At 64.5% G+C, this 56,092-nt stretch carries 71 protein-coding genes and 1 tRNA gene (1 of these 72 cut by a window edge); 69 read left to right on the top strand and 3 right to left on the bottom strand.

What is annotated here, in order from left to right; genetic code table 11:
* Positions 1-1,080, bottom strand: part of the annotated coding region (locus CH302_RS27880; protein WP_255139158.1) for a TPM domain-containing protein (this coding region is incomplete at its 3' end). 998 nt of the annotated region lie to the left of the window's left edge; 1,080 of its 2,078 annotated nt are in view.
* 128 nt (positions 1,081-1,208) lie between these two features.
* Between CH302_RS27880 and CH302_RS27875 the strand changes: the two genes are divergently transcribed.
* From CH302_RS27875 to dnaG, 7 genes are read left to right on the top strand one after another with little or no spacing between them, the layout of a single operon-like run.
* Positions 1,209-2,123, top strand: coding sequence for an ABC transporter ATP-binding protein (locus CH302_RS27875; protein ID WP_037193028.1), 915 nt, complete (start codon positions 1,209-1,211; stop codon positions 2,121-2,123).
* Positions 2,120-2,923 carry an ABC transporter permease gene (locus CH302_RS27870; protein WP_037193026.1) on the top strand — a complete coding sequence of 268 codons (804 nt, stop codon included), beginning with the start codon at positions 2,120-2,122 and terminating at the stop codon, positions 2,921-2,923. Before CH302_RS27875 ends, CH302_RS27870 begins: the two co-directional genes overlap by 4 nt.
* Positions 2,924-2,969: 46 nt before the next feature.
* Positions 2,970-4,079 (top strand): sensor histidine kinase, encoded by a 1,110-nt coding sequence (locus CH302_RS27865; RefSeq protein ID WP_037193551.1) that lies wholly within the window; start codon positions 2,970-2,972, stop codon positions 4,077-4,079.
* A gap of 12 nt (positions 4,080-4,091) precedes the next feature.
* Positions 4,092-4,700, top strand: a complete 609-nt coding sequence (locus tag CH302_RS27860) for a response regulator transcription factor (protein WP_037193024.1) — start codon at positions 4,092-4,094, stop codon at positions 4,698-4,700.
* Positions 4,701-4,756: 56 nt separating this feature from the next.
* Positions 4,757-5,473 carry a YdcF family protein gene (locus CH302_RS27855; RefSeq protein ID WP_037193022.1) on the top strand — a complete coding sequence of 239 codons (717 nt, stop codon included), beginning with the start codon at positions 4,757-4,759 and terminating at the stop codon, positions 5,471-5,473.
* Positions 5,474-6,748, top strand: coding sequence for a deoxyguanosinetriphosphate triphosphohydrolase (locus CH302_RS27850; protein WP_037193020.1), 1,275 nt, complete (start codon positions 5,474-5,476; stop codon positions 6,746-6,748).
* Between the two features lie 53 nt (positions 6,749-6,801).
* Complete coding sequence (gene dnaG / locus CH302_RS27845; RefSeq protein WP_037193018.1) at positions 6,802-8,718, top strand: DNA primase; 1,917 nt, start codon at positions 6,802-6,804, stop codon at positions 8,716-8,718.
* On the opposite strand, the gene CH302_RS27840 is transcribed toward dnaG, so the two are convergent.
* On the bottom strand, positions 8,715-8,960 hold the full coding sequence (locus CH302_RS27840) for a hypothetical protein (protein WP_032394749.1): 246 nt from the start codon (positions 8,958-8,960) through the stop codon (positions 8,715-8,717). The genes dnaG and CH302_RS27840 overlap by 4 nt on opposite strands.
* Before the next feature lie 138 nt (positions 8,961-9,098).
* Between CH302_RS27840 and CH302_RS27835 the strand changes: the two genes are divergently transcribed.
* Positions 9,099-9,171 (top strand) — tRNA-Asn (locus CH302_RS27835).
* Here CH302_RS27835 and CH302_RS27830 read toward each other — a convergent pair.
* Positions 9,133-9,444, bottom strand: a complete 312-nt coding sequence (locus CH302_RS27830) for a helix-turn-helix transcriptional regulator (RefSeq protein ID WP_094650281.1) — start codon at positions 9,442-9,444, stop codon at positions 9,133-9,135. The two genes, CH302_RS27835 and CH302_RS27830, sit on opposite strands and share 39 nt — an antisense overlap.
* A gap of 139 nt (positions 9,445-9,583) precedes the next feature.
* On the opposite strand from CH302_RS27830, the gene CH302_RS30925 reads away from it, so the two are divergent.
* The 61 genes from CH302_RS30925 to CH302_RS27515 all read left to right on the top strand — a co-directional run.
* Positions 9,584-9,784: a helix-turn-helix domain-containing protein gene (locus CH302_RS30925; protein ID WP_094650273.1), complete on the top strand. Its 201-nt coding sequence runs from the start codon at positions 9,584-9,586 to the stop codon at positions 9,782-9,784.
* A 5-nt stretch (positions 9,785-9,789) separates the two neighbouring features.
* The gene (locus CH302_RS30770) at positions 9,790-9,921 is read left to right on the top strand and encodes a hypothetical protein (protein WP_255139152.1); all 132 of its coding nucleotides are present in this window, start codon (positions 9,790-9,792) and stop codon (positions 9,919-9,921) included.
* Positions 9,918-10,541, top strand: coding sequence for a hypothetical protein (locus CH302_RS27820; protein ID WP_094650271.1), 624 nt, complete (start codon positions 9,918-9,920; stop codon positions 10,539-10,541). The genes CH302_RS30770 and CH302_RS27820 overlap by 4 nt, the downstream gene beginning before the upstream one ends.
* A 114-nt stretch (positions 10,542-10,655) precedes the next feature.
* Entirely contained in the window at positions 10,656-10,991 is a 336-nt protein-coding gene (locus CH302_RS27815; RefSeq protein WP_094650269.1) for a hypothetical protein, read from the top strand.
* The gene (locus tag CH302_RS27810; RefSeq protein ID WP_094650267.1) at positions 10,984-11,220 is read left to right on the top strand and encodes a hypothetical protein; all 237 of its coding nucleotides are present in this window, start codon (positions 10,984-10,986) and stop codon (positions 11,218-11,220) included. The genes CH302_RS27815 and CH302_RS27810 overlap by 8 nt, the downstream gene beginning before the upstream one ends.
* A gap of 1 nt (position 11,221) precedes the next feature.
* Positions 11,222-11,461: a hypothetical protein gene (locus CH302_RS27805; RefSeq protein WP_094650265.1), complete on the top strand. Its 240-nt coding sequence runs from the start codon at positions 11,222-11,224 to the stop codon at positions 11,459-11,461.
* A gap of 225 nt (positions 11,462-11,686) precedes the next feature.
* Positions 11,687-11,965 carry a hypothetical protein gene (locus CH302_RS27800; RefSeq protein ID WP_094650263.1) on the top strand — a complete coding sequence of 93 codons (279 nt, stop codon included), beginning with the start codon at positions 11,687-11,689 and terminating at the stop codon, positions 11,963-11,965.
* The gene (locus CH302_RS27795; RefSeq protein ID WP_094650261.1) at positions 11,962-12,360 is read left to right on the top strand and encodes a hypothetical protein; all 399 of its coding nucleotides are present in this window, start codon (positions 11,962-11,964) and stop codon (positions 12,358-12,360) included. Before CH302_RS27800 ends, CH302_RS27795 begins: the two co-directional genes overlap by 4 nt.
* Before the next feature lie 103 nt (positions 12,361-12,463).
* Positions 12,464-12,688, top strand: coding sequence for a hypothetical protein (locus CH302_RS27790; protein ID WP_094650259.1), 225 nt, complete (start codon positions 12,464-12,466; stop codon positions 12,686-12,688).
* A gap of 33 nt (positions 12,689-12,721) precedes the next feature.
* The gene (locus CH302_RS27785) at positions 12,722-14,158 is read left to right on the top strand and encodes a ParB/RepB/Spo0J family partition protein (protein WP_176460801.1); all 1,437 of its coding nucleotides are present in this window, start codon (positions 12,722-12,724) and stop codon (positions 14,156-14,158) included.
* A 3-nt stretch (positions 14,159-14,161) separates the two neighbouring features.
* Positions 14,162-14,338 carry a hypothetical protein gene (locus CH302_RS30365; RefSeq protein WP_176460800.1) on the top strand — a complete coding sequence of 59 codons (177 nt, stop codon included), beginning with the start codon at positions 14,162-14,164 and terminating at the stop codon, positions 14,336-14,338.
* A gap of 3 nt (positions 14,339-14,341) precedes the next feature.
* Positions 14,342-15,064, top strand: a complete 723-nt coding sequence (locus CH302_RS27780; RefSeq protein WP_094650255.1) for a hypothetical protein — start codon at positions 14,342-14,344, stop codon at positions 15,062-15,064.
* Complete coding sequence (locus tag CH302_RS27775; protein WP_094650253.1) at positions 15,064-15,396, top strand: DUF7352 domain-containing protein; 333 nt, start codon at positions 15,064-15,066, stop codon at positions 15,394-15,396. The genes CH302_RS27780 and CH302_RS27775 overlap by 1 nt, the downstream gene beginning before the upstream one ends.
* Positions 15,393-16,214: a hypothetical protein gene (locus tag CH302_RS27770; protein ID WP_094650251.1), complete on the top strand. Its 822-nt coding sequence runs from the start codon at positions 15,393-15,395 to the stop codon at positions 16,212-16,214. The genes CH302_RS27775 and CH302_RS27770 overlap by 4 nt, the downstream gene beginning before the upstream one ends.
* The gene (locus tag CH302_RS27765) at positions 16,211-16,765 is read left to right on the top strand and encodes a hypothetical protein (RefSeq protein ID WP_094650249.1); all 555 of its coding nucleotides are present in this window, start codon (positions 16,211-16,213) and stop codon (positions 16,763-16,765) included. The genes CH302_RS27770 and CH302_RS27765 overlap by 4 nt, the downstream gene beginning before the upstream one ends.
* Positions 16,762-17,349, top strand: coding sequence for a hypothetical protein (locus tag CH302_RS27760; RefSeq protein WP_094650247.1), 588 nt, complete (start codon positions 16,762-16,764; stop codon positions 17,347-17,349). Before CH302_RS27765 ends, CH302_RS27760 begins: the two co-directional genes overlap by 4 nt.
* Positions 17,350-17,354: 5 nt before the next feature.
* Positions 17,355-17,816, top strand: coding sequence for an ASCH domain-containing protein (locus CH302_RS27755; protein WP_094650245.1), 462 nt, complete (start codon positions 17,355-17,357; stop codon positions 17,814-17,816).
* Positions 17,813-18,454 carry a site-specific DNA-methyltransferase gene (locus CH302_RS27750; RefSeq protein ID WP_094650243.1) on the top strand — a complete coding sequence of 214 codons (642 nt, stop codon included), beginning with the start codon at positions 17,813-17,815 and terminating at the stop codon, positions 18,452-18,454. Before CH302_RS27755 ends, CH302_RS27750 begins: the two co-directional genes overlap by 4 nt.
* A 292-nt stretch (positions 18,455-18,746) precedes the next feature.
* Entirely contained in the window at positions 18,747-19,424 is a 678-nt protein-coding gene (locus tag CH302_RS27745; protein WP_094650241.1) for a 3'-5' exonuclease, read from the top strand.
* On the top strand, positions 19,421-19,558 hold the full coding sequence (locus tag CH302_RS30360; RefSeq protein WP_176460799.1) for a hypothetical protein: 138 nt from the start codon (positions 19,421-19,423) through the stop codon (positions 19,556-19,558). The genes CH302_RS27745 and CH302_RS30360 overlap by 4 nt, the downstream gene beginning before the upstream one ends.
* 270 nt (positions 19,559-19,828) lie before the next feature.
* Positions 19,829-21,331, top strand: coding sequence for an HNH endonuclease signature motif containing protein (locus CH302_RS30470; protein ID WP_094650239.1), 1,503 nt, complete (start codon positions 19,829-19,831; stop codon positions 21,329-21,331).
* A 2-nt stretch (positions 21,332-21,333) separates the two neighbouring features.
* Positions 21,334-21,990: a hypothetical protein gene (locus CH302_RS27735; RefSeq protein WP_094650279.1), complete on the top strand. Its 657-nt coding sequence runs from the start codon at positions 21,334-21,336 to the stop codon at positions 21,988-21,990.
* Complete coding sequence (locus CH302_RS27730) at positions 21,987-23,096, top strand: hypothetical protein (RefSeq protein ID WP_094650237.1); 1,110 nt, start codon at positions 21,987-21,989, stop codon at positions 23,094-23,096. Before CH302_RS27735 ends, CH302_RS27730 begins: the two co-directional genes overlap by 4 nt.
* Positions 23,093-23,344, top strand: coding sequence for a hypothetical protein (locus CH302_RS27725; RefSeq protein ID WP_094650235.1), 252 nt, complete (start codon positions 23,093-23,095; stop codon positions 23,342-23,344). The genes CH302_RS27730 and CH302_RS27725 overlap by 4 nt, the downstream gene beginning before the upstream one ends.
* Positions 23,341-23,901, top strand: a complete 561-nt coding sequence (locus CH302_RS27720; protein WP_094650233.1) for a hypothetical protein — start codon at positions 23,341-23,343, stop codon at positions 23,899-23,901. Before CH302_RS27725 ends, CH302_RS27720 begins: the two co-directional genes overlap by 4 nt.
* A complete protein-coding gene (locus tag CH302_RS27715; RefSeq protein ID WP_255139144.1) occupies positions 23,898-24,167 on the top strand; it encodes a hypothetical protein in 270 nt (89 codons plus the stop codon). Before CH302_RS27720 ends, CH302_RS27715 begins: the two co-directional genes overlap by 4 nt.
* A gap of 902 nt (positions 24,168-25,069) precedes the next feature.
* A complete protein-coding gene (locus CH302_RS27695; protein ID WP_094650225.1) occupies positions 25,070-25,714 on the top strand; it encodes a hypothetical protein in 645 nt (214 codons plus the stop codon).
* Between the two features lie 757 nt (positions 25,715-26,471).
* Entirely contained in the window at positions 26,472-26,723 is a 252-nt protein-coding gene (locus CH302_RS27680; RefSeq protein WP_094650219.1) for a hypothetical protein, read from the top strand.
* A 137-nt stretch (positions 26,724-26,860) separates the two neighbouring features.
* Complete coding sequence (locus CH302_RS30355) at positions 26,861-27,364, top strand: hypothetical protein (protein ID WP_094650217.1); 504 nt, start codon at positions 26,861-26,863, stop codon at positions 27,362-27,364.
* The gene (locus tag CH302_RS30350) at positions 27,351-28,400 is read left to right on the top strand and encodes a terminase (RefSeq protein WP_176460798.1); all 1,050 of its coding nucleotides are present in this window, start codon (positions 27,351-27,353) and stop codon (positions 28,398-28,400) included. Before CH302_RS30355 ends, CH302_RS30350 begins: the two co-directional genes overlap by 14 nt.
* Complete coding sequence (locus CH302_RS30345) at positions 28,387-29,025, top strand: terminase (protein WP_176460797.1); 639 nt, start codon at positions 28,387-28,389, stop codon at positions 29,023-29,025. The genes CH302_RS30350 and CH302_RS30345 overlap by 14 nt, the downstream gene beginning before the upstream one ends.
* A gap of 10 nt (positions 29,026-29,035) precedes the next feature.
* Positions 29,036-30,526, top strand: a complete 1,491-nt coding sequence (locus CH302_RS27665; RefSeq protein WP_255139141.1) for a phage portal protein — start codon at positions 29,036-29,038, stop codon at positions 30,524-30,526.
* Complete coding sequence (locus CH302_RS30340) at positions 30,504-32,720, top strand: hypothetical protein (RefSeq protein ID WP_176460796.1); 2,217 nt, start codon at positions 30,504-30,506, stop codon at positions 32,718-32,720. The genes CH302_RS27665 and CH302_RS30340 overlap by 23 nt, the downstream gene beginning before the upstream one ends.
* Entirely contained in the window at positions 32,717-32,989 is a 273-nt protein-coding gene (locus CH302_RS27655; RefSeq protein ID WP_094650213.1) for a hypothetical protein, read from the top strand. The genes CH302_RS30340 and CH302_RS27655 overlap by 4 nt, the downstream gene beginning before the upstream one ends.
* A 140-nt stretch (positions 32,990-33,129) precedes the next feature.
* Complete coding sequence (locus CH302_RS27645; RefSeq protein WP_176460795.1) at positions 33,130-33,825, top strand: hypothetical protein; 696 nt, start codon at positions 33,130-33,132, stop codon at positions 33,823-33,825.
* 31 nt (positions 33,826-33,856) lie between these two features.
* Positions 33,857-34,219 carry a hypothetical protein gene (locus CH302_RS27640; protein ID WP_094650207.1) on the top strand — a complete coding sequence of 121 codons (363 nt, stop codon included), beginning with the start codon at positions 33,857-33,859 and terminating at the stop codon, positions 34,217-34,219.
* A 17-nt stretch (positions 34,220-34,236) separates the two neighbouring features.
* Positions 34,237-35,256: a major capsid protein gene (locus CH302_RS27635; RefSeq protein ID WP_094650205.1), complete on the top strand. Its 1,020-nt coding sequence runs from the start codon at positions 34,237-34,239 to the stop codon at positions 35,254-35,256.
* Positions 35,256-35,651 (top strand): hypothetical protein, encoded by a 396-nt coding sequence (locus CH302_RS30335; RefSeq protein WP_094650203.1) that lies wholly within the window; start codon positions 35,256-35,258, stop codon positions 35,649-35,651. The genes CH302_RS27635 and CH302_RS30335 overlap by 1 nt, the downstream gene beginning before the upstream one ends.
* Positions 35,652-35,654: 3 nt before the next feature.
* Positions 35,655-36,131: a hypothetical protein gene (locus CH302_RS27625; protein ID WP_094650201.1), complete on the top strand. Its 477-nt coding sequence runs from the start codon at positions 35,655-35,657 to the stop codon at positions 36,129-36,131.
* Entirely contained in the window at positions 36,128-36,547 is a 420-nt protein-coding gene (locus CH302_RS27620) for a hypothetical protein (protein WP_094650199.1), read from the top strand. Before CH302_RS27625 ends, CH302_RS27620 begins: the two co-directional genes overlap by 4 nt.
* A gap of 20 nt (positions 36,548-36,567) precedes the next feature.
* Positions 36,568-36,834 (top strand): hypothetical protein, encoded by a 267-nt coding sequence (locus tag CH302_RS27615; protein ID WP_094650197.1) that lies wholly within the window; start codon positions 36,568-36,570, stop codon positions 36,832-36,834.
* 46 nt (positions 36,835-36,880) lie between these two features.
* Positions 36,881-37,189 (top strand): hypothetical protein, encoded by a 309-nt coding sequence (locus CH302_RS27610; protein ID WP_094650195.1) that lies wholly within the window; start codon positions 36,881-36,883, stop codon positions 37,187-37,189.
* Positions 37,189-37,491 carry an HK97 gp10 family phage protein gene (locus tag CH302_RS27605; protein ID WP_094650193.1) on the top strand — a complete coding sequence of 101 codons (303 nt, stop codon included), beginning with the start codon at positions 37,189-37,191 and terminating at the stop codon, positions 37,489-37,491. Before CH302_RS27610 ends, CH302_RS27605 begins: the two co-directional genes overlap by 1 nt.
* Positions 37,488-37,979 (top strand): hypothetical protein, encoded by a 492-nt coding sequence (locus tag CH302_RS27600; protein WP_094650277.1) that lies wholly within the window; start codon positions 37,488-37,490, stop codon positions 37,977-37,979. The genes CH302_RS27605 and CH302_RS27600 overlap by 4 nt, the downstream gene beginning before the upstream one ends.
* Before the next feature lie 91 nt (positions 37,980-38,070).
* Positions 38,071-38,631, top strand: coding sequence for a hypothetical protein (locus CH302_RS27595; protein WP_045194755.1), 561 nt, complete (start codon positions 38,071-38,073; stop codon positions 38,629-38,631).
* A 40-nt stretch (positions 38,632-38,671) separates the two neighbouring features.
* Positions 38,672-39,118, top strand: coding sequence for a hypothetical protein (locus CH302_RS27590; RefSeq protein ID WP_094650191.1), 447 nt, complete (start codon positions 38,672-38,674; stop codon positions 39,116-39,118).
* Between the two features lie 89 nt (positions 39,119-39,207).
* Positions 39,208-39,567, top strand: a complete 360-nt coding sequence (locus CH302_RS27585; RefSeq protein WP_141216746.1) for a hypothetical protein — start codon at positions 39,208-39,210, stop codon at positions 39,565-39,567.
* A gap of 4 nt (positions 39,568-39,571) precedes the next feature.
* Complete coding sequence (locus CH302_RS31025) at positions 39,572-44,437, top strand: phage tail tape measure protein (protein ID WP_441347081.1); 4,866 nt, start codon at positions 39,572-39,574, stop codon at positions 44,435-44,437.
* Positions 44,434-45,303 carry a hypothetical protein gene (locus tag CH302_RS27575; RefSeq protein WP_094650187.1) on the top strand — a complete coding sequence of 290 codons (870 nt, stop codon included), beginning with the start codon at positions 44,434-44,436 and terminating at the stop codon, positions 45,301-45,303. Before CH302_RS31025 ends, CH302_RS27575 begins: the two co-directional genes overlap by 4 nt.
* Positions 45,300-46,895, top strand: a complete 1,596-nt coding sequence (locus tag CH302_RS27570) for a Gp37-like protein (protein WP_094650185.1) — start codon at positions 45,300-45,302, stop codon at positions 46,893-46,895. Before CH302_RS27575 ends, CH302_RS27570 begins: the two co-directional genes overlap by 4 nt.
* 11 nt (positions 46,896-46,906) lie before the next feature.
* On the top strand, positions 46,907-47,635 hold the full coding sequence (locus tag CH302_RS27565; RefSeq protein WP_094650183.1) for a C39 family peptidase: 729 nt from the start codon (positions 46,907-46,909) through the stop codon (positions 47,633-47,635).
* The gene (locus tag CH302_RS27560; protein ID WP_094650181.1) at positions 47,635-48,456 is read left to right on the top strand and encodes a glycoside hydrolase family 19 protein; all 822 of its coding nucleotides are present in this window, start codon (positions 47,635-47,637) and stop codon (positions 48,454-48,456) included. The genes CH302_RS27565 and CH302_RS27560 overlap by 1 nt, the downstream gene beginning before the upstream one ends.
* Entirely contained in the window at positions 48,456-48,923 is a 468-nt protein-coding gene (locus CH302_RS27555; RefSeq protein WP_094650179.1) for a hypothetical protein, read from the top strand. Before CH302_RS27560 ends, CH302_RS27555 begins: the two co-directional genes overlap by 1 nt.
* Entirely contained in the window at positions 48,920-49,339 is a 420-nt protein-coding gene (locus CH302_RS27550; RefSeq protein ID WP_094650177.1) for a hypothetical protein, read from the top strand. The genes CH302_RS27555 and CH302_RS27550 overlap by 4 nt, the downstream gene beginning before the upstream one ends.
* Positions 49,336-49,815, top strand: coding sequence for a hypothetical protein (locus CH302_RS27545; RefSeq protein ID WP_094650175.1), 480 nt, complete (start codon positions 49,336-49,338; stop codon positions 49,813-49,815). Before CH302_RS27550 ends, CH302_RS27545 begins: the two co-directional genes overlap by 4 nt.
* Complete coding sequence (locus tag CH302_RS27540; protein ID WP_141216745.1) at positions 49,812-50,123, top strand: hypothetical protein; 312 nt, start codon at positions 49,812-49,814, stop codon at positions 50,121-50,123. Before CH302_RS27545 ends, CH302_RS27540 begins: the two co-directional genes overlap by 4 nt.
* An 81-nt stretch (positions 50,124-50,204) precedes the next feature.
* Complete coding sequence (locus tag CH302_RS27535; protein WP_094650171.1) at positions 50,205-51,290, top strand: hypothetical protein; 1,086 nt, start codon at positions 50,205-50,207, stop codon at positions 51,288-51,290.
* Positions 51,291-51,294: 4 nt separating this feature from the next.
* Positions 51,295-52,683, top strand: a complete 1,389-nt coding sequence (locus CH302_RS27530; RefSeq protein WP_094650169.1) for a hypothetical protein — start codon at positions 51,295-51,297, stop codon at positions 52,681-52,683.
* The gene (locus CH302_RS27525) at positions 52,614-54,014 is read left to right on the top strand and encodes a DUF7257 domain-containing protein (protein WP_176460794.1); all 1,401 of its coding nucleotides are present in this window, start codon (positions 52,614-52,616) and stop codon (positions 54,012-54,014) included. The genes CH302_RS27530 and CH302_RS27525 overlap by 70 nt, the downstream gene beginning before the upstream one ends.
* Positions 54,015-54,054: 40 nt before the next feature.
* A complete protein-coding gene (locus CH302_RS27520; protein WP_094650165.1) occupies positions 54,055-55,908 on the top strand; it encodes an SGNH/GDSL hydrolase family protein in 1,854 nt (617 codons plus the stop codon).
* Position 55,909: 1 nt separating this feature from the next.
* Positions 55,910-56,092, top strand: a 183-nt coding sequence (locus CH302_RS27515) for a hypothetical protein (RefSeq protein WP_141216744.1), incomplete at its 3' end; no start/stop codon positions are given.

The following is a 56,092-nucleotide window of genomic DNA, read 5'->3' as shown; positions in this document are numbered from 1 at the left end:
TCTCACCGTCAAGCCGACGACGGCCTGGGTCAGTTCGTCGAGGTGGGCGTCGGCGTTCATCACGAGATCGCGGAACCCGTCGAATTCCTCCACCCGCGAATCGAGTTCGCGATCGGCCTGGCCACAGGAGGAGATGATCTCGACGAGCATCGCCCGTCGCTGATCGGGAGTTTCCGGAATGGCATCGTCGAGACGTTGGCGGATCTCGAAGGCGGACGCGAGAGCCTTCTTGGCGTTGTCGTGGGCGGCGATGAACGGTGCTGCCGCAGAATCTCCGAACTCTCCACGGGCGAGATTCAATTCCTCTTCGCTGGCGCGCACCGCGTTGTCGGTCTCGACCAGAATTTCCTTGGCACGGGTGTCGAGAACGTCGATGGGGAAGGCGGCCAGTGCGGCCGGGTCGCTCGGGTCGATCTTCGCCACGGCCTCGACCTCGGCGGCGACGCGGGCCTTCTTGCGCCGGGAGGAGTAGACGACGGCTCCGCCGCCGGCCACGGCCAGTACACCGACGCCGATCAGCAGTGGTGCCGACGAGCCACCACTGCCGCTCGAGGCATACGCGTCGCCGAGTGCACCGGCTGCCGCAATGGCCGCACCGGACCAATCTTCTTCGCGCAGTGCAGGTTCGACGTCGTCGACACGGATCGAATCTTGCTCGGAGGTGGTGATCTGAGACAGCCCGGTGTTCACACCGAGGTAGTACGAACGGTCCACGGTCGCCACGGCGAGCAGAACGTCGCGCTGACCGAGGTCACTTCTCGACGCAGTCTGCTCGGCCCAGTTCGCCGCCGACAGGTTGTCGAAGTCCGCGACATAGGTGACCCACAACCGGACCTGACTGTTGCCGTAGAGGTCGTCGATCGAGGTCTGGACCTCGGCGAGGGCATCCGGGTCGAGTGCCTGGACGTTGTCGGTGATCTGGGTGGCCAGCCGCGAGGGAGCCTCGGCGGATGCAACCCCTGGCGCGAGCAGGACCGCGGCGAACAGGGTCAGAGCACCCACGGCGGCGAGACGACGAAATCGATGGATTGCTGCTCGAACGACTGGGGCGCTGGTGTGCCGCCGGTGCTGGACTGCCATGCGCTGAAATCTACCGGCTGGACGGCGAGGAGATCGAGCAGGTCGATCCGGACGCATGACAGTTGTCACCCCGCAATCGTGACGCTCGAACGAGGTCGAAGCCGCCCGATCGCAGCAGAGTGATTCCCATGACCACAACGAAGGCAGTCGAACTGCGAAACGTCACCAAGACCTATGGCTCGGTCCGGGCGGTCGACGGGCTCAGCCTGTCCATCGAACCGGGCGAGGTCGTCGCATTTCTCGGACCCAACGGAGCGGGAAAGACGACCACCATCGACATGATGCTCGGCCTGGCAACACCCACCACCGGGTCGGTGTCGGTGTTCGGCGGAGCTCCCGCCGACGCGATCGCTCAGGGCCGCATCTCGGCCGTCATGCAGACCGGCGGTCTGCTGCGCGATCTGACCGTCCGCGAAACCGTCGAGCTGACGTCGGCACTGTTCGCCCGCACCCGGTCGGTGAAGGAGGTTCTCACTCGGGCAGGCATCGCCGACATCGGAGATCGTCGAGTGGCCAAATGCTCCGGCGGGCAGCAGCAGCGACTGCGGTTCGCGCTCGCACTGCTGCCCGATCCGGATCTGCTGGTGCTGGACGAGCCGACCACCGGAATGGACGTGGAAGGGCGTCGCGACTTCTGGAACGCCATTCGTCAGGACGCCAGCACCGGCCGAACGGTGCTGTTCGCAACCCACTACCTCGACGAGGCCGACGCCTACGCGGACCGCATCGTGCTGGTGCGGCACGGCAAGATCGTCGCCGACGGCAGCGCCGCCGAGGTGAAGAACCTCGCGGCAGGGCGCACCGTCACCGCCACACTGCCCGGCGTCGACCAGTCGATGCTGCTCTCTCTGCCAGGAGTGGACCGCGTCGAGACGCGCGGCGATCGGGTGATCGTGCACGGTCGCGACTCCGATGCAGTGGCCCGATACCTGCTCAACGACGCGCACGCGACCGATCTGGAGATCGTCTCGCGCAACCTCGAGGATGCATTCCTCGCCCTGACCACCGACTCACGAAACGACCTCGCCGGGAGCATCCGATGACCACGAGCACTCACCCCGCCACCACCCGCACATCCGCCAGAGCCGTTGCCTGGGGCGGATTCTCGCCTACGTTCCTCGGACTCGAAATTCGCAGGCTCTTCCGAAACAAGCGAACTCTGATCTTCACGTTGGTGATGCCGCCGGTGTTCTTCGTCATCTTCGGTACGCAGTCCGACTACCGGACCGACTACCCGTTCGCGCATGGGAACGTCACCGCGTACATCGCCATCAGCATGGCGGTCTACGGCGCGATGCTCGCCACCACCAGCGGGGGAGCGATGGTGTCGGTCGAACGAGCTCAGGGGTGGAGCCGACAGTTGCGGTTGACTCCGCTCGAGCCCGTCGCCTACATCGTCACCAAGGTCCTCGTGGCCATGACCATGGGTGCAGCAGCCATTGTCGTGGTGTTCGTCGTCGCGAAGTTCTTCGGGGCCGACATGCCGATCTGGGTGTGGCTCGCGTGTGGTGTGATCGCGTGGCTCGGGTCCGCAGTGTTCGCCGCGTTCGGCCTCTTCATGGGCTATCTGCTGCCGTCGGAGAACGTCATGCAGATCCTCGGACCGGTGCTGGCGTTCCTGGCGCTGGCCGGCGGATTGTTCGTTCCGCTCGGCGACAGCGGCTGGTTCCCGATGCTGGCCCAGTTCACCCCGCTCTACGGCCTGGCCACCATCACCCGGGCACCGTTCACCTCCGCTGACACCGGAACTCTGCTGATCGCCGTGATCAACCTGGTGGTGTGGGCGACGGTGTTCGTCGCCGGAGCTGCGTTGCTGTTCCGAAGAGACACCAAGCGTGCCTGAGACCGAAACCACTGATCATGTCGTCCACAGAGATACCGTGGGCGGCATGACCACGTTCACCGCCGACCTTCCCGAGGGCCGGATCTGGCGGTTCGGCTGGATGTTCGGAGCCATCTGGCTGGTGTACCTGATCTATCCGTTGAACGACATCCTTGCTCTGGACTACGTGCCGGCGAAGGTTGCCGGGGTCATGACGATCGTTGCCTTCGGTGCCGTGTTCACGTCCACTTTCTGGCGTTTTCGTAACGGACACCGCCGAGGAAAGCCACTGCCGGTCTCGCAGGCGTGGATCGCGCTCGGGGTCATGATCGCGCTGACCGTGTTCATGAGCGTGTCGATAGGAACCACCGCATTCGGCGCGACCGTCTACATCGCAGTACTGGCCATGATGACCCTGCCGGTCAGGCAAGCGTGGGCGTTGGTGTTGGTGATGGTCGCGCTCGTCGAGGCGGTGCCACGCTTCTTGTCGTCCTGGGAGCCCGACACCTTCTTCGCATTTCAGCTGCTGATCAGCGCGGCCGCGGCCTGGGGCATCACCCAGGTGTTCCAGCGCAATCACGAATTGGCCGTGGCCAGGCAACAATTGGCAGACCTGGCCATCGTGGCCGAACGCGAGCGCATGAGCCGGGACGTGCACGACATCCTCGGCCATTCCCTGACCGTCATCACCGTCAAGAGCGAACTAGCCGGCAGGTTGATCGAGATCGACCCCGCCCGAGCGGCCGTCGAGATCGCAGAGCTGGAAACCCTTGCTCGGCAAGCACTTGCCGATGTGCGCAGTACCGTCGGAGGTATGCGGCAGGTCGACATCGGATCCGAATTGGCAAGTGCGCAAACGGCATTGACTGCCGCGGGAATCGACGCCGATCTTCCCTGTGACGCCGACGTGGTGCCGCTGCGACACCGAGAACTGTTCGGTTGGGTGATCCGGGAAGCGGTGACCAACGTGGTTCGACACTCGAGCGCACGACACTGCCGGGTGACGCTGACGGCGTCGAGCATCGCCATCGTCGACGACGGAGTGGGACCGGCAGACAAGGAGTCCGGCGGCAACGGTCTGCGCGGTCTCGGTGAACGCGTGGCTGCCGCGGGTGGTGTACTGACGATCGCCCGGGTGCCGACCGGCGGTTTCAGGGTGGAGGTACACGGTGAATAGGACGCAGGCGCAATGACCATCACACTGTTGCTGGCCGACGATCAGGCTCTGGTGCGGGGTGCACTTGCAGCTCTGCTGGGGCTCGAACACGATCTCGAGGTCGTCGCCGAGGTGGGACGCGGGGACGAGGTTGCCGCTGCCGTTCTCGAACATCGACCCGACGTCGTCCTGCTCGACGTGGAGATGCCGGGAAAGAACGGGATCGAGGTCACCGCCGAACTGGCGCTCGTCGCGCCGCAGTCGAGGGTGCTGATCGTCACCACGTTCGGTCGACCCGGCTACCTGCGACGCGCCATCGATGCGGGTGCGTCGGGCTTCGTGGTCAAGGACACCCCCGCCAAGCAGCTGGCCGACGCCGTTCGGCGCGTGCACATGGGGCTTCGCGTGGTCGATCCGACGCTGGCGACCGAAACCCTCACCGACGGCGTCTCTCCACTGACGGCCCGAGAGCAGGAGGTTCTCCGTGCGGCTGCCCGGGGCGGGACGGCAGGGTCCATCGCTGCTCAGGTCCACCTCTCGGAGGGAACGGTGCGCAATCACCTGTCGTCGGCGATAGGGAAGACCGGCACCAGCACCCGCGCCGAAGCGGTGCGAGTGGCGGAGGACCGAGGGTGGCTGTAGGTCCTGCGAGGCGCGCCGCTGCCACCGAAGATGCGTAGGCCTGGCAAACTCGAGGGGTGAATTCAACTCTCGACCGAGATTCGTACGGCGACCCGTACGACGATCGGTATGCCCCGGACCCCGGTCCCGAGCGCCTCGGCTTCTTCGGAACGCTCGGACGCTGGACCGGCCGGCTGGTCGCGGGAGTGATCCTGATGTCGTTGGTGCTGGTCGCCGGAACAGCGGTGCGGGTATGGCAGGTGGCGCGCATCGACGACTATTCCAAGGCGGACGCCATCGTGGTGCTCGGCGCGGCGCAGTACAGCGGTACACCCTCGACTGTGTTCGAGGCACGACTGGACCAGGCCGCGTCACTGTACGAACAGGGAATTGCCCCCGAGATCGTCACCGTCGGCGGAAAGCAGGAGGGCGATCTGTTCACCGAGGCCGCCTCGGGCCGCAACTATCTGATCGATCAGGGAGTTCCTGCCGACGCCATCACTGCCGTCGAGACCGGTTCGGACACCCTCGAGAGCATCGAGGCAGTGAGCAACACTCTGCGCGAACAGGGCAAGTCGTCGGTGGTGTTGGTCAGCGATCCATGGCATTCACTACGCACCCGAACCATGGCGCGCGACGCCGGACTCGACGCCTGGACCTCCCCGACACGCACCGGTCCCGCGGTCTACACCAGAGAATCCCAGGCGCACGGAATCGCCAGGGAGACAGGCGCTCTGCTGTGGTACCAGCTGACCCACTTCACCGCGGACTTCTCCTACACGGCAGGCCAGTAGATGACCGGCACATACTCGGCACACGACGTCGAACGATTCGTCCCCGAACCTCCGAAGACCGCAGGACTGCGAGCCGGGGCTGACAACGCCTCGCATCGAAGCGCCTTCGCGCGCGATCGAGCGCGCGTGTTGCACTGCGCCGCCCTGCGCCGGCTCGCCGACAAGACACAGGTCACCGGTCCTCGAGACGGAGACACCCCGCGCACGCGATTGACGCACTCGCTCGAAGTTGCCCAGATCGGCCGCAGCATCGCCGAGGGTCTGGGCAGCGATCCCGATCTGGTGGACCTCGCCGGGCTGGCGCACGACATCGGCCACCCGCCGTACGGACACAACGGTGAACGCGCCCTCGACGAAGTGGCCCAGAACTGCGGTGGCTTCGAGGGCAACGCACAGAACCTCCGCATTCTCACCGGACTCGAGCCGAAGATCCTCGACGCCGACGGCCGCAGCGCAGGACTCAACCTGACCCGAGCCTCGCTCGACGCCGCCACCAAATATCCGTGGATCAGGCCCGCGCCCGGCGCGAAATTCGGTGCCTACGACGACGACTCCGCCATTCTGGGTTGGGTGCGTGACGGTGCGCCGGACAAGCACAAGTGCCTCGAAGCGCAGAGCATGGACTGGTCCGACGACGTGGCGTACTCGGTGCACGACGTCGAGGACGGCGTCATCGACGCTCGAATCGACCTACGGGCTCTGTCCGATCCGATCGAGCGACGCGCTCTCGCCGAACTCGGCGTCTCGGAATTTCGCGGGCTCGATGTCGACGAACTGATCGAGGCCGCAGATCGACTGTCGAGAATGCCCGTCGTGGTCGCGGTCGGACGTTACGACGGCACCCTCGAAGCCTCCGTCGCGCTCAAACACATGACCAGTGAACTGGTCGGACGCTTCGCGACCGCCGCTATCGAGGGCACCCACGAGAAGTACGGCACTGCGCCGCTGAGCCGATACGACGCCGATCTGGTGGTGCCGTCGATCGTCGGCTCGGAGGTGGCGTTGCTCAAGACGATGGCGTTGCGGTACGTGATGTCCGATGCCGGACACAAGATCCGCCAGGAGCGCCAACGCGACCGTATCCACCGCGTCGCCGAGTGGTTGATGCGCTCGGCTCCGGGCGAACTGGACCCCATTCTGGTGCCCGCCTGGCAGCGGGCCGACAGCGACGCGGAACGGACTCGTGTGGTTGTCGACCAGATAGCGTCGTACACCGAAAGTCGACTCGAACTGATCGACAAGCGGTCACTCGGAGCTCAGGCCAGCTGGGGCTGACCGCGCCGCCGACCGAATGTGGGTAGGTCCGGATCGGGACTAGACTGCCCTTCGTGGCCGGCCGAATTCCTGAACGCGACATCGCCGCCATTCGCGAACGCACACGGATCGAAGACATAGTCGGCGACTACGTCTCTCTCAAGCGCGCGGGCGGCGACTCCATGAAGGGGTTGTGCCCCTTCCACGACGAGAAGTCTCCGTCGTTCCACGTTCGCCCCAATCACGGTCACTATCACTGCTTCGGCTGCGGCGAGGGCGGTGACGCCTACTCCTTCCTGCAGAAGATCGAGCACATCTCGTTCGTCGAGGCCGTCGAGCAATTGGCCGATCGGTTGAACTACTCGATCTCCTACGAGGGCGGAGGGCCGTCGGTTCAACGCGACCGCGGCACCCGCGCGCGCCTGATCGCCGCGAACGCGGCAGCGCAGGAGTTCTACGCGGGCAGGCTCAGCGGGCCCGACGCCCAGGCTGCGCGGGACTACCTCACCGAACGCAACTTCGACGGGCACGCTGCTCTGGCCTACGGCTGTGGTTACGCACCCGACGGCTGGGACACCCTCACCAAGCATCTGCTGGGCAAGGGTTTCGAGGCCAAGGAGATCGTCGACGCAGGCCTGGCGACACCCGGTAAGCGCGGTACGCCGATCGACCGTTTTCGGCGTCGGTTGGTGTGGCCCATTCGCAGTCAGAGCGGTGACGTCATCGGTTTCGGCGCACGCAAACTGTTCGACGACGACACGATGCCGGGTAAGTACATCAACACCCCGGAAACCATGCTGTACAAGAAGTCTCAGGTGTTGTTCGGTCTCGACCTGGCACGCAAGGAAATCGCGAAGTCCCATCAGGCCGTCATCGTCGAGGGCTACACCGACGTGATGGCGATGCATCTGGCCGGAGTCAAGACGGCAGTGGCGTCGTGTGGCACTGCGTTCGGCGAGGACCACCTGGCGATGCTGCGCCGACTGATGATGGACGACAGCTATTTTCGCGGTGAAGTGATCTACACCTTCGATGGAGACGAAGCCGGGCAGGCCGCCGCGATGAAGGCGTTCGAGGGCGATCAGAAGATTGCCGGCCAGACGTTCGTCGCAGTGGCTCCGGACGGAATGGACCCGTGCGACCTACGTTTGAAGTCCGGTGACAATGCCGTTCGCGATCTCGTCGCCAGGCGTACCCCGATGTTTGCCTTCGTGGTCAAATCACTTCTGCGAGAACATGATCTGGACACACCCGAGGGGCGCGTCGAGGCGTTGAAGCGAACCGTCCCGGTGGTCGCCCGCATCAAGGATGCGTCGCTGCGGGACGAGTACGCGCGGCAGTTGGCCGGCTGGACCGGGTGGGACGACACCGCAATGGTGCTCGCCCGGGTTCGCGACGAGGCGAAGAAGGGTGCCCGGGGCGACACGAGCGGCAAACGCGTCCCGTTCGAGAAGCGTCAGGCTGCTCCCGTGGAGGCCCCCACGGGACCTCCACGTCCCAACCCCACCGATCCGTCTCTGTGGCCGCAGCGCGAAGCCCTCAAGGCGGTACTGCAGATGCCTGCGATGGCAGGCACGGTGTTCGATTCGCTCCCGCCCGAAAGCTTCCATCACCCGGCGTACTCGGCCGTGCGCGACGCAGTGGCCGCTGCCGGCGGCACCGCTGCAGGCCTGGGCGGAGGGGAGTGGGTCGATGCCGTCGCCAAACAGGCCAAGGATGCCGTGGTCGTGTCGTTGGTCACCGAGTTGGCCGTCGACCCGATGCGCGTGGCCGACGACGCCCTCACTCGCTACATCTCGGGCGTACTCGCGCGACTCCAGGAAGTGTGGGTCGGCCAACAGGTGGCCGAACTCAAATCGAAACTGCAGCGCATGTCACCGGTGGAGAAGCCCGACGACTACAACGCGTTGTTCGGCGACCTCATCGCCCTCGAGCAGTACCGCCGCAGTCTGCTCGAGCTCGCCGTCGGAAGTGTGGCCGAGGTCGGTTAGCGCCGCAGCTGATCGCGGGGAACGAAGACCTGGGTCTCGTCGTCGATCGGCTTCATCGGCTCCAGTCGGGGCTGAGTGTTGAGGGAATCGGACAGCTTCTGGCGGCCGACCTCGATCGCCTTCTTGGTGGCCGGGCTCGACGCGACGGCGCTCGCAGTCTTGCGAATCTGCTCGTACCGGCCTCGTCCTGCCTTGGCGCCGAGCACATACGCAGCTCCAGCCGCCAGTACCAAACGAATCATCAGTAGGTCCTTCCCTCGAGCGTGCGGCTGTTCTTCCATCTTGCCCGACGAACCTCGAGCAGGGCGATTTGGTACTCGGCAGGGGGTGTGCGCTATTGTTTCCAACGGCTCGCACGAGAGTGTGACGCCGCGAGGTAATCCCCCATAGCTCAATTGGCAGAGCATTCGACTGTTAATCGAAGGGTTCCTGGTTCGAGTCCAGGTGGGGGAGCTCAGAGCCCCCGTCCGGTCCATCCGGGCGGGGGCTTTCGACTGTCCCCGTCTGCAGCCAGCTCACCGGAACACCGGTCGCGAGTGCCCACGCGTTGAAGACCACCTTCCGGGGCGAGGTCTTGCCGCTCTCGGCGTTGGACACGCTCTGTCGAGAAATTCCGATGCGCTCCGCGAGTTCGGTCTGCTCGAGGCCTGCCTCTTCGCGCGCAATGCGCAGCCGGTGTCGCGGCTGAATCTCAGGAACCCGTCCCTGGTCATACACGGTTGTCATAGTTCGTAGCTTAGAACCACGTTCGTAACTTGGCAACAGGTACGAACCGTGTGTGTGACGGATAACAACACCTACGTCGATCGAACCGCCTAGGGCGTAATAGTTGACGTGTGCCAAGTTGCACGGTAGAACTTGACCTATGTCAAGTATCGAACACCTGCTAACCGTCGCTCAGGTGGCGGCTCGGCTCGGCATCACACGCCGCGCAGTCCAGCAGGCCATCGCGAGAAATGCGCTGGCCGCCCAGAAGCTCCCGACCAAAACCGGGGCTTACCTGATTGAGCCGGCCGAGGTCGATCGATACGACCAGGCGCGACGTCACGAAACGGCAGTCTCGTGATTGCCATGCAGCGCAACCGATCTCCGCGCAGCCTCGCACTGTGGCTGCTCGCGATCTGCGCAGCGGGCGCGGCCTCATGGGTGCTGATTCTGTGGGCGTTCATGCAGGTGGGTTCTGCGTTGAAGGTCTGGCTGTGAGCGCGCCGGACCGGGCCGGCCAGCGCTTCCTGCTGTCGCCGGAGAAGCGACCGTACGATCTCGGTCGCCTTCCCAGTCATGTGCCGCACGTCGTAGAGCAGCAGCAGGCGCGTCGGGAGCGGGAGCGAGAGTGCGCCAAGGAGGCTCAGGCCGCGGCTCGTGTGACCACGTTGTGGATGCGGGATGCGATCCGTGCGGTCGAGGACCTGGACTACGTCGATCGAGTTGGCATGCTTGCCGAGGGTGCTGATCGGATCGATGCCGTTGCCGCAGAACTGAACAGACGGTTGGAGCGGTTGAGGCGCGCCTTACGTGAGGTGCTCACCGTCGCAGCAGATCCGTCTCCCTACATCTCGCACGGTGATATCGAGTCGAACGTCGAAACGCTGATGACGCGCAGTCCCGCCGAAACGGTCACGGTCTATGTCAACAAAGTGGCCGAGCAATTCCAACACCTCACGGGAAACGATGCGCTCCGTACGGAGCCAGATGTTCCGAAGCCTGGCCAGCACCTCAAGAGCCGCCCGTCGGGGAAACCTGCCGGGCCGTCTGACCGTCACGGTGGTGCGCTGAATCCCACTGCGGCCCCTGACGGTTCAGGCCCCGGTGGTGGCGGCTGACCGGCCCCCCGGGTCGCCGCCACCACCGGTATCCACCTACCTCGACCGACAAGTAACGGGCCCCGCATTGCCCGCGAGGCCCGTCTACTCACCAGAAGAATCGAGTGAATCCTGATGAGCACCAGCAACAATACCCCCGACGATCTGTCCGGCCCTGCATTCGCCGCGCAGCTCGCCTACGACCGGTACATCCCGGCCGCCGCGACCCCGACTGACCGGCCACACGGTGTCGAGCTCCTCGTCCCGCACGTCAACGATGCAGGCAAGACCGTCTACACGGTGTACCCCTGCCGAGTCGTCTACCGCGGTGAGGTCGACGGACTGCATCTGTGGCAGGCCGTCAACGACCGGTGGATGAAACCCGGCGACAAGCTCCGTGTCGCGTACCTCCCGCCGCGCTCGGAGATCACCGGGCCACCGGTCGCAGCCCCGGCGGTGGCGCATGGCTGACACCGCGTGCGTCGGCGTCATCAACGGCCGCCGCGCAGTCCGAATGGCTCGCGAGGCGAAGCGCGCGCAGCTGATCGACAACGCCGATCTGATCCGCCGGGCAGCGAAGTCCGCCGTCGACCAGCTCGCCGACACCGACGTCGACCGTGATCAACACAAGCTGATCACCCACATCGCATACCAACTCAGCCTGCTCGAGGGTGTCCTCGAAAACGTAGCGGAGGCATGACATGTCCGACATGAAAGTGATCGTGTCCGAGGTCAACGCGAAGCGTGGCCTGGTCAACGAGCGGTACTTCATACAGGTCGATGCTGTCGACAAGAAGTCGCCACTCGGCAAGGCGGTCGTCGAGCAATCACCGCAGGGCAGCAGTGACACACCGATCAGCGAGGTCACCGCCGACGCACTCCCGAAGCACGTCCGCGACGCCCTGTACTTGTGGCTCGCGTCGGTCGAGGTGACCGCGTGATGACCGACGAGAGGGTGGCCTACGTCCTGATCGCGGCCGCCGCTGTCTGTGGCTACTTCGCGATGCGTCTGATCTGCACTCTCGTGATCGCAGCTGGGTGGTACGTCTCATGAACGATGACCTGCCACCGTCGGTTCGCTGCCGTCTCCGCTTCTACATGATGTTCATCGTCGCGCTGGTGTTGATCATCGTCGTGTCGTCTCTGCTTCCGCTGGTCGGTGCGCGATGACCACACCCACTCCTTCGGAGGCCCGCCGATATCAGCAGGTGCCGAAGCAGGTCGACGCAATCGTGTGGACCGGCGACAACTTCGTCGACATGCTGAAGCTCGTCTCGGACGAGAACGTCGCCAAGCGTGGTGACCGGTTCTACATCGAGCCCTTGGACGAGCCGTCGATGTTCGCGGTGCCGGGTGACTATGTGGTCCGCGATGCGGCCGGCAAGTACCAGTGCATTCCGGCGATCGAGTTCCAGTCCGGCTACGCCGTGGTGGTGTCGCTGTGAAGCGCCTCGACCATCCGGAACGATTCGAGCAGGCACTCGCCGGACATCTCCCCGGTGAAGCGCTGTCGCCGTACGACCGCCGCGTACTCGTGTCCACACTCGTCGGCCGCTGCATGACCGACCGCGAGATCGCCGAGCACACGAAGTGGACGGACTACACGGTCGTCCGGATCCGCGAGCACCTCGGCCTCGAATCCGTCCACCCTGCCCCTGATGTCCCCGAATCGGTGGGTGCCGACAAAATCCCGTGCTTGCTGTGCAGCCAGATCACCGCTGTCACAGCCGAATCGGCGCGTCACGGAATGTGCCCGGAGTGCGCGCCGGTGATGGCCCAGACACGAGCGACCGTGCGCAGGCATCGAGTGCTCGCCGGTATTCGCGCACGGACCGGCTGAACGAGAGGAAGGAGGAACGCGGGCTGTGGCGAGCGAATGCAAGGACTGTCACGCACCGGTGCATTGGTGCAAATCGATGTCGCGGGAGGACCGATGGATACCAGTGGACATCTCACCGGACCCGGAACTCGGCACCGTCCGCAAGCACTTCTCCGGACCGATCAACGGCCGCGTGGTGTACGGCGAAGTCCTCAAAGGCTCCGACCTCGACACGGCCCGCGCCGACGGGGAGCGCCTGTGGATTCGGCACTCCGAGATCTGCACCGCCCGTAAGCCGTACAACCCACGCCCCGCCCACGTCCAGCTCGATCTGCCGAACAGAACCTGACCGCACGTCCGCAACATGCCAGGAGCGCACACGATGACCACCACACAGACCGACACCACCGAGGTCCGCGAGACCATCCTCGAACACCTCCGTCCGACCGCGATCGTCCCGCACCCGAAGAACCCACGGACCGATCTCGGTGACGTGACCGAGCTCGCGGAATCCATCAAGGGGCAGGGTGTCCTCGAACCGTTGATAGTGACTCCCGCGAAGGCGAAGGGGAAGTACACGCTCATCGCTGGGCATCGCCGTCACGCGGCCGCGAAGCGAGCGGTACTGAAGACGGTGCCGTGCATCGTCCGGTTCGACCTCGCTGGCGACGACCGGGCACAGCTCGAAGTGATGCTGACCGAGAACCTGCACCGCTCCGATCTCAACGTCGTCGAGGAGGGCAACGCGTACCAGTCGCTGCTCGAGTTCGACGACGTCGACCTCAAGGGCCTCGCGTCCCGCACCGGTCACAAGCAGAAGACCATCAGGGACCGTATCAAGCTGGCGAATGCGCCGCAGTCGGTGCGCGACAGGCTCGTTGCGCGTCAGGTGACGATCGAGGATGCGCTCGCGCTGACCGAGTTCGCAGACGACCAGCCGGTGTACGACCGCCTCGCTCTCTTTCTCGGTACCCCGAACTTCGCGTTCAACGTCGAGCAGGCACGCAAGGACAGGGACTGGCTCAAGCGCGAAGCGAAGATCGTGAAGGAGCTGACTGACAAAGGGATTCGTGTGGCCACCGACGACGCACTCGACGAGGAGGCCGACGCCGCTACCGATGCGGCGGAAACCGACCCCGCCGTCGTCACCTTCGATTGGATCGAAGCCCAGAACGAGGATGAGATTCCAGACGGTGCAGAGCGCGTCGCTCTGACCGACCGGAACGTCGAATCCGGGTACGTGTGGAAGTACAAGCAGTTCTTCCCCGGCTCCGGCGGTGACGACACCGACTCATCGGGCAAGCCGATCAAACCCGCCGTCGAGACGGGGGCGCAGGCACAGGCGCGGGAGGAGCGAGAGCGCAAGGCCAAGCTCGAAGAGGACCTGCGGACCGCGGCGACCGTGCGCCGCCGTTTCCTCGCCAAGGCTGCCGCCGAAAGCAACTCCGACTTCGCTGTCCGGTGCCTACGCCTGTACGTCATGGACCGATCGACCCGATCCGGAATGACCAAATCCGCATCGATGGAACTGCTCGGCGTGCCACCGATGACGAAGGACGACGACGAGAACGACCACGCCGAGATCGAGCGCCACGTCAACAAGATGACCCTGCCGCAACTGGCGGTGTCTGCGTACCTACTGGACAAGGTTATGCAGGAAGAGCACCTGGCCAACGCATTTCAGTGGCAGCGCGAACCGTACCCGGCGCTCGACGCTTGGCACCACGACCTCACCGAAGTGTTCGGCTACGAATACTCCGACGTCGAGCAGGGCCTGCTCGACGCACTCGATGCGGCCACGGCCAATGCGCAGGAGTAACCGGTGGACTCCGCCGCTCTCGCTGCCGCACAGCAGTGGTTCCTGTCCCTCCCACCGGAGCGGCAGGTCGGTATCCACCGCTACATCGCGGGCAAGGAAGCGGCCCCGCACACCGAAGTCGAAGGCCAGCTCGCCATCCCCATCCCCGGACAACGACACCACCGAGCAGGAAGGACGTAGACCATGACCGAAGTCGTCATCACCGTCGGCACCGCAGACCTCCGTGCGGCGCTGTCCTCGGTCGTCGTCCACGCCGGCAACGACGAGCACCTCCCCACCTACACCCGTGTGCGGTTGCTCGTAGACCCCGTCAACCTGTGGGTCACGGCCACCGACCGGTTCTCGATGGGCCAGGCCATCGTCTCGATCTGGGAGCAGGTCGAACCAGGCCTCGCCACCATCGACGTGCTGCCGGAGGACGTGAAGAAGATCCTCTCGATCTTCAAGGCAGGCAAGGAGAAGGCCGACTCGGACGCCCCCGAATTCCAGGTCCGGATCGAGGCCGACGACGAGTTCGTCACCCTGATCGACTGCGCCGGGTTCGTCGACGGCCGCTCCTACAAAATCCCACGGCTTCCGCACGATGAGCAGTTCCTCGACATCCCGAAGCTGATCTCACGATCCCACCACGCGCCGCCGGTGTTGCTCGAGAACATGGCCGTCAACGGCACCGACCTCGCCCGCTTCGCCGTCGCAGCCAACGCGTACGTCAAGCCGCTGCTGATCGAGTCGCACACCGGATCCCGCGCCCTGTTGATCCGGGCAGGGGAGTCGTTCCTCGGAATGCTGTTGCCGCTGAACATCAGCGAGGACACCGAGGCCAGGAACAAGGAATGGGCCGTCGCGTGGTCGTCACGGCTACCGAACCCCGACCACATCAACAACCACGACGAGGCGGCGAGCTGATGTCCAACACCTTCAACGTATTCCGATACTCGATTCCCGTCGTTGGGCCTGAATTCTTCGTCCCGGTCTCACCGAACTCCGTGCTGCTGTCGGTCGCGGACTCGCGCACCGACCCTGGTCGGAAAGTCGACGTGTGGGTGCGGGTGCCGAAGTCCGATCGCTACGCCACCGAGACGGGACGGTACGCGGTGCTCTGCATCAGGGGCACCGGCCATGACGTGGAAGCCGAGGATGCACCCGAATTCCTCGGCACGGTCGTCACCGCTGTCGGTCTGGTGTGGCACGTCTTCTACCGCTTCGAGACCTCGACAGACGGGATGGCAATCCGATGAACAACCCACAGTCTCCGGCAACGCCGCCGGCATTCATCAGCACCTTCGTCGCCACGGACACCCCGGAGGCCGCCAGCGACATGAGAGTGATCATCACCTGCCGAGGAATCGGCGAACCGTACGGCACCAACAGCCTGTCCGGTGTCACGAAGAACTTGGACCCGAAGAAGTACCTGATCATCGAACTGGTGTGGTCGGCCGCGTTCGGGCCGGTACCGCGCTGGGACGGAGACAGTTTCACTGTCAACGTCCTTCACGCCGAACACGCGCTGCTGGGGCTGATCGCGAAGTACCCGGGCGCGATCCTCCTCGGGTACTCCGGCGGCGCGCAGGTTGCCGGGAATGTCGCGGCCCAGATCGGCGAAGGTTGGCACCCGGCGTTGACGATTCGCGCGGTCGTTCTGATCTCCGATCCCTCCCGCCACACGAGTCAGATCATCGGCGTCAACCGCGGCGGGCAAGGCATCCTCGGGGGCCGCTACATCAAGTCCGACCGGTTCCAGGTGCTGCAGTTCTCGGCACCCGGCGACCCGATCTCCGAACTCCCGGAAGGCAATGCCCTCGCCGACCTCGCGCAGCTGATCACCAGTCTGTCGCTCGTCGACGTCCCGGCCTGGATGGAGGACCTCCGCCGTAAGGCCCTGGCCGGGGCGCTGAAGTTCTGGCAACGGTCTGGCGTCGACTGGTGGAACGCCTACAAGTGGTCCCTCGGCTACACCGCGCACGGCCGCCACACCTGCTACCTCCACGAGAAGATGCAGGGCGAGTCCGTTACGTACGCCGAGCGCGCCGCTTCGATGATCGCAGGTGTGCGATGACGATCACGACACCAGCAGGCGCACCGGATATCGATCCCGAGGAGCTGATTGCCAAGGCGGTCAACGCCCTTGTCGATCGCCAGCGCATTTTCGACAACGGCATCGCGAATAAGTTGACGGGCGAGCAAGTCGCCGATGAAGTGCTGATGGAGCTGCGGAGCAACGGCTGCTCGATCTCGACGCCTCAACGATTCACACCGACACCCGCCGACTTCGCATTCACGGCGTACGGAGTCAGCCTCTCCGAGCTCGGCGAAGACAGCGACAGCATGATCGCCCTCGGACACGTCGAACCACGCCGAATGTTGGCCGCTCTCAACAGGTACTGGCGCAAGTTCTGCGGACTGGACTACGCCGACATCAAGTGGGCGTTCGAAGACACCGGCGGTTCGACCCAGGTCAAGCACAGATGGGTTCAATTCACCAGAAATCCCCACGCAGACGGTGGGGACTTCGAGTTCGAGTGGATGGCGTGGCCGGCACCGGCCCCGAACCCCGGCGACCCCTCCCGCTTCGACGTCGCTACTCCCGTGACGAGGTGGGAAGCATGACTTGGCCCGTAACACACGTGTACCGCAGCACCGCAACCGATCTGGTCGAAGCACTCACCTCGGCCGAGACGCGGCGCGAAAACTTCAAGGCCGAGTGCGACGACTGGGCAGACACCTACCCGATGGATTCCGTCGATCGCAAGTATCAGATCCGGTACGACGGCGTCACCCTGGACCGCTGGTTCGCGGGATTCGAGTTCGTGGAGGGTGATGACACCCGATACCGACGGAAGGCCGCCGAGGCACCGCACCCTGGCTGGAAGTTCAACCGCCGCATCGGATGTTGGGTAGCCGACACTCGCACCGAAGCAGGTAAGGCGCTCGGTCGGTCGATGCCGTACGTGAAAGGGCCCGCGTCGATTACAGAACGCATGACAGGGCTATCCACGATGATCATCGTCGGGACCACCGAGCGTGGTGGATTCCGTTGCACCTCAGCGGACATCACTGTGGCCGACGGCGTAGTGACAGCCGCTTGCCCAGGCGATCCGTTTGCCCGCTTCGGTGCGGTTCCAAGTGAGAAGTTCACTAGCTACTGGACACCGGTGAAGCTGTCGGAGTACTACGCGGAACAGGGGCTCTGATTCCGATGAAGGCACTCACTGTTCAGCAGCCGTGGGCATGGGCAATCATGCACGGCGGCAAAACCATCGAGAACCGCACACAGAACTGGAAGTACCGCGGCCCCCTCGCTATCCACGCGGGCGCGAGGTGGTCCGACCGGGGCGCAGTCAGTGAAGTTGTCGACGACGCTTGGGCTAAGCATGGCGGCGGCCGCGTTCGCTGGGACCGCTTGGGATTCCCCATGGGCGCGATCGTCGGCGTCGTCGATCTTGTCGACGTCCACCCCGAGTCCGGATGCTGCACGCCGTGGGGCGAGTCCGCGTACGTCGAGCACGGGGGCCGTGAGCGCCGACGCATCGTGCACCTGGTCCTGGAGAACCCGCGTCCGCTGCCCGCGCCGTACCCGTGCAGTGGGGCGCTCGGCTTGTGGACGCCGCCGCAGGACATCGTCGACCACCTCGTCACTGAAAGCGCAGGCATCGGATGAATCCCTACTACCAGGACGACCTGGTCACCCTGTACCACGGCGACTGCCTGCAGCTTGAGGAATGGCTCATCGCCGACGTCCTCGTCACCGACCCTCCATATGGGTCCGACTCGACGACCTACGGATACGGCAGACGGCAGAACAACGGCGACGGTACACAACGCGAGGGAAAACAGATCGCGAACGATTGGTCGACTGACGCCCGCGACTCCGTTCTCGCGCGCTGGGGTGCCCGACCAGCCCTCGTGTTCGCTAGCCCTCGGCTGCCGGAGCCTCCGGGAGAATGGTCCGACCGGCTTGTTTGGGACAAAAAACGCCCGGGCATGAATGGCGGGCCATGGCGGTACAGGCACGAATCTATCTACGTAACTGCCGGATTCGTGCGCACCTCCAATGAGTCTATGTCAATTCTTACGGCGTGGCCCGACCAGAAGGACCATATTCACGCGAAGCCGCTCACGCTGATGACCTCACTCGTTGGGTGCGCACCCGAGGGCGTCATCGCCGACCCGTTCGCAGGGTCCGGGACGACACTCGTCGCGGCCGCCAACCTTGGCCGCCGAGCAATTGGTATCGAGATCGAAGAACGGTACTGCGAGCTCCTCGCCGGTCGGCTCGCGCAGGGGGCGCTGCTGTGAGCGCGGGGCAGCGGCCGCGCACACCGGTTCACTTCCCGAGCATGAAGGTCCGCGGGTACCGCAGGCGAGCCCGCGCAGCCGAGTTCAAGTATCGACACTCCCCCCGTCGGTACTTGACGTCGAGCGTCCTCCCAGACCCCCGCTCCGGAGTGAAGTACTGCAAACGCTGCGACGGCTCGCGGCGAGCAGCCAGAGTGCGGCCGCCGGTTTTCGTTACGTCGGGTCTCAACTGCCCGCAGACTCTTCCAACGACGGGGACCCGACATGTGGCTGATCTCTTGAGAGGTGAACTGTGACAAACGCACTGGTGTTCTTGGACACGGAAACGACTGGCCTGCATCATGACCGGCGGCCGTGGGAGATCGCGTTGATCCGTCGCGAACCGAACGACGACACGACTGCGCTGCACGTGTTCGTGTCCGACGTGGATCTGTCATCGGCCGAGCTGATGGGGTTGAACGTCGGGCATTTCTACGACAACCATCCGTCGTTCCGGACCGACGCCCCGCGGCAACTCCCCACGGGAGATGAGCAGCTCCAGATAGGACCGGTCGCGTGGTTGGCGACCGAAGCGAAGGCTGCGGTGCTGGTCGAGCGGATCACTCGCGGCGCGACGATCGTTGGCAACAACCCGACGTTCGATGTCGAGGTGCTGGCCGCGATGCTGCGTCGTCACAATCTCTGTCCGGCATGGCATTACCACCCGATCGACGTCGTGTCGCAGGCCCTCGGATTCCTGAGTGTCCTCAATCTCAAGGTGTTGGGGGACTTGCTCGCGCCCGAGCTCGCCGAGGACCTGACGCCGCCGTTGAAGTCGGAAAAACTGTCGAAGCTGTGCGGGGTCGAGCCACCCGAAGGGGAGGAGCGGCACACGGCTATCGGTGACGCGCGGTGGGTGCAGCGTTGGTACGACCGCCTGAGCAATCCGTTCGACGGCGACGACGAGACTGCGGCGGAGCAGGCGCAGTGAACCGCGCCGAGATCGGTTCGGTCGTAGTGGCGTTGGGTCTCGCGGCCTCCGCGGTGTTCTACGTCGCGTTCCGTGTCACCTCGGCGGCCGTGACTGTCGGCGAGGTGTACCTGGAGCGTCGGGGCCGGACATGATCCGTCCAATCCACGAGCGTGGGATGAAGGGCTGGAAGATCACCTGCGATTCGTGCGCGAAGGTCGCGAACTTTTACGTCGACACCGCACGTGAGGCATTCGAGCTCGCGCGCCGGCACTCGTGGACCAAGAGCAATTCCCGGGATCTCTGTCCCGATCACCCGTCCTGAACCGAGGAGAAGACCATGCGCGTATCCGTGAGGGCCCCGCCCCTTAACCATTAATCGTGTTGCCTGCCTGTTGTTTCCGTTTTCTGACAAAGGATGTCCGTTGCCGTTCTTCCAGCTGGTCGACGAGTTGTCCAACAACCGCAAGATCAAGGCGTTGTTGGATCCCACACTCGACGGCGACACATCTGGTTGTACTGCGTTCACGGTGTGGGCTTTGGCGGGAACGACATGCCAGGCAGCTGGCGAGGACGGGGTGGTCAAACGAGCCGACGTCGCCCGTATTCTGCTGGACCCTCAGCTGAGTTTGAAGGCGGCGGCACTGTTGGTTCGTGTGGGGTTGTGGCACGCACCGGGGCATGACTGCTCGCGGTGCCCGCCTGTCGCGGACGGGACATTTCTGTTCCACGACTGGTTCGACCTGAAGTACGACCCGGGCGCAGCGGTCCGGCTCAAGCGGCGCAAGGCCGCCGAGCTGAAGAACGACAAGATCGTTGCGGCGGTGTGGGCGCGGGATTGTATCGATCCCAATGTCCCGGCGAAGCAGATGTCGGCGCACTGCCGGTACTGCGGAGTCGTGGTCAAGCGAATGGCGAACAATGGCAGTGTTCGACCCCACCTCGATCACGTCGACCCTGCAGTGGCGAACGGCGCACGTAACATCGTGATCGCGTGTTCGCCCTGCAACCAGAGCAAAGGCAACCGAACCCCGCAGGCCGTCGGTATGACGCTACGTCCGGCTCCGCGCCCAGGTCCTGAGCAGCACAGTTCCACCGTGGTCTCGCCGCCACGTTCCGATGACGGGTTGGTTTCGTCTCCACGGTCCGACGCCGGGTTGTCTTCGACGGGTAGCTCCCGCGAAGACGTACTCGCCGGCCGCGATGCAGACGAAGCGGTACTCGCCGGAACCGGTGACGCAGGGACGCGGCTCGCCGCCCAGGATCACCCCGCTCGGCCGCAGGTGGCCGACTCGTCAACAGTTGTCACGCCAGGCTCACCGGGGCAACCCGTCGCTGGGACAGTGCACGACAACGCCGACGAGTCGGCCACCACCCGGCCAGCGGACCAGGACACGACCAAACCGGATCAACCGGCGATCAAACCGACACGACCAGCGGCGAATCCGGAACAAACCCTGATCAAACCGGATCAACCCGGAAATCAACTTTCCGACACTGTGCTCGGGCGCGTGCCGGCGCAGGTGCGCCAGGCAGGGTCAGGGCAGGGTGATGGTTTGGGTAGGGGTCTGGGGGAGGGTCACTCGTCTGGGTCACCCGACCACCATCCCTCCGGAGACACCGCTCGTAAACGTGGCCGCCGCAGATCTCGTGGTCGTTCCCGTAGCTCTACGAAACAGGCCAGTCCAGATCCATCTCATGACCGACCTGTGAATCCATTCCCTCCGAGATCAGTCACCACCACCCAACTCCTGAACCTGGTCGACCAATCGATGGATGCGGGCGCTGCCCCCGATGTCGAAGTACCGGCCAGATTCGGCTCGCCGTGGTTCGGGTGGCGGGGCCCGGCGTCGACGGTGACGGAAACCTTCTGCGATATCCACGGCCAGCACGAACCGTGTTCCGCCTGCAAGACGAGCGAGGAGTGACTGTGAGCGATTACCCATCCGGCATGACACTGCGGCCGATCGAGCGTTGGCCGGCACCACGAACCAAACAACCTGGGCCATCGCCGTTCTCCGCTCCCTGGAGATCGACCCTGCAACTCCTCGACCGCGAGCTCCGGGCGATCGGTACTGGCAACCGACCAGCGACGGCCGTGCTGCAGATCGCGATGCGCGAGCAGGACTTCCGTCTCGACGGGCTCCCGAGAGCGAATGCGGTGCCGACGCATCCGGGTGTGATCCTGTCGATCGAGTCGAGCAAGGGCCCGCTCTCGTTCCCGTGCGACCGGTTCACTCACTGGCAGGACAACCTACGTGCGATCGCCCTGTCGTTGGAGGGGCTCCGGATGTTCGACAGATTCGGCACCACCCCGAACGCCGAGCAGTACACCGGATTTCGAGCGATCGGGTCCGCTGCTTCGCCGCCCTCGCGATCGACGTCGGAGGGTGCTCGCCGAGCATTGGAGCTGATCGCGTTCCCGGAAACCGATGGTGTCGACCCATCGGGCATCGGATCGATCGACCGACTGAAGCGGCTAGCCAAGGCAAACTCTCACCCCGACCGCAACGGCGGCGACAGCACTCAGTTCGGCGTCGTCCAGGATCTGATCAAGGTCCTCGGCTGGGACGAGGGCCGCGCATGAGCCTCGACGTCGCTGTCACCACGTGTGTGTGCTCGCTCCCGCACAAGCGAATCCCCGAGAAGGGGCAGCCGTTCACCGCGGCCGACGGCGCGACCGGTGTCGGTGACGGGATAACGCCGGTGTGGGAGTACGCGGTCGACGGCGGGCGTGCGGTCACCGCCTCGCACGACGGCTCGACTCTGTGTCGCGGTCACCTCATCCGGCTGCAGGATCTCGTCGCGTCGACGCCCCGCACGGTGGAGTGGATGCGCGAGCAGATTGAGCCGTCGAACACCGCTCCGGATCGCAGTGCCGGTTACACGAAGCCGTCGAAGAAGGAACCACCCCTGCCGATCTCGGCGGCCGCTGTCGACGCCGCGGACGAGGAGCTCGTGTTCCTGTGCGAGTGGGCGGATCAGGTCTCGGCGGCACGCGGGGAGATGGGCCCGGACTTGGCCGGCGCGCGCACCACGTGGCGGTCGACGTACAGGCCGGTGGCACCGCTTCAGCAGGGTCGCCGCGTCATCGGGTTCCGGGCGATCGACCCGGTCGCCGTGAACCGCGTCGTCAACTCGGTCACGAAGTACCTGCTCGATCGACTCGACTGGATCGCCGAGCAGGAGTGGGCGGGGCAGATGATGACCGAGCTCGGGCAGAACCGCCGATCGCACACCAACCGGTGGCCCCTCGGCGATACGGCCCGCCGCGCAAAGGGATTCCGCTGTATGGACTGCAACCGCGAATCCATCGTCGTCCACCCCCCGGCGCACGCACCGATGTACGAGGAGATCCCCGTTCTGCGGGAGCCACCCGAGCACTACCCGCCTGGTGGTATCGGGCCGCGGATGGAACCGGCTCCGTTCCCTCGGCTCGACGAGTACGGGCACCCGCTCCTCGACGACGCCGGCCAACCGGTCCTGCACATCACCCGCCGCGAGCTGTACGCGCACCCGATGCTCGTCGCCTGCTCCGACCTCCGCTGCGGCGGCCGCGTCGACGAAGTGTATTGGAACTGGGCCAGTCTCGTCGCCGAGTCCGGCGCAGACATCCGAGACAAAGACATCCGACGCCGAGCGATGGGCACCACGTCCGGAGCGAGCATCTACGAAGGGAACGGCTGGACATGAGGGTTTGGGTAACGAAGACCGAGTCGGAATCCGACGAAGAGGGATTGAGGGTTGCGGTGACGATCCGTCGCCTCCGGGACCAGTTGATCGTGAGGTCGGCACCGACTCCTGACGATCAACCCGAGGACATAGTGCTCGGGATCCTCGAATGGCTGCTGTCCACGCCGAGAGGGCGAAAACTGGTGCAGCAGTCTATGCGGGACTGGCACGCCCGTCAGCCGAAGTGCGACCTGCGGGCAGACCTGTGAGTACCTCGACTGAAGAAGAGCTCGCGGCGATCGAAGCCCGAGCGTCGGCAGTCGCGGACGCATTCGACAGCGATGTTCCGCTCGAACTCGATACGTACGTCTGGAAGTACGCGCCCGGGCAACAGAAGCGTTTCACCAGTATCCGGGGTGAACAGGGCGAGATTGCAGCCGTCGAAGGTTGGGCACCGGATGAGCAAGCTGCCATCACCGCGCTGATCGATGCCGTAACGGTTGCCCGTGAGGACGTTCCAGCCCTGTTCGTTGCGCTGCAGGAACGGGACACCACCATCGCCAGAGTGCGAGAAGTGCTGCAACGACTCCACGACAGGATCGTGTTCTCGTCGAAGGACTTCGGTGAAGATCGCTTTGACGTCGGGCTGTACGGCGTCATCGTCGGATGGGACGCGGACGAAGACGATCGAACCATCGAAGGACACGTCGACGCTTGGCCCGAGATCCAGCGACGCAACCCGAGGTTCACTGACGCTGTGATCGCAGCCATTCGCGCGGACCACGCTGTCATCCGCGCTGTCCTCGACCCACAGAGGACACCATGAGCGACGCCCGGATCGAACCGCAAGACGTGATCCAGATGGTGGAGTCGTACGTCAGCAAGCAACTCCACGACGCCGAGAAGTACACCAACAGTGAGCCGCTCGATCAGTCCGGTGTGTGGTCGCTACACGCGCTGGCGGCGACGATCTACGCTCGCGGTTTCGAGGACGGCGAACGGGCTGAGAGTGAGCGCAACAACGGGCAGCGCCGTCGTGAACGTGAAGCCGAGATTGCCGCCGCCGATGCTGCTTCGAGGGTGGTGTTGTGAGCACAGTGAACCCCACACACATCGACGTCATCGCACATGCTCTCGCGGACACTGCCGACGACGGATGCTTCGACAACCCGCCCTGCTGCGACGAACCGCCATGCAGCGATAGATGCAGCACAGACCTCGACGAATGGCATTCAGGCGAGGAAGACCGCGAGCACTGGACGAAGCTCGCACGCGCCTCGGTGTCGAAGCTGACGGCCGCCGGCTACAGCATTGTGGAACACCGACCCACGTGCGCAGAGGCGGGGGACAACTGCAAACACCTTCCGGACTGCCCAATGACCATGTGCGCGTGCGGTGACGAATGGCCCTGCCCGATTCTCGCTGCCGCAGCTGGTACCGAGTGATGACGGGAATGGGTGCAGATCGCAGGGTCCGAGTGGGAGACACCGACTACGAGGTGGCGATCTATGAAGGGCGACTGACGATCTTCGGCTGTGACTGTTGCGCATCCGTGCCGACCGTAGAGAACGCCGAAGCGATCAGGGATCTCATTGAGGAATGGATCCACTACACGCCGAAGGCGCACTGACCGATGAACGGTACCGATCCTCTGGACGTGGACTCCGATCAGTACGTGACGCTGACCGAAGCTGTGCGCCGGACCTCGCGATCACGCCCAACGATTTTGCGCTGGGTGAAGGCCGGGACTGTCCGAACGATCGAGCGTCAAGGTGTCCGCGGATTCCATCTGTCCGACCTCGTTGACGCCGAGGCGACGGCACATTACAACGCGGCTCGGACACGAAAACAGTAGAAGCGCTGTGACCAGCGTGTGGACATCTGGTGGTGTACTCTTCGCGTAAGCGATCGGTGACTCCACGTCCCGGTCGCTTTGTCGTTCCCCGACTCGGCGGCCCAACTCCCTTGATTGCCTTGCTCGGAAGGAACGAACGATGACGGTAGTAGCAGCGCTCGCTTACGCCGACCGCGTGGTGATGGCCGCCGATCGCCTCACCAACTATGGCGGCACCGGCGTGTACATGTCCGACAACAAGATCCGCAGGATCGCCACCAGAATTACGGGCGAGCACGTCCTGTTTGCAGCCAGCGGTCACGGCGCAATGCTGGCGGTGATCGGTAGGAACCTGATGATCGAATCCATGCCGATCGATTCAGAGGACGAGGACGACGTTCAGGACTGGGCCGACGCGATCGCAACCGCGATCACGGAACTCATGGCCGAACAGACACCACCCGTCCTGCATGGGAACGACGGTGACGAGACCACGATCAACGGCGCGCTGCTACTCGGGTGGCGCGGCCATCTGTTCTACGTGTTCACACACCACGCCGTACGTGTACACGACGGGATAGCAGCACTCGGGTCAGGCGCTGACGTCGCGCTCGGTGCACTACATGCCAGCACCGCGCTCGAAGCCGATGCGCTCGAAGCGGTCGATCTCGCAGTTCGCCTCGCCTGTCGACTGATGGATGGATGCGGCATCGACGAACGCGGACCGTACGTCGACGTACTGGTCAATGGTCAGGGTGACCCACCGCATGATCCGTCACTGGTGCCGCGCTCATCCGTCGCCTGATGGCACGTGCATCCAAGCGTGTGTGCTCGGTGCCCGGGTGCCCTTCGATACAGGCTGGACCACTGTGCACGGCGCATGCGAGGGAGCGGGAACGCTACCAACGAGCAACGGTGCCGACCAAGGTCACTCGTGATTGGGCCGAGCAACGACGCCGCGCGCAGGCGGTTGCGGACTGGGTTGCGCGACATGGCTATTGGTGCCCCGGTGTTCGACGGCCAGGGCACAGCTCGCGCGACCTGACTGCGGCGCACGATCCACCGATCGCGCTCGGTGGCGACCCACATGGGCCGCTGAAAGTGCACTGCCGGAGCTGTAACAGCAGGCAGGCTGCACGCTTCTGACCAGCGAAAACGCGAATGGTTCGCGTCGGTAACCAATGCCCTGACCTGCGGCGATGCACCCCCAGGGGGGTGCCCCTAAGCCCCCCCTCCTTGAGGTTCGCCGTGGGGGAGGGCTCTCCGAGGTGCGAAGGGTTCAACATGTTCCGGAAAAAGTTCCGATTCGCACCTCGGTGGGAATTCACCGCGATTCGTTGCAGCGGTGTACGCGATGCGTGGGTTCACATCGGACTTCAACGCTTCCCTGATCACGACTACTGGATATTCGACTTCAGTATCTGGCCACTGTTCCTGATCGTCGTCGATCGCAATCCACCAACATGAGAGGCACCTGCGACATGCCAGCGCAAGACCTGAACCGAAGTCGAATGCACCATCTCCCGAGAAGGTTCCGTACTCGCTGCCTCGATGTCGATGCGATGGAGTTCGATGGGTCCTCGGCAAGCGGGCAGGACATCGTCAGCTGGGTTTTCCTCCGAGGCGGTGTCGCGTCCTGGACCGAGCCGCGGCCAGCCTTTACGTCAGACGACGGTCTTCAGGGCTGTCCCGCCCAACCGGGCATCCTCGTCGTCTGCGGCGTTGTCGTCGAGCCGGGGTACTGGGTGCTCGACGACAAGTGGACCGTCATGGACGACGCCCAGTTGCGTGAGAGGTTTCAGGAATGGGACTGAGAGATCGCCTACACAACCTGGTCGCGTCCTGTGTCCGGAAGTTCGCCCACCGCATGGGTTGGTTCTGATCGTTTTTCCCGCGGCGCACTGCTGCGGTGTCTGTTCGGCGCACTGCCGAACGTAGGAGTTGGTGGCCGATGTCGAATCATGGAGGTGCACGCAGCAGGTCCGGACCGAAGCCGTCGATGTACTCGGCTCGGTCGGATGCCCGTGATCTGAAGGCAACGCGGTTGCCGGTCGAGGGCTACAGCGACGACTTCCCTCCGCTCTCGGAATTCCTGCCCGATGCGTCCGAACGTGAAGGCATTGTGTGGGCCGAGGCCTGGACGACTCCGCAGGCAGCGCAGTGGATTCGCGAGCCGTACCGGTTCCGCACGATCGCGATGTGGGTTCGCTGGACCGTGAAGATGGAAGATCCGGAAGCGCCAGCCGCTGTCGCGTCCGCCGCGCTGCGTCTCGCCGATCAGATCGGTCTGACGCCGTCGGGTCTGAAGGAGAACGGTTGGGTGATCGTGCCCAAGGACCAGATCGTTCCGGAGTCGCCGGCCGCGAAGCAGCGCACGGCGGGCCGGGTCATCGAACGCACGACGGGAACCGGTCGCCGGTTGCGTGGTGTAGCTCGGTCCGATGGCAGCGACTGAGTCGTACGCCGTCGACTTTCCCACCCTCGCTGACGTTCTCGACCCCTGGTATCAGGCGCACTGTTCGATCCCCGACGGCTTCAACGTCGGGGATCCGTTCGTTATGGCCGACTGGCAGTTCTGGTGCACCGCGAACCACTATCGGGTGAAGAAGTCCGCTCGGTGGCAGCCGCGGAAGCCGATGCTGAACCAGGCGTTCACGTATCGACGCTCGCAGATCGTCGGGCCGCAGAAGTCGGGCAAGGGTCCGTGGTCGGCGGCGGTCATCGCGGGCGAGGCCGTGGGGCCGACGTTGTTCGCGGGTTGGGCCGAGGCCGGCGACGGGTACGCGTGCTCGGATTTCGGGTGTGGCTGCGGATTCGAGCATGCCTACAACCCGGGCGAGCCGATGGGTATGCCGTGGCCGACACCGATCATTCAGCTGACCGCGACGTCGGAGGATCAGGTCGATAACGTCTACGGACCGTTGACGACGATGATCGAGAACGGCCCGCTGTCGGAGCTGATGGGCATCCGCGAGAACTTCATCCGGTTGCCGGGCAATGCCCGAGACTCGATGGTGGAGAAGGTCACCTCGAATGCACTGTCTCGCATTGGAAAGCGCGTCTCGTTCGTGCTCAACGATGAGACCGGGCTCTACACGAAAGAGAACAAGCTCGTCGACGTTGCGGATGCGCAGCGCCGAGGCGCGGCAGGTATGCAAGGCCGCACGATGGAGACCACGAACTGCTGGAATCCAGCGCAACACTCGTACGCGCAACGGACCTACGAATCGCGCGTGAAAGACGTATTCAAGTTTTACCGGATGCCGCCGACTGGGTTGCGTTGGGAGAACAGGAAAGAACGTCGCGAGCTGCTGCGGTTCGTGTACGCGGGTTGCCCGTGGATCTCGATCGACTCCATCGACGCCGAGGCCGAGGAGATATCGGAGACCGATCCACCGAAAGCGGAGCGCTGGTTCGGTAATCGCCTCGTACAGGGTGTGGGGGCGTGGATGGATCAGGATGTCTGGGACGGTGCGTATGCGAGGGCCTGAGCGACTGTGGTTGCCCAATCCCAAGGCGGGCACGCAGATCTGCGTCGGCTTCGACGGGTCGGAGTCCAACGACTGGACAGCCATTCGGGCGCAGACGAAGGAGGGCTACTCGTTCACCCCGCGCTACGGCGACGAACGAGCATTGCGGCCGACGATCTGGAATCCGGCGGAGTATGGCGGCCAGATCCCGCGTGATCAGCTCGAGGTGGCCGTCGAGCACATCTTCGACCGCTGGGACGTCGTCCGAATGTACTGCGACCCGGAGGGCTATTACTCCGAGATCGGGTCGTGGTCGGTGACCTACGGCGCGGACAAGGTGTTCGAGTGGCAGACCAACCGTCCACGGCAGATGCACGAGGCGCTGCTTCGATGCGAGACCGATCTGCGGAGCAAGCGAATGACGCACGATGGGTGCCCGATCACCACCCGTCATGTCCTGAACGCGCGCAATGTGCCAATGCCGTCGCAGCGGCACGGTATCCGCAAACCGGTGGGCGAGCATCACCGCAAGATCGATGCTGCGGTGGCCACGGTCCTCGCCAACGAGGCCACGCAAGACGCGTTGGTCGCTGGCTGGCCGGATCCGGTCGATCAGCGCGTGTTCTTCTTCCGAAACCGACAATGAAGGAGGGGTTGTGACAGCACCGATTCTGCGGACGACCCTCTCGTCGGAGCACCGGGACCTGATCGGCAAGATGAACGCCAGCCTGTCTCGTCTGCAGGCGGCCGACCGTTTGCACGATCTGTATTTCGAGGGCGATCAGCGTGTGAAGCAGCTCGGCATCGCGGTGCCCCCGGAACTGCGGATGTTCGAGACCATCGCCAACTGGCCGCGGATGTATGTCGAGGAGATCGCGCGGCGGCAACGAATCAAGTCTCTGATTCGACGCGATTCCAAGTCTGCGGTCGTCATCGACGAGGAGGGCAACGAAGAGCCACCGAAGGCGTCTCGCCAAGACATCGCCTTGCAGGAGAGCTTCGACGTCAACAACCTCGCCTCCGAGATTCGACTGCTGAACAAAGAGACAATGATCTACGGCCGCTGCTACATGACGGTCGGCACCAACGAGGACGATCCCGACCACCCGCTGATCTCGGTCGAGTCCCCGCTGCAGATGTCGTGCCTGATCGACCAGCGGCGACGGCGGATGAAAGCTGCGTTCCGCCAGTTCCGCACGGACGACGGCGATCGTGTCGGCACACTGTTCCTGCCCGATCAGACCATCCAGGTGATTGCCGGGCCGCGTGGCTGGCAGTACGACGAGGTGGGCGGAGACGCCGAGAACGAGGACGACAACGACGCGGTCGATGATCACCAGCTCGGTGTCATTCCGGTCGTGCTGTTCCTCAACCGGCGACGTCTCGGTAAGTGGACCGGCACGACCGAGATGAAAGACATCATGGGCCTGACCGACGCGTGTGCCCGCTCTCTGGCGAACATGCAGGTTGCCCAGGAGACGCACGGCACGCCCGGGAAGTGGTTGCTCGGTGCCACGAAAGGTGACTTCGTCGACGAGAACGGCCAGCCGATCCCGCTGTGGGAGTCGTACTTCACTGCGATGGCAGCAACGGCCAAGGGCCCGCGCGAGGCGATGTTCGGCCAGTTCTCGGCCTCGGATCTGCGCAACTTCCACGACACGGTGAAGCTGTACGCCGGTCTCGGGTCGTCGGTGACGGGTCTGCCGATGCGGTACTTCGGCCAGAACACTGCAAATCCCGCTGCCGAAGGCGCTATCCGGGCCGACGAGTCACGGATCAACGGCAACGCCGATGAGAAGAACGAGAGCCAGGGCACGGGGATTGGTTGGGCGATGGTGCTCGAGGAGCGGTTCCGTACCGGCGAGTGGCCGGATAAGGGCACGGCGATCAAGGTCGAGTGGAAAGATCCCGCGACCGCGACGAAGGCCGAAGAGGCGGACCATATCCAGAAGCTCAACGGCGGCACTCCGGTGTACTCCCGCGAGGGTTCGTGGGACGAGCTCGGCTGGGATGAGGCACGGAAGAGCCGTGAACGTCGCAACTTTGCGGCTGAGAGTGATCCGGTGCTGGACCGACTGAATCGCAAGTTGAACGAGGTACCCAAACGCACCCCGGGAGACATCGATGATTCCGGAACCGGCAGCTGACAGTTACATTCGCCAGCAGGTCATTCAGATCGATGTCATCGACGCCGCGACAGAGATATGGGGCCGCCGGCCACCACGCGACTTCGATGCGTGGTTCGCCGACAACGTCGACCGCCTCGTTGCCGTCGTCGCTGCCGGACAGCAGGCCTCGGCCGTTGGTACCGACGAGTACGTCGCAGACACACTCGACGCGCTCGGGACCACCGTCGAGCCGATCGCGCAGGTTGATCCGGAAGGACTGATCGGAGTTGCGTCCGACGGCCGCGCTTTGGACACGCTCATGTACTCGCCGATCATTACCGCGAAGGGCGAGATCGCGAAGGCGGTCGACCGCGGCCTCCCGATCGGCCCCGACGTGCTGTCGGCCGCGTGGGAGACCGGCCTGCGTATGACGCAGCTCCGGGTGCAGACGCAGGTGGCCGACGCCAACCGGGTCGCGACTGGTCTCGGTGTGACGGTACGTCCCGACGTCGGGTACGTGCGCATGCTCAACCCGCCGTCGTGCTCGCGCTGCGCGGTGTTGGCGGGCCGGTTCTACCGGTTCAGCAGCGGCTTCCTTCGGCACCCGTTCTGCGATTGCCGGCACATCGCGTCGACGGAGGACATCGCCGACGACCTCCGCACCGACCCGATGGACTACTTCGCCTCGCTCGATCCGCGGATGCAGGACAAGATCTTCACTCTCGCAGGGGCGCAGGCCATTCGCGAAGGGGCGGACATCGCGCAGGTCGTCAACGCCCGCCGCGGTGCGCACGGACTCGCCACCGCGGGTCGACTCGTTCGGCGCGATGTGTACGGCCAGAGTTTGTTCACCACGACCGAGGGCGTGACCAAGCGCGGTGTCGCGGGCAAGCTGATCCGACGCCGTGGCCGGACTCCGGAGACGACACCTAGGCTGATGCCCGAGGACATCTACGAACTGTCCGGTGGCGATCGCGACGAGGCGTTGCGGATGCTGCGGTTGAACGGCTACGTCCTCGACCGGTCGGGTCCTCGTTCGGGCATCGGATCACGGACCGGCCTGGTGCCGGATATCGACGCGATCGTCAAGCCTCCGCGACCGGCGAAGCCGCCCATGGTCGACCTCGACGCTGTGGCCGACTGGCTCGCAGCCGAGGACAAGTACAAGGCCGACGTCAAGAAATGGCTCGCGGCCGAGAAGAAGTACACCGCCGACGTGAAGAGGTGGCTGGCAGCGGAGAAGAAGTTCAACGCTTCGCGGATCCTGTCGCCCGCTACACGCGACCTCGTCGCCACGGCCAAGGCATCGTTGCCGGTGGATCGGGCCGGTTGGCTCGACACCACGATCAAGTACCCGACGGACCGGAACGGCGCAAAGCTGGTGCCCGAGAAGCTGCAGCGGCACCTCGACTCGACGTTGTCTGTCGGTCGCGCCGTCCGTGCAGATGCAAACACACGCATCGCGAAGGACGCGCAGATCAAGAGGCTATTGGCCGAGGAGAAGCAGCTGGTCGCCAGCGGCGGTGCGTTCGCTGCGCGTCGAAACGAAATCACCAAGCTCGTAGCCGAACGGGAACAACAGATCATCCTCGACACACTGCGGGAGATTCGGCAGATCGGTGGCGTGAAGCAGCCGGCAGTCATTGCCGATTTCGGGATTTCGAGTGCAACAGCCGGGAATGCGGACGGACTGGCATCCCTGCGGCGCGCAGAATCGATCTTCCCCGCGGATTGGTTGCGAACTGCATCCTCTGGCCGGCTGGATATCGGCAAGGCGGATCGGGCCTTCTATTCGGCCAACTACGATTACATCGCTGCCAGCGCAACGGATATGAAGCCGAATTACCGCGGTGGTTTCGATTCGTACTCCGACGAGGTGATGGCTCACGAACTCGGTCACCGCATGGAATCGAAGATCGACGGACTCACTCAGTTGGAGTTCGCGCTGCTTCGATCCCGGTCCACGAACAGTGGTGTCCTCGAACCGCTCAGCCGCGTATACCCCAAGGACGCGGAATTCGCCGACGAGGTTGGCTATGAAGACCAATGGAAGAATCGGTACGCGGGTAAGTCGTACGCAGACGATTCCACAATGGCTGATCCGGCGCGTCGTCCCGCGGAAGTGTTCCAGGTAGGTTTGCAGGACACATTCGGACGCAGCGACATCAACGGTGAGTTCGACAAGACCGGTCAGCTGCAGGAATTCGTGATCGGGGTGATGGCGCTTCTATGACCTGGAAAGTGACGTCCCGGACGGACCCGGAACGGTGGCTCGAATCCACCGGCGGTATCGATTTCACCGCCGACCCCGAGACCAGCTACGAGCTCGGCGATCTCGGCCGATTCGTGTACCCCCTGACCCCGGTCGGGCCGGGGGTATTCGGAGTGCGGACACCATCCGAACTGTTCGGTGCCGCGTGGTTCCTCATCCCGTCACCTCGAGTGGCCGGCGACCATCCGCCCTACCCGGACATCCCCAACGATCCCGACGTCATCTACTGACTGACTTTGCAAGGCCCCGAGCGCAACTGCGGTCGGGGCCTTCTCAATGCCCGTGTCACGCACGGGATTTCTCTCGCCTGACCCGCACTGGGCAGGTCTCACGCTGCCCGCACCGGGCGCACCACTAGGAGAAACCGCTCATGCGCAGAACCATCCTGTCCGACGAAATGTTCGCCTCGCTCCTCACACGTGACCGCCAGCCGGTCGTGTGGTCGGTGCAGCCGTTGCAGCAGCAGATGGACAAAGACGATCCCGACGACGACAAAGACGTCGACGACGAGGACGATCCCGACGACGACAAAGACGTCGACGACGAGGACGATCCCGACGACGACAAAGACGTCGACGACGAGGACGATCCCGACGACAAGAAGTTGGGACCCAAGGGCGAACGCGCGCTCGAGCGAATCAAGGAAAAGCTTCGCAACGAGAAGAAGCTACGCCGTGAAGCCGAGCAGAAGGTGCTCGACGCGGCGACGGACGGCAAGACCAAGACGGCCGAGCGGGACATTCTCGCGAAGGCCAACTCCCGAATTCTGCGTTCGGAGGTGCGAGCAGCCGCGGCTGGCAAGCTCGCCGACCCTGCGGACGCGATCAAGTTTCTCGACCTCGATCAGTTCGATGTCGGTGAAGACGGCGATGTGGACCAGGACGAGATCGAAGATGCGATCGAGGACCTGGTGAAGCGGAAGCCGTATTTGGCCGCGCAAGGCGGCGACAAGAAGAGGCGGACACCCAAGGGTGACCGCAGGCAGGGCGGTGGTGGTCGCGATGCGACGGGCACTGTCTCGGCCGGCCGCTCGCTGTACGAGGCCAAGAAGAAGAAAACCACCTAATCGAACTGACCTCTGAAGGAGGGACATTCACATGGATCTCAACGTCAAGCGCGAAGATTTCGGCCAGGACGATCGGTCGTGGCTCGCAACCGCGCACGGAACCGAGACCGCGCGTCCGATCAACATCGACGTCGCATCGTTCGCAGGCAAGTACCCCGACGGCTGGATCAAGTCCGGGTACCCACTGAAGAAGATCGGAACTCGCTACGGCCTCCGGGTCGACGGCGACACCGATCCGATCGAGGGCCATCTGTACACCGCAGTGAAAGTACCGGCAGGCCTCGCGGTCGTGGCCGGCGCTTTGTACTGGCATGGCGCGGTTCTCACCGCGAAGCTGCCGCAGTCCGTCAACGCCGCCGGGCAGGCAACTGCTCGCGACATCCGATACTTCTAGGAAGGGGCTGAGCAGCAATGGCTTTGATCCTCAACAGCGACTACATCTCTCCGGCCGAACTGACCGGCTACGTCCGCGAGGCGTTGAAGGACCGCCCGATCAACGATCTGGCGCTCATCGACGATCTGCTTCCGGACACCCTGATCGACGACGTCGACTTCCGGGCGAACATCACCCAGCTCGGCCTGCGCCGCGCCGCAAAGTTCCGCACGTTCGACACCGAGGCCCCGCAGTCCGCGCGCAAGGGCGTTGCGCGAATCAGCGGTGAGCTGCCTCCGATCTCGGAGAAGCGCATCCTCGGCGAATACGACCGACTGCGACTCCGCAAGGCGGACAACGCCATTCTCGACATCATCCTCAACGATGGCGTCGAACTGGCCGAGGCACTCAAGACGCGTCTGATCATGGCCAAGGCGCAGGCCCTGGTCACAGGCAAGGTCTCCCTCGCCCAGGACGGCCTCGAACTCGAAGCCGACTTCCTGCGTTCGGCGGCGCACTCTGTCACGGCGGCCACGCTGTGGTCCGGTGCGGCGGATCCGGTTCTCGACCAGGAGTCGTGGTTCACGGTCTTCCGAATCCTGAACTCGGGCAATCCTGCTCGCGCGATCACCTCGCAGCGTGTGATGTCCACCCTCATGCGCAACACGGCGATCAAGGCAATGTGCCTGGCTCCCGGCGCGACGCAGGGCATCGTCACACGCGAGCAGGTGAACTCCCTGTTCACCTCGTTCGGTCATCCGCCGTTCGAGATCTTCGACGCGCAGGTCGAGGACTACAACGGCAACACGGTCCGGCTGATCCCGGACGACCGCATTCTGTACATCGCCTCGAACAACGCCAAGCTCGGTGAGACCCTGTGGGGTGTCACGGCGGAGGCGATCGAGTCCGATTACAACGTCGACGCCACCGAAGCACCGGGTGTCGTCGTCGGCTCGTACATCAACCCTGATCCGGTGCAGCGTTGGACGAAGGCCTCGGGCATCGGTCTGCCGATCCTGGGCAACTCCAACGCGACGATGATTGCGAAGGTGCTCTGATGGCGAATCTCACGTCGATCGTTCACGTCCCGGACGAGGACGGGACCTACCACATCTTCCATCCGGGCGACGAAGTGCCGGACTGGGCGGTCAAGGCGATCACCAACCCGACGGTGTGGGACGAACCGCCGGTGATCGCGGCCAAGACCACGGCCGCGAAGAAGACCGCGGCGAAGAAGACCGCGGCGAAGAAGGCTGCACCGCGCAAGGCAACGGCCGCCGCGGCCGCCGATGCCGGAACTGGCTCCGACGCCACCGGTGGCGACACCGACGGAGACGGAGACGGTGACAATGCGGACGGCGGCGACAGCAGCGGAGAGGCCGCAGACTCGTCGAGTGGCGGAGACAACGCCGACTCGTCCGCTGCCGACTCGTCGGCGTCCATCGGGGACTGACCGATGGCGTCGACGGATCCGCTGATCACCGTCGACTACATTCGTGACGCCAGCCAGGAAAGCTTTCCCGAGGACGCGAACTCCCCGGAGCTGAAGCAACTTCAGTTCCTCATACGGTTCGCGTCCGGGAAGGCCCGCAACGACGTGCGCCGCACGTCCGGGCTGGACCTCGATCACGGACTCGCAGAGGGCCTGCTCGACCGAGACGTGATGATCGGCGTGATGTCGGTGGCGGTCATCCGCGCACTGACAAACTTCCGGCGAGGCCTCGGCGTGAAGTCGATGCAGTTCCCGGAAGAGACGACCGAGTTCGATCTCGCTCCGGACGCGTCATCGCTGGTGTACTTCACACCGAGCGAAATCGCGGACCTCACGCCGATGCCCGCCAAGGGCGGACTCGAATCGTCATCGTTCTCGATCTCGCCGTCCTACGCACCGGACCGCCGACCGCAGCACTTCCGCAGGGACTTCCTCACATGAGGCGGTACCCGCAGAACTGGTCGGTGCTCCGCGAGAACCCTCCGGTCTACGACGAGTCGACAGGCAACAAGATTCCGGTCCCGCCGACGGCAGTTCCGGTCACCGGACTGCTGTCGCTGCGTTTCCTCGAAACGAAGCAAGAGCAGCTTCCCGGAGAGCTGACGACCAGTCAGATGGTGCTGCAGCTCAACGCTCCGGTACCCGGCGGATTGAACGGCAGGGACCGACTCCGCTTCGACGGTGATACCCGCACAGACGGGACGGACGCGACCGACATCGTCGAGGTCGGCCAAGTCGTCTATGTACGTGGCCGGCCGAAGGAGCGACGGTCGGCCGCTGGGGGACCGGTGCAGTACGTGGTCGCAATCGTCGACCACGGATCGGATATGGCATCGAGCCCAGAGTTGACCCCGTAACCGAAAGTGAGTGATCCGCAATGGATCAGCCCGAAGCGCAGCAGCCGAAACCGCAACCGCCGTACCCGACCACGTCGCATTTCGTGGTCGCGCAGTTGGCCAAGGACCTCGACGGGATGGCCTTCGGCGCTGCGGATTGGCATTTCAATTTCCGCACCGACCCGAGCTACTACGGCGCGCTCGCGCAGGCAGTGCTCAACGCACAGGCCGGGTGGTTCCTCGACATGCGAACCCGCGAATGGGTTCTGCGTGAAGACCTGTCCGAAGAACAGAAGGCAATGACTTGACCTGTCCCGGTCCGGTCGCCCGCACTTACGAAGGAGATTGACCACCATGGCCGATACCGAAAACACCACCGAGCCGTCCGCTCAGCCGATCATCGAGTGGACCGACGACGAGGGCCGCAAGCACCACGCCGCCGAGGGCACGTTCGCTCACAAGGCGCACCTGGCCGAGGAAGAGCTGAAGGAGAGCAAGGCTGCAGCAGCAGCCGACGCGCCCGCCACCGACGCGGACCAAGGCGGCGATGCCGACGTCGCCAAGACCGACGCACCCGTTCCCGCGGCTCCCGCCGAGCTGACCTCGACACCCGGCGGTCGACCTGCCGGACCGCCGAAGGCCAGCGCGCCCAAGCCGTCCTGATGTCGGCTCGCCTGACCATCTTTCCGGGGCAGGTGCGCGAGCAGGTCACTGCCACCACCATCGAAGGGCGCATCGCAATCGCGACCGAGATCGTCGACGAGGCGCGTGAGGTTGCCCCGGTCGACACCGGCTACTTCGAGTCGGAGTTCCTGGTGGAGTACGAGGGTCAGCGGGTGTTCGCGGTGAACGCGGCCGACGACGCAAGCTACATCGAGTACGGCACTCTCGATACTCCGCCGGCGGCGGTGATGACCGATGCGGCGCGCTCGCACGGTAAGTACTCGGGTTGGACGCCGCGATGACGCCGAAGATACGGATTCCGTTCGCGCCCGGCGCGGTTCGTGAAGCGTTGCACGCCGACGCCGATCTGATCGAGCATGTTCCGAAGGAACTGATCACCACGCGCGACATTCCGGAGAACATCGTTCGGCCGTTCATCGTCATTCGTGGGGCCGGAACCAAGGGCGACGACCCGATGCTGCGCAAGCCGTTCGTGCAGATCGACGTCTTCGCTCCGCCTCCGGCGATCCTGCGGAGCGAGCCGCATCCGATCCTGGCCGATCCCGAGGAAGTTGCATGGGATCTGGCGGGGCTGTGCGGGGAGATCATCGGGCACACGACAGCCCGCCAGTTCCGAAACTGTTCGTGGAACGGCCGGTGGATCGACGGCCCCGGCAACGGACCGCAGATCGACAGGTCGCGCGGTGAGGACATGCCGCTCTATCGCCAGACGGTGCGAGTCGAACTGACCGTCACCATCCGAGAACACCCCACTTTCTGGTGGGCCTGAACTCCGGTCCGGGGTGTCCTGGCATGCGCCCCGGGCCGGACCCAATCATCGAGCTCACGGACGTGGGCCGAAACGCTGAAAGGAATCACCCGTGAGCAACCACGCCGATCCGAACCTTGCAGTCGTCTACCTCGACTGCGACTTCTACCGGGCACCCGCCGGTACTCTGCTCCCCACGAATCCGTTCGCCGACAACCCTGTCACCGGCACAGCGCCCGGCGTGGCATGGGATCCGTTCGGCGGTCTGCAGATGGGCTTCGATATGACGCCCTCGCAGGACATCAAGAAGCACCGAGTGATGAACTTCCGCAAGTCCGCCTACGGTGTGACGTCCTCGCCCCGCGACGACACTTTGAAGTTCAAGGCAACGGACCGCTCGAAGGCCACGTTCCTGACGATGCTCGAGGGTGGCGAGGTCATAGAGCTCAGCACCGGCAACTACGAGTACAAGAAGGGCAACGGTGAGGAATTCGCCGTGCTCGCGGTCTGCCGCGACATCACCGCGAACGCGTGGTTCTACTGCGAACGTACCCGCCTCGGTACCCCGCCGCCGCGCTCGTTCAAGGGTGAGGATCTCGACGGCTGGGAGTTCGAGCTCATCGCTCTGAACGAGGTCCGTGAGGGCGGCGACGCCAACCCGCTCGCCCCCTGATCCCACATCCCACCCCGCTAGGTAAGGAACCCGAATTCACATGCCAGAGAACAAGAGCAAGAACAAGGACCCCCGCCCCGTCGACACCGACGAGGCGGGGGTCACCCCACCGCCCGAGGAAACCGAGTCGGCCGACGGGACAGAACCGTTCGACCTCGAATCGGTACTCGCGGTCGGTGGTCCGCCGGTGCAGCTACCGATCACGTGGAACGACTACCGGCCGGTACCGATCGTGTTCGATGGACACGTCTATTCGGTGGGCCGCCGCTATTCGGCGAAGACCGTCCGCAAGTTCTTCGCGATGATGAGGAAGACGGGAGACGACGTCCCCGATCGAATCCTCGACATCGTGCTGACCGAGGGCGATCCGCAGCAGTTGTGGAAGGACCTCGGTGAGCTGTCGATGCCGGAGTCGAACAAGCTGTTCGCCACGATCTACAAGATCGCGGGCCTGATGAGTCTGTCGGGGAAATTCTTGGCGTCCTAGCCACCCTCGCCGACGAGGAAGGTTGGGACGCAGCACTTGCCGCCGTACGGGCGCATCACCATCTCGATCTCCGCGAGGCGATGGAGTCGATGCTGTACGCGGACCTGTGCGCGTTGGTTCATGACGCGCTCGCTCGCGACGATCAGCAGGGTCGGACGGACGAGAACATTGCGATGCTTCTCGACCGCGACAATTTCGAGCTCGATTCGTTGTACTCGCAGTGGACTACCGATCCGAATGATCCCGAAGTCAAGGCCTCAGCGGCCGATCGGAAGCGCCGCGGAATCAAGCCGTCGCCGCAGCCGCTCATCGCGCCGATCGCTCTCCGTCGGCCGGAGCTCCAGGAGATCTACATCAAGCAGTACGCCGAAGCGGTGCAACGGTATTCGACTCCCGAGCGTGATCGAAAGCTCTCCTTGGCCGACATCTTGAGAATGCGAAAGAGGTGATCTCGTGCCCGGTGGTCGGATAGACGTCGAAGTTGCAGTCAATGCACGCAACGCACCGGGCGATCTGCAGCGTGCTCTGAACCCGGCGCTGACGCAGGCGAAAGCGTTCGGCGGCGCGATGGGTCTGGCGATCGGTGGCGCTGCTGTCGCCGCCGGCGTCAAAGAGATCATCACCATCGGAAACGACTACACGACCACGATGAACACCCTGCAGGCTGTGACGCGGGCGACCGAGTCTCAGATGTCCGCTGCGGGGGATCGCGCGAAAGCCCTCGGCAACGACATTTCGCTGCCGGGTACGTCGGCGTCCGATGCTGCAGCGGCGATGACCGAGCTCGCCAAGGGCGGATTCTCGGTGCAGCAGTCGATGGATGCTGCGAAGGGCACGCTGCAGTTGGCGGCGGCCGCGCAGATCGATGCGGCCTCGGCGGCGACGATTCAGTCGCAGGCGCTGCAGTCGTTCGGTCTCAATGCCGACTACGCGGCGACGGTCTCCGATGTGCTCGCCAACTCGGCGAACGCGTCGTCGGCCGAGATCACCGACGTGGCAATGGGTCTCGCTCAGTCCGGTGCTGTCGCGAACCAGTTCGGGATGTCGATCGAGGACACCGCGGCCACCCTCGGCGTCCTCGCCAATGCGGGTATCCAGGGCTCCGACGCCGGCACACTGCTGAAGTCGACTCTGTTGGCGTTGACCGATCAGTCAAATCCGGCGCAGGGCGCGATCGAGGATCTCGGCCTGACGGTGTACAACGCGCAGGGCCAGTTCGTCGGTATGTCGGAATTGTTCCGTCAGCTCGACGAGGCTGCTGCGTCGATGTCTCCGGAGCTGTACCAGGCTGCGACCGCAACGCTGTTCGGGTCGGATGCGATGCGTCTGGCCGGTGTCGCGGCCGAGCAGGGACAGGCCGGCTACGACACGATGCGTACCGCTGTCGAGCGTCAGGGTGCGGCAGCAGAGGTTGCTGCTGCGAAGACGAAGGGACTGCCGGGCGCGATGGCGTCCGCGGGCAATGCCGCCGAAACTCTCGCGCTCGGCGTCTACGACCTCGTCGACGGACCGCTCGAAGACCTGATCACCAAGGGTGCCGAGTTCGTTACAAACACCACCCCCGGCCTGATCAACGGTCTCGAATCCGCAGGCCAGGCGATGGCCCCGGTGGCAGGATTCGTCGGCGACCTGGTCAGTGCTTTCACCGAGCTGCCCGGGCCGGTACAGGCCGTCGCCGTCGGTCTCGGTGCGCTCAAGTTCTCCGGTCTCGACGACTCCATCGGTGAACGGATCAGCGGCTGGCGTGACTCGATCACGGACTTCCGACGCGAGATGGGTGACCTGCAGATGGAGCAGGCCCTGTCCGGGATCTCCGACACCGACACCGCGAACCCGATCTCGGCTCTGACCGGCGACGCCGAGGATCTCGCGGGTGCGCTCGAGGAGAACGCGGAACCACTCTCGGAACTGGCAGCCGGCCTCGCCACGTTGGAGCGTCGCTCGCCGGCGGTCCGGAACATGGCCGAGGGCTACCGCGGTGTCACCGCCCGCACCCGCGAGTTCGCGAACCAGCAGCGGGCAGCCGCAGGCCAGTCGGGTGCACTGACGTCGGCGCTACGCAACGGTGCCGCGCGAGCCGCCCAGTTCGGCGGCGTCATCGGCGGCAGCGCCGTCGCAGGCCTGCGCGGTATGACGTCCGCGGCCAAGGGTGCGATCGGTGTGCTCGGCGGTCCGTGGATGGTCGGCATCATGGCCGCGACGTTCGCGGTCGGGAAGATCACGGCCGAGTACGCCGCGCTCGATGCGCAGCAGGAAGCGATCGACCAGTCATCGTCGGATGTCGCTGCGGCGCAACGCGATGTGGCGAAAGCCTTCCAGGAATCCCAGGGCGCTGTCTCGGACAACGTCCTCGGTGCCGTCGGGATGCAGATCGATTCGGTCCGCGAGAAGGCGAACACCCTCGCCGAGAACGGACCCGGCGCGTTCGGGATCTTCGCTGCCGCTGGTAGCGACATCAAGGGTTGGTTCTCCGGTGTCGCCGAGGCGGGCACCGACGCCATGCGGGCACAGGAGGACCTGGCGGAGCAGGGCGCGAAGACCGAATCCGGGTTCCGGAACCTCGGTAAGACGAACCAGGAAGTTGCTGCGGCACTGTCGGGTTCGGATGCCGAATACAACGCTGTCGCGAACAGCTTGCGCGGCATCGAGGACGGCGGATCCGAGGCGCTCGCTGTGTTGCAGCCACTTCGCGAGGAGTTCGTGAAGGCGCGGGAGACCGCGAAGAACACCTCGCCGGGATTCTTCGATCTGCGTGATGCGGTCAAGGTGCTCTCCGACGAGTCGTCGTCGGCGACGGACCGTATCAATGCGATGAAGACCGCGTTGGATGTGTTGTCGGGCAAACCGATTCCACTGTCCGATGCGTTGCAGACGTATAACGATCAGGTCCGGTCCACTGCCGAGGCCACGAAGGACGTCTGGGATGCGGCTCAGGGGTGGGGCGCTGAACTGATCGGGCAGGGCGGAGCCGTCAACACGGCGTCGTCCAATGGTTCTCGTCTGCGGGATTCGTTGCTGGCCATCAAGGATGCAACGATCACCGCTGCCGAGGCCGGTGCCGACATGGGCCCGATCTGGGCGTCGAATGACGCGCAGCTGCAGCAGTTGTCGATCTCTACCGGCGTCGCGGTGCAGGACCTGCAGCGCATGATCGAGGCCGAGGGCCTGATTCCGAAGAACATCGAACTGCTCGCGAGCCTGCGGGGCGCGGACACGGTCGAGCAGCAGATCGCCATTCTCAGTGGGTTGCTGGGCGCGGTGGGGCAGCCGGTCGATATTCCGATCGATGCTCTGACCGAGGATGCGAAGAACAAGATCCGTGAAGTCGGTGGCACCGTCGACACCGAGATCGACGGTAAGCCCGGCATCGTTCGGATCACGGCACCGAATCAGGAAGCCCTGGACGCGATTCGCGCGATCAACGACCAGGCGAACAATGCCACGCGGCCGCGCACCGCGGTGGTGACCTTCACCGTCGAGGAGAAGCGGGCGCAGCGTCAGTTCGGGATGTCCGACGCTGCATACGCCGATCTGGTCTCGCAGTTGCCCGGTCGTGCGACCGGTGGTGCGTTGGTCGGTCCGGGGACGGCGACGTCGGATTCGATGCTGATGTACACGCCGGGGTTCGGTGCGTGGCGTGGGTCGACCGGCGAGCATGTTCTCGACGCCGGTGATGTGCAGGCGATGGGTGGGCAGGAGAACGTCTACCGGTTCCGGCAGATGCTCGACATGAACGCTCTGCCGATGGAGGACCTGCTCAACGGGAACCTGGCGCTGCCGGGATTCGCCGAGGGCGGCGCACTGGACCGGGTGTTCGATCTCGGTCGCCGCGGCAACGGTAACCCGTACGGCTGGGGTGCGGCGACTGTGAGCGCGGCGGACTGCTCGGGCTGGGTTGCCATCCTGCAGAAGGCCGCGATGGGTCAGGGCGAGTCGGGCCGATTGGGCACGACGTATTCGCTGCTGGCCGGTGAGTGGCCGGGTCTGGTGCCGGGAACGACGGGACCGTTCGTCGTCGGCACCAACGAGGAGCACATGGCCGCGACGGTCACCAACAACGGCCAGTCGGTGAACTTCGAGTCCGGTGGCGCGAACGGCAACATGCAGATGGGTGGCGGTGCTGCGGGTGCGTTCGATGCGCAGTTCACCAACCAGTACTACCTGCCGTGGGAGTTGTTCGCCCCACCGTACGATCCGTCGACGTCGGGTGCTCCCGGTACTGCGGGGATCGAGGGCCTGGACTCCGTGAGCTCGTACACCACCTCGGGTGGTTCGCGGTCGAGGAAGGCGACGTGGGCGGAGAAGGACGAACTCGCGCTCGATTCGGCTCGGATCGCGATCACGCAGGCGGAGGAGGATCTCGCTGCGGCGTTGGGTAATCCGAAGAAGTCCGACGCCGACAAGGATCAGGCCCGATCGAAGGTCGACCGGGCGAAGCAGAAGGTGAAGGATCTCGAGGCGAAGAAGGAGGCGGCGGCGCGCGGGCTGAACGAGCCCCCGGCACCGCAGGCTCCGGAGCTGACGACGAATCTGTCCGACGAGGAGCTGTCGGCTCAGGACGCGCAGGCGGCAGTCGTCGAGGCCAACGCACGGCGTAACGAGGTCTACAACGATCCGGAGTCGACACCGGAGGAGAAGGCGGCGGCGGACCGGGCGCTGCAGCGCGCGCGCAATGCTGCGGCGAAGGAGTCCGCGGCAGGTGGTTCCGGATCCGGCACGGGTGCGTTGACGACGGCCGATCAGTGGTCGTCGGCGCTCGGTGGGATCGTCGGGGACTTCGTCACCGAGAACATCGCCGATGTGCTCGGTTATTACGAGGCCGACAACATGGGCCCGCTCGCGAAGGCCGGGGTGGCGCTGGTGTCGGGTCTGGCGGATCTGCAGAAGCAGCATCTTGAGGACAATGCGAGATTGCTCGATACCGCCAAGCCTGCGACCAGTGAAGAACTCGACGGTCAGTTGCCGGCCACGCCGGGCACTCCGGACTGGATCGAGCTGCTGGCGAAGGGGCTGGTGACGCCGACTCCGAAGTTGTTCGACACCGGTGGTCTGTGGAAGCACGGCGAGCTCGGTCTGAACATGTCGGGTCAGACCGAGGAAGTGTTGACCGGGTCGATGCGGACGTCGGTGGCGCAGGAGTTGGCGTTGGCGCGTGCGGAGCGGATGGCTCCGCAGCGGTCGGCTCCGGAACGGCGGGAGGCTCGGCAGATCACGGTCAATCAGTACGGGGCCGACCGCAATGAAGTTGCCAAGGGTGTCCGTCAGGCCGCGTACGAAGATGAGTGGCGGTCGCGAAGTGTTCGGTTGGGGGAGTCGTGACGTTCTTTCCGGAGGGCACCGCGAACGTGGTGATTGCGGGTCCTGGTGCCGTGGCTGATCTTCCGGAGCGGGCCTGGTATCTCTCCGAGCACCACCTCGTCGGTCGTGAGTCCGGCGGGGTGGTGCTCGCCGAGGGGTGGGCGGATTACGTCGAGCCCGAAGCCAAGCATCAGTGGTTCGAGACCGCGCGCGGTGACGGCGCGATCTGGCTGGGTGCGGTGATCGAACCGCGCCGGTTCAAGATCCCGGTGTACGTCCACAAGATTCACGGCTCGCACATCCACAAGGTCGAGGATTCGTTCTGGCAGGACATCTGGTACGAGTTTCAGTCTCGGCTGTACGTCAATTCCCCACGCGGGGTGAAGTATTGCGACTTTCGTCTCGATGCGATGCCGTCGGTCGAGCACGAGGTCGATCCGGTGTTCGAGGGCTTCCAGCCGTATCTGATCCCCGTCGTGGTGGAGAAGTCGTGGTGGATGGGTTTGCCGGAGGAGTTCGCGTGGGCGAACGGCCAGCCGGTGACGAAGAAGTCGCTCTACAACTCCGGTGACCGGAAGGCGATGCCGGTGATCACCATCAAAGGCCCGGGTGTGTTCCAGCTCCCGGACGGTGCCAGCGACAAGGTGGTGACCACTCCGAACCTCAAGCCGGGTGAGGTGGTGGTGATCCACACCGACATGTCGGTGCGCCCGAAGTCGAACATGCGCAACAACTTCTACGGCGACATGGGCGGACAACGGTTCCTCAAGGACAACGCGGTGCCGGGCCGTCGGCGGATGGACATGTCTCGTCTCAAGTGCATCGGCGGCAACGCCGCGTCGTCGGCGGTGTTCACGATCGAACCGAAATCACGGAGGCCGTTTTGACCGCACCGGTGCTCGACCCCGTGAATGTTCCGCTCGACTCGTGGTCGGCGGCGGCGTGGCGGGAGTTGCTCGACGAACCACCCCGGCGCGGGTCGGCGGCCGAGTTCAGTGTGGAAGTCTTCACTCCGCAGTTGGTGCCGCTGGGCATGGTCACCGACTACGGCGAGGCACGGTTCAAGAAGCAGCGCCGCGGTGTCGGCCCGGCGAAGGTACTGCTGCCGGGGTCCACGGAGTTCGCAGACCTGCTGATGAAGGCGGACACCACCGTCATCCCGGTGCGGATCACCTACAACGACGAGCACTACGACGGGTTCGTCGACACCGCGGTCCGCAAGGGCATCAAGGGAAACAAGACGATCACCGTCACCCTGGTGGACTCGAAGATCTTCCTCTCCTGCATCTACGCCTACCCGATGCCGATCCCCGGGTTCGAGGAGGTGCAGTTCCCGCCGGAGGATCTGTGGGTCGGACCCCTCAAGGGCGGCATCCACTGGTATTCCGGACGGAACTTCATCCGCCTGAAGTTCCGGACCGGCCAGTGCCCGGTGACGTTGCTGCCGTACGACTTCTTCTCCGATCGCTCGGAGTGGACGACGATGCAGGCTCGCATGGTCTCGCTCGAGGAATTGTTCGATCCGGTCCTCAAGGACTCGGACGTCATGATCGAGATGGGCTTCTTCATCAAGGGCCGGGACAAGCAGCCCTCCGATCGGGTGACTCTGCTGTCCTCGCAGGTGTGGATGCGGGTGGTCGACAGGCCGAAGTCCGGTGGCATCAACACCGGTGTCGCTCCGCTCGACGGCTTGGCGAACACGATCGCTCAGATGATCGCCGACGGTGTCGATTCGCTGATCGGCGGATTCCTGCCCGGGTTGGCCGAGCAGATCTCCACCCACCTGAAGCAGACCGAGATCCCGTCGTGCATCTGGACGGAGGACTCGCCGGGAATCATCGATGCAACGCTGGAAGTGACTCATCCACAGGCCTATTCGGTGATCGTCGGCGGTAAGAGTCCCACCTGGTTGAACAAGTTGCTGCAGCTCGCAATCGAGCAGGGCATCATCGCGTTGGCCACTGCGGCGCTGACGGCGCTGTCGATTCCGATCGGTGGTCTCGGCGGCATCATCGGCGCGGTCGCGGGCGCGTTGTCGACGATCCTCGACGACGTGTTCCTCGCGTTCATGAAGGCCACGAACTACAAGGCCAAGCGTGAGCTCGGCCCGCTGGCGCGCCCGGAGAAGTTCGTCAACGGTGGCTCGGCCGGGTACACGTTCTCGTCGAGGCAGCGTGCCGATCAGGGCATCTTCGATATCGCCGGTAAGCGTCGAGGCAAGGTGTCGATCATCGACTGGGCCCCGCATGCGGCGTTCCGTGACTTCGACATCGGTCACCTTGTCGGGTGGGAGGACGAGGGGGAGATGTTCACCGATCGGGTGGAGTCGATCGAGGTGGTCGACACCCGCGAAGACCGGGTGCTGGTGGACACCGTCATCGGTGACGACGAGCCGGAGAAGTCGCCGCAGCAGCGCAATCAGGAACGGTTCAAGCGACTGTTCTCGATGTTCAACGCCATGACCCTCGCAACGAACTAGGAGCTACCGCTATGCCGGACATCGTTCTGCCACACAACGTTTCGATCATCCCGCAGGAGACGAGCTACTGGTGCGGCCCTGCATCGTGTCAGGTCGCGTTCGACATCCGCGGCATCAACTCCACCGAAGCCGACCTCGCTCGCCAGCTCGGCACCACGCGCAACGGCACCAGCCACATCGGGCTGATCACCGACCTACTGAACCGAAACGTCCCCGCGGACTACATCACTCGGCAGATCCCCGGTAACGACGCCACGCAGGCGCAGAAGGATCTGCTGTGGCGCGACGTGCAGGCCTCGATCCTCGGCGGTTACGCAGTGATCTGCAACGTAATGGTGCCGCCGTCGAATTACCCGCGCGGCACCCGCGGTGAGAAGCCGGCCTACGCGGGCGGCATGGTCTATCACTACTTCACCGTGGTCGGATGCAATCCCGACACCCGTGAGGTGCTGATCGCCGACTCCGGGTTCCGCCCGTTCGAGTACTGGATGTCCGTCGATCAGCTCGCGTCGTGCATCGCCGGGAAGGGCTACACCGCAACGCCGAACGAGAAGCCGATCCAGCCGGCCCCGCCGGTGGACACGCGTTCGCCCGCGGACATCGAACTGTCGAAGCGATTCCAGTCCAGGTCGAAGTACCGCAGCAACGACGACGCGATCGACACTCTCGGAGGGTTCATCCTCAACATCGACGGCCGAATCCACGAGCGCGCCGTCGAGCGTCAGCGCGGAGAGCAGTAGTGGTCACCGCAGCGGCGATGCATCGCGCGTTCGACGGGGTCAACTCGGTCGGCCGGTACGCCGCCCTGGCCCCGTCGTTCAACGAGGCGATGCTGCTGGCCGGGATCACGAACCGCAACCGCGCGGTGATGTGGTTCGCCCAGCTCGGCCACGAGTCGATCGGGCTGTCGGTGTTCCGTGAGCTGTGGGACCCGACCCCCGATCAGCGCACGTACGACGGGCGCATGGGCAACGACCAGCCGGGCGACGGATTCCGCTATCGCGGCCGCGGTGCCATCCAGATGACCGGCAAGAACAACTACCGAGAGTGCTCGAAGTGGGCGCATGCCCGCGGTGCTGTCCCGACCCCGACGTACTTCCTCGACGACCCCGCGGCCGCCGAGCGTGACGAGTACCTCTTCCTGCCCGCTGTCTGGTACTGGACGACCCAACGAGACCTCAACGGCCTGTCCGACCGCCGCGACCTGGTCGGCGCGACGCGGGCCATCAACGGCGGCACCAACGGCCTCGCGGACCGTCAGCGCCGCTACGCCCTCTGCGACTCCATGGCCGACGCACTCCTACCCGAGAGGATCACCACCATGTCCTACGCCGACGACGAATTGACCAAGAAGTTCACGAGCCGGTCGAAGTACCGCACCACCGAAGATCCCATCGACACTCTCGCCGGCTTCGTGCTCAACACGGACGCCCGGATACACGAGGAGTTCGTCGAGCGCGAGGCGGCCAAGGGCCAGCAGTGGGCGATCGACCTGGTCCGCCGCGAGGCCGACAAGGGCGACGCCGGGGCGAAGGTCGCACTTGCGAAGGTGGGGAAGTGATGACCGACAACGTGATCGACATCATCACCCGCAACGTCACGGACGAGATCGCAACTCGGTTCGAGGGGTTGGTTGCTCAGTTGAACGCGGAGGCCCTCGCTGCGAAGGATCGTGCTGATGCACTGTTCGATCAGCTCGAGGCCGACGGGCAGCGCCGCATGGACGAGCTGTTCTCGAAGATCCCGGTCGCGGCTGTCATCACCGAGGACGGCGACTTCGATCCGGTGGGCTGGATCAAGGCGCAGGCAACCTCGCGTGCGTTGCGCACCCTGATCCAGGGTCTGCTCGCCGTGGCTGTCATGGCGGTTGGCAATGTCGTTGTTCAGGCGCTCACGCAGGGGACGCTGAACGTCTTCTCGTGGGACGACTGGAAAGTCGTGGGAACGTTGGCTGGCTCGGCTGCACTGGCATCCGGTATTGCCTACGTGCAGAACAAGTTCGGGATCAAGCCTCCGAAGGTGACGTGACTGCTCGGTCGGTCTCCGATCTGATCTTCTTCGCCAGATCGGTGACCGTGGTTCTGGGGTTGCTGGCTGTCGGTTACGGCGCGTTGACGTTCACGTTCGGTGCCGCGCTGTGGGATGGGCCGTCCCATGTGTACGGCACCGCGTTGACGGTCCCGTTCGCGCCGCAGTCGTGGGGTGTCGTGGCTGTCGTCGCGGGAGCTCTCGTGGTGGCGGGCCAGCTCGGGAGTCGGCATCGAGTGGTCGTCACGGGTGCAGCGGTGATGGTGTTGTGGTTCCTGTTCTTCGCGGTGTCGTTTCTGTTCGATGTCGTGAACTCGGGTGTGCCACTGGGTTCGCCCGGCATCCTGGTCTACACCTCACTGTGTGTGCTGATGGTGCTCCGGGTGACCGTTCATATTCCTGCGGTGCCGCGATGACGGCGCGCGCGGCCAAGGCTGCGCATCGGGTGATGGTGTTCGTTCTCGGTGGCCGCCGAGTCGTGTCCGGCTCGTGGCCGCTCTATCGAATCCTTGCCCTGATGTTGACGATCTCGGGTGTTCTGCAGCTGGCCACCGGGAAGGTGCCGGGATCGGTGACCGCGACGCAGTCTCCGGAGTGGACGGACGTCGCCTACATGTGGATGCAGTTGGTCGGCGGTGCGGCGATCCTGGTCTCGCTCACGGTGGGCCGGTCGAACTACTCCATCTCGCTGTACCTCGAACGTTTCGGTGCGGTGCTGGTGTTCGTGTCGAGCCTGGTGTATGTCCTGTCCGTTGTCGACTACAACTCGGGCCCGCCGACGTCGTCCGGGGTGTGGTTGGTGATCGGCTTCGGCCTGTACTGCGGATTTCGGGTCGTCGAGATAGCCCGGACCTTGCATGAGGTGTCCGGCCAGATGAAGAGGCGTCGATGACCCTTGCAACCTTGATCCAGCTCGTCATCACGGGTGGCCTCGCTGCGGCGATCACCTCGGTGGTGTCCTGGCTGAAGGATCGTCGTCGCAATGCGGCGGATACGAATCAGATCGTGCAGGGCATCTATGCGGGGTCGGTGAAGTTCGCCGACGACCAGCTCGACAAGGTCCGCGAAGATCTCGCTCTGTGTAACCGCAAGTGTGACGCCTTCTCCGACCTGGTGTTGCAGCTGATCGATCAGACGATGGATCAGCCGACCGCGTTGGCGCGGCACCGCGAAATCCAGCGGTGGCAGACCGCGCGCTGACGCGGCTGTCTCTGCCCCCACTGACCCTTGTGCGGTGCCGCGTGTCGGTGCCGCTTCTACTGTGCCCCGAGAGAGGTCCCGATGGCTGGCTTCAATTTCGAGTTGCCGATGACCCTGAAGCTGCGGCTTCATGACGAGTGGAACATCCGCACGACGGGCCGGGGTATCGCCGAGATCGAGGGCGGCGAGATGGATGTCGATGTCCTCGCCTACAAGGGTGACCCCGGCGACGCAGGGCGCGACGGCACACCGGTGCAGATTCATCGGGCGCAGATCCCGGCCGACATACCGGCGATCGGGTCGCTGTCTCCGGAGTGGATCGGCCACGGCTGGCGGGTCGACGGCTCCCGCGACGTGAAGATGGTCGTCGAGGAGTACCCGGGCGGCCCGGTCAAGTTCGACACGCTCACCAACTACCTTGGAGACAAGGGCGACACGGGCGCTGTCCCGACGTTGGCAGTGCGGTCGGTGACCTCGACGACCGAAGGCAACGGGTCGGTGGAGTTCGAGGAGATCTCGCCGGGTGCCTACGCCGCCGACTTCGTGTTGCGCAAGGGCGACACCGGTGCGCCGTCGACGGTGCCCGGTCCCGCTGCTGCGGTCGAGGCGGCCACCGACTACGAGGACGACGACACCGCGGCGGTCACCGGCGATGTGCTGGCGAAGCGGTCCGACGGCAAGTGGGGTCCCCGCAAGATCTTCCAATCGCCCGGTGTCTACAAGAAGGCAGGCTCGGCCGAGGATTGGCTCGCGGTGAACTCGGGCAACGGGTGGGCCGGGGAATATGTCTCGATCGTGACGATGCCGATGCCGGCGCAGCCGTTTGCGTGGGAGCCGGAGGTCGACGGCATGGTCGAGTTCTTCACCACTGCCAACGTCCGGATCGACTTGGAGTGCCGCCTCGGCGCGGTGGCCGGGCCTCTGCTTGCCCGTGGTCCGGCGATCGCAATCACCGCCTTCCAGAACCAGTGGATCCCACGTGTGCTCTCGCGCGCGGCGGAGGAAACGATCTCCGTCCCGACGTCCTCGTCGACGATCGTCCCGAAGAACACCGCGGTGAACATCTTCCTGATCGCCCGCAAGATCGAGACGACGGCCCAGACCCGCCTCGAGACCCGCAAGGAACGCGCCTACCTTCGGGTCCGCCCGATCCCGGTTCCGGTGTAGGCCTGTGCCCGAATACTTCGACCCGAAGAACCCGGACATCGGGTACAACGGGCGAGACCAGGACAAGCCCACGGGTATTCAGATCGGCAACTCCGAGACCCTCCGTGCCCTCGGTGGCGTCCTCGCCGGGGACCAGGGTTTCGAGAACACTCCGGATGCGCAGGACCGCGAGTACACCGCGCAGGTGCTCACTGCCGGATTGTCGGCGCGTGTGCAGACGCTCGAAGGCAAGATGGCCGAGGGTGCCGAGTATTCGGACAACTTCAACCGCATCAACGCATCGACGCTCGGGTCACCGAACCCGGGTGTGATTCCGGTGTGGCAGCAGTTCGGTGACGGGCAGCCGTTGGAGATCATCGACCAGGCCGCGCAGCTCAACCAGTCGGCCCCGTTCAATCTGGTCGACGACGGCACCCGATTCGCGTTGTGTCCACAGGCGGCGTCGATGTCGGACTATTCGATCGTCGCGATCGTGCACCCGCTCCCGAAGTCAGGGAAGATCGCCACCCGCGCCCGTACGGTCATCTATGGTCGCTGCAACGCGGCCGGCACCGAGGGCGTGTATGTCGACTTCTGGGGTGGGCATTGTGAGCTCGGCCGGTTCACGCGGTCGGGCAACACGGTCAGTCGATCGCAGTGGAAGGCGAACGAGGAACGGTCGTACAACCTTTCGTCCACAGTGGAACTGCGGATGAAGGACACCCTGTACGTGGTGGTGGTCGATGGCGTCGAGCTGATCGTCCACGACGATGTGTCGGGCTTCCCGGTCGACGGGAATCACCGCTACTCGATGTTCTCGTGTATGACGTGGACTGGGTTCTTTGGTGCCACACCGGAGTTCTCGGCGGGTCTGACAGGGTTCGCCATTCGCGGCACCAACTTGACGGCGATCGCGCAGGCGACAGCGACAGCGGAAAATGCCGCCGCCGCTGCTGGTGCGGTGCTCGGCATCGCGGAGAACGCGGATGCCAAGGCGACGTTGGCGCAGGAGACTGCCGAGGCCGCGCAGGACGCGGTGCAGGATGCCCTCGATGGTGCGCAGCAGCAGGGCAAGGAGTGGATGGTTGCGTCCGGTGGTGTCGTACTCGGCCGCAACGAGGTCAACATCGGACCGGTGATCGTCGTCCCGACTGGCCGTGATTTCCGCGTCACGTCGATTACCTACGGAATGGAGTCGAATACCGGCACTCTGACGATCCAGTTGGTGAAGGTCTCACCGACCCGAGTGTCGACGGTCATTCACACCGCGAACATCGCGACTGGGGTGGTGGAGGCTCAGTTCACGAACCTCAACATCCCTATCGAGAACGGATGTCGGTACGCGTGCAACGTCACGTCCATCTCGGCCACGGCGTCCGTCCTGCTGTGTTCGGTGGATGGAGCGCTGCTGTGAGCTTCCTGCTGCGCCGTACCAAGCGCGCGGTGGCTGGGTGGTACGACTCGTTCGATCGTCCGAACGAAGATCCGATCCAGCCGCCGTGGCAGTTCTGGGGCGACGCAGCGAGTTACGCGTTGGTCGGCAACCGGCTCAGGCTGGCAGCCGAGGGTGCGCCCGCGCGCGGAGGCAACGCCAACGGCGGTGTCGCGTACGAGCATCAACCGCTCACAGAGAATTGGGGGTACGAGTTCGTCCGCGCACCGATCGGAACTACCTCCACGAGCAGCTCGAACGAGACGCGCCAGAACGTCTTCATGGACAAGAACTGGACCGAAGGCGGTGCAGCATCGTCGACCGTCTTTCAGGTGTGGCTCGACCTTACCGCCGACTACGACGAAGACGAGGACGAGGAAGGCAACGTCAAGAAAAGCATGACGCGCTACGTCCAGTTCCGAACCCGCGAAAAAACTGGCTCGATCTGGGAAAACCGTTCTATCGGCAGTGACACGCTGTCGGTTGCGGCGACGGCATGGGCGGCTGCGTTGCATATCCGAGTCCACGTCTATGAGGACCGCTACATGATCGGGTGGATCAACGGATCGCCCGAACTTCTGCTCGATGTCTACGATCCGAATTATCGGTTCGGGCCGCGTAAACGTGCCGCCAATTTCGCTCAGGTCAGTGGCCTGGTGGCATCGATAGACGACTTCAAGACCTACGACCTTCCGGGAAGTCCGCTACGAAAGAACTGGATATCGACGTTCTTCGACGACTTCGAGCGCACCAATTCCACCACCGTGGGGAATGGGTGGACGCAGTTTTCGGGGGGCAACTTCGGCGTCTATCAGGGCGCTCTGTCGATGAACAGTCCCTTCGCTGGATCGGATGGCTATCGGCAGATACGCCGAGACGCAGGCACCGGGGACGTGCGGTTGGAATTCGTCTTCGGTGGCGGTACCGGTGATTTCAATCTGACTGCACGCTCGGCGATTTTGGGTCGGATGACGGCCGACGGTCGGCAGGGAATAGCTGCGAGGGTGCACGAGCAGGTGATACAGATCAACGGGTTCACCTGGGGTGGTGCCGCCACCGCGCCGACGTTCGAGGGCCCGTCGGTCTTGATCAACAATCCGTTCGGGACTGCCCTGGTCAAGGGGCACAAATTCTCCTTCAACATCTCGGGCGACTGTGCCTGGATTCGAAACGAGACACTCGATCGACTGACGTACTTTCGCGATGGGATCAACGCTCTCGCGTCTCCGAGCAACACCTATGTGGGTGCATTCATCACCCGCTATACGTTCGCCAATTCGGTTCCCGTCAACGAGATCCGTGTTCTGGTCTGACCTTCACGTTCGGTGAGAGAAAAGGAATGGGTGTACTTCTATGACATCTCCTGTGTTGCAGTACGGGCGTGTGGAGGATTGGATCGGCGGGCTCGTGATGGATGGCCTCGATTCCGACGACCTTCCCGACGACGTGGCGCTGACGGGGTCGGTGAAGTTGGAGCCGATGCTCGCTGAGTCGGCTGGTGGGATTCGGGTGCCGACGATGCCGAAGTGGTTGTCGGTGCAGCCGGTCACGTGCCAGTACGTCAACGGTCGACTGACTCATCGCGGGTTGCCGTACGTGATGCTGCTCGCGCCGAACGAGGCGACGAATCCGACGAACTGGAAGTGGCAGGCCTCGTTCGATCTGCGACTGAACGGTGCGCAGGTGGTGCGGAAGCAGTTCGCGTTCGTGCTCCCGGTCTACGATCCGGACGCGGCGTTGGTCGCGGGCCGTAATCCGACGATCGTCAATCTGACGACGGTGCAGCCGGTGAACGTGCCGGGTTCGGGCACTGGTGTGGTGCAGGGCCCGGCCGGGTTCTCGCTCTCGGGTGTCGAGATCGTCGAGGACGGGATCCAGTTCTATCGCGAGGCTCCGGGCGAGCCGGGTGGTCAGGTGCCGGTCGGTGTTCCTGTGCCGTTGCCGGCGGGCAGTGGGGAGGTGCCGGCCGATTCGATCGACGCGGCGAAGTTGGCACCGGCGTTGCGCGAGAAGGTGGAGTCGGCGATCACCGACACCGAGGCGGACGAGCGCTACACCCCGGTGCTGACGGCGGATGTGTCGCGGCCTGGTCTCTATTTTTTTAGCGGTGCGGCTGCTGATGGTGAGTTGGCGGCCGCGAGCAGTGTCTACAGGTCTGCGGCGTTGGCGTCGGGTTCGTCGCGGCTGAAGCTGTTGGCGTTGATGGACTCGACCGGTGACGGGTTCGGCAATCCTGGTGGTCCGGATCAGTGGTCGAAGGTGTGGCCGCTGAAATTGGCCGAGTTGCTGCGCACGCATCTGGGTCGTCCGGCCGGTGGCCGTGGGTGGGTGCCGGTCTCGAACCCGCTCGCCCCCGGCTCGTACGTGTGGCGTCCCTCGACGCTGCTGCCGACGACGGCGACGGCGACGGACCCGTTGGGTTCGCAGATCGGCATCCCGGGCTCGCTGTGGCTCCAACGCGGGCACGCGACGAATGTCGACGAGGTGCGCTGGACCCTTTCGGCCGGTGTGACGTCGGTCGATGTGGTGCACACCGGGTACGGGGCGTCGGACAACGGTCTGGTGATCACCGCGGCGAACACCGCGGCGTCGGTGACGAAGAACTCGATCGGCGATCGTGTGGTCACGCGCATCACGAACCCGGGCGCGACGATCGATGTGCATGGCGCGCCCGGTGTCGGTCTCGCCGCGCTCGGCATCGTCGAGTACGTCGGCGACGAGAACGCCGGGGTGACGATGTGGAATCTCTCGCAGGGGTCGATGGCCGCGCACGAGTACGCGGCGTGGATCACCGACGGCGCGTTCTCGCTGCGGCCGATGATCGGCTCCTACGCCCCCCACGTGGCGTTGGTGTGCCTCGGCGCGAACGACTACTCGCGGGCCCGGACGACGACGCAGGTGACCACGGCGCTCGAGACGATCCGGTCGAGCATCGCCTCGGTCTCTCCGGGCACAGTCACGGTGTTCGTGTTGCGGCCGGTCGACCCGGCGATGACGACCGAGCAGGCCCCGACGGCGACGTGGGCGCAGTTCTGCACGGCGATCCAGTCCTACGCCGCGGGGGTGGGTGCTCCGGTGCTCGATCTGCGGTCCTCGGTTCCGGCGTCCGGTGGTGGGTTGTATCTCGGCGACAAGGTCCATTGGACCGAGGCCGGCCAGAATGCGGCGGCGGCCGCCGCTCTCGACTACATGAAAGTAGGTGTCTGACATGGCTGACGCGATTGTCACGGTCGATGAATCGTCGACGCTCCCGGAGTCGGTGCGGACGAAGCTCGAGGAGGGTCTCGACACACGTTATGCCCCCGGTGGCAACGCCCTCTCGGTGGCCGCGTTCGGGGTCGATCCAGCCCAGACCGCAGGCACCAACACGCCGCTATTTCAGGCTGCGATC

The organism is Rhodococcus sp. 15-2388-1-1a (assembly GCF_002259145.1).
Classification (GTDB): domain Bacteria; phylum Actinomycetota; class Actinomycetes; order Mycobacteriales; family Mycobacteriaceae; genus Rhodococcoides.
This window is presented reverse-complemented; position numbering and strand designations above follow the sequence as displayed.

Coding starts and splice junctions, on each gene's coding strand:
- CH302_RS27785 (WP_176460801.1), top strand. CDS start 12,722: ATGACCACCACACAGACCGACACCACCGAGGTCCGCGAGACCATCCTC.
- CH302_RS27565 (WP_094650183.1), top strand. CDS start 46,907: ATGCCGGACATCGTTCTGCCACACAACGTTTCGATCATCCCGCAGGAG.
- CH302_RS27870 (WP_037193026.1), top strand. CDS start 2,120: ATGACCACGAGCACTCACCCCGCCACCACCCGCACATCCGCCAGAGCC.
- CH302_RS27615 (WP_094650197.1), top strand. CDS start 36,568: ATGGATCAGCCCGAAGCGCAGCAGCCGAAACCGCAACCGCCGTACCCG.
- CH302_RS27750 (WP_094650243.1), top strand. CDS start 17,813: ATGAATCCCTACTACCAGGACGACCTGGTCACCCTGTACCACGGCGAC.
- CH302_RS27830 (WP_094650281.1), bottom strand. CDS start 9,444: ATGACAACCGTGTATGACCAGGGACGGGTTCCTGAGATTCAGCCGCGA.
- CH302_RS27860 (WP_037193024.1), top strand. CDS start 4,092: ATGACCATCACACTGTTGCTGGCCGACGATCAGGCTCTGGTGCGGGGT.
- CH302_RS27585 (WP_141216746.1), top strand. CDS start 39,208: ATGCTGTACGCGGACCTGTGCGCGTTGGTTCATGACGCGCTCGCTCGC.
- CH302_RS27620 (WP_094650199.1), top strand. CDS start 36,128: ATGAGGCGGTACCCGCAGAACTGGTCGGTGCTCCGCGAGAACCCTCCG.
- CH302_RS27775 (WP_094650253.1), top strand. CDS start 15,064: ATGTCCAACACCTTCAACGTATTCCGATACTCGATTCCCGTCGTTGGG.
- CH302_RS27680 (WP_094650219.1), top strand. CDS start 26,472: ATGGAGTTCGATGGGTCCTCGGCAAGCGGGCAGGACATCGTCAGCTGG.
- CH302_RS27815 (WP_094650269.1), top strand. CDS start 10,656: ATGAGCACCAGCAACAATACCCCCGACGATCTGTCCGGCCCTGCATTC.
- CH302_RS27535 (WP_094650171.1), top strand. CDS start 50,205: ATGGCTGGCTTCAATTTCGAGTTGCCGATGACCCTGAAGCTGCGGCTT.
- CH302_RS27695 (WP_094650225.1), top strand. CDS start 25,070: ATGACGGTAGTAGCAGCGCTCGCTTACGCCGACCGCGTGGTGATGGCC.
- CH302_RS27770 (WP_094650251.1), top strand. CDS start 15,393: ATGAACAACCCACAGTCTCCGGCAACGCCGCCGGCATTCATCAGCACC.
- CH302_RS27730 (WP_094650237.1), top strand. CDS start 21,987: ATGAGCCTCGACGTCGCTGTCACCACGTGTGTGTGCTCGCTCCCGCAC.
- CH302_RS27765 (WP_094650249.1), top strand. CDS start 16,211: ATGACGATCACGACACCAGCAGGCGCACCGGATATCGATCCCGAGGAG.
- CH302_RS27640 (WP_094650207.1), top strand. CDS start 33,857: ATGGATCTCAACGTCAAGCGCGAAGATTTCGGCCAGGACGATCGGTCG.
- CH302_RS27600 (WP_094650277.1), top strand. CDS start 37,488: ATGACGCCGAAGATACGGATTCCGTTCGCGCCCGGCGCGGTTCGTGAA.
- CH302_RS27755 (WP_094650245.1), top strand. CDS start 17,355: ATGAAGGCACTCACTGTTCAGCAGCCGTGGGCATGGGCAATCATGCAC.
- CH302_RS30350 (WP_176460798.1), top strand. CDS start 27,351: ATGGCAGCGACTGAGTCGTACGCCGTCGACTTTCCCACCCTCGCTGAC.
- CH302_RS30355 (WP_094650217.1), top strand. CDS start 26,861: ATGTCGAATCATGGAGGTGCACGCAGCAGGTCCGGACCGAAGCCGTCG.
- CH302_RS27800 (WP_094650263.1), top strand. CDS start 11,687: ATGACCACACCCACTCCTTCGGAGGCCCGCCGATATCAGCAGGTGCCG.
- CH302_RS27865 (WP_037193551.1), top strand. CDS start 2,970: ATGACCACGTTCACCGCCGACCTTCCCGAGGGCCGGATCTGGCGGTTC.
- CH302_RS27850 (WP_037193020.1), top strand. CDS start 5,474: ATGACCGGCACATACTCGGCACACGACGTCGAACGATTCGTCCCCGAA.
- CH302_RS27655 (WP_094650213.1), top strand. CDS start 32,717: ATGACCTGGAAAGTGACGTCCCGGACGGACCCGGAACGGTGGCTCGAA.
- CH302_RS27555 (WP_094650179.1), top strand. CDS start 48,456: ATGACCGACAACGTGATCGACATCATCACCCGCAACGTCACGGACGAG.
- CH302_RS27520 (WP_094650165.1), top strand. CDS start 54,055: ATGACATCTCCTGTGTTGCAGTACGGGCGTGTGGAGGATTGGATCGGC.
- CH302_RS27645 (WP_176460795.1), top strand. CDS start 33,130: ATGCGCAGAACCATCCTGTCCGACGAAATGTTCGCCTCGCTCCTCACA.
- CH302_RS27725 (WP_094650235.1), top strand. CDS start 23,093: ATGAGGGTTTGGGTAACGAAGACCGAGTCGGAATCCGACGAAGAGGGA.
- CH302_RS27715 (WP_255139144.1), top strand. CDS start 23,898: ATGAGCGACGCCCGGATCGAACCGCAAGACGTGATCCAGATGGTGGAG.
- CH302_RS27610 (WP_094650195.1), top strand. CDS start 36,881: ATGGCCGATACCGAAAACACCACCGAGCCGTCCGCTCAGCCGATCATC.
- CH302_RS27840 (WP_032394749.1), bottom strand. CDS start 8,960: ATGATTCGTTTGGTACTGGCGGCTGGAGCTGCGTATGTGCTCGGCGCC.
- CH302_RS27605 (WP_094650193.1), top strand. CDS start 37,189: ATGTCGGCTCGCCTGACCATCTTTCCGGGGCAGGTGCGCGAGCAGGTC.
- CH302_RS27875 (WP_037193028.1), top strand. CDS start 1,209: ATGACCACAACGAAGGCAGTCGAACTGCGAAACGTCACCAAGACCTAT.
- CH302_RS27625 (WP_094650201.1), top strand. CDS start 35,655: ATGGCGTCGACGGATCCGCTGATCACCGTCGACTACATTCGTGACGCC.
- CH302_RS30770 (WP_255139152.1), top strand. CDS start 9,790: ATGCAGCGCAACCGATCTCCGCGCAGCCTCGCACTGTGGCTGCTCGCG.
- CH302_RS27545 (WP_094650175.1), top strand. CDS start 49,336: ATGACGGCGCGCGCGGCCAAGGCTGCGCATCGGGTGATGGTGTTCGTT.
- CH302_RS30340 (WP_176460796.1), top strand. CDS start 30,504: ATGATTCCGGAACCGGCAGCTGACAGTTACATTCGCCAGCAGGTCATT.
- CH302_RS27810 (WP_094650267.1), top strand. CDS start 10,984: ATGGCTGACACCGCGTGCGTCGGCGTCATCAACGGCCGCCGCGCAGTC.
- CH302_RS27635 (WP_094650205.1), top strand. CDS start 34,237: ATGGCTTTGATCCTCAACAGCGACTACATCTCTCCGGCCGAACTGACC.
- CH302_RS27590 (WP_094650191.1), top strand. CDS start 38,672: ATGCCAGAGAACAAGAGCAAGAACAAGGACCCCCGCCCCGTCGACACC.
- CH302_RS27760 (WP_094650247.1), top strand. CDS start 16,762: ATGACTTGGCCCGTAACACACGTGTACCGCAGCACCGCAACCGATCTG.
- CH302_RS27780 (WP_094650255.1), top strand. CDS start 14,342: ATGACCGAAGTCGTCATCACCGTCGGCACCGCAGACCTCCGTGCGGCG.
- CH302_RS30925 (WP_094650273.1), top strand. CDS start 9,584: ATGTCAAGTATCGAACACCTGCTAACCGTCGCTCAGGTGGCGGCTCGG.
- CH302_RS30345 (WP_176460797.1), top strand. CDS start 28,387: ATGCGAGGGCCTGAGCGACTGTGGTTGCCCAATCCCAAGGCGGGCACG.
- CH302_RS27805 (WP_094650265.1), top strand. CDS start 11,222: ATGTCCGACATGAAAGTGATCGTGTCCGAGGTCAACGCGAAGCGTGGC.
- CH302_RS27540 (WP_141216745.1), top strand. CDS start 49,812: ATGACCCTTGCAACCTTGATCCAGCTCGTCATCACGGGTGGCCTCGCT.
- CH302_RS30335 (WP_094650203.1), top strand. CDS start 35,256: ATGGCGAATCTCACGTCGATCGTTCACGTCCCGGACGAGGACGGGACC.